The sequence below is a fragment of the Streptomyces sp. NPDC094448 genome, assembly GCF_044763775.1.
Taxonomy (GTDB): Bacteria; Actinomycetota; Actinomycetes; order Streptomycetales; family Streptomycetaceae; genus Streptomyces.
Window position 1 is genome coordinate 54,505 of the sequence record NZ_JBIWGU010000018.1, and the last position, 56,592, is coordinate 111,096.

Genomic DNA, 56,592 nt, shown 5'->3' on the forward strand with positions numbered 1-56,592 from the left:
ATCCGGGCGGCCAGTTCGTCGGAGCCGTACACCGCATAGGGCGCGACCCGTACCGGGCCGCCGAGGTCGGCCGTCATGTAGTGGACCGGCGGCAGCTCGGTGACGAGCGTGGAGACGGCGGTCGCGTGCGCCGCATGGGTGTGGACGACGGCCCCCACCTCCCGGGAGCGGTGGACCGCGAGATGGAGCGGCAGTTCGCTGGTGGGCTCCAGGGTTCCGAGGACCCGGCGCCCGTCGAGGTCGACGGCGGTGACGTCACCGTCCGTAAGGCGGTCGTACGGCACTCCGCTCGGGGTGACGAGGACCAGTGGCCCCACCCGGGCCGAGACATTGCCGGAGGTCCCCACGACGAGCCCCTCCGAGGCCGTACGGCGGGCCGTGGCGACGAGTTGGCGCCAGGTCTGTTCGATGGCACTGTCGGACGCGTGTGCGGTCGCTCGGGTCATGGGGCGATCCTGTCAGCCGGTGCCCCCGCGGGATAGAAGCCCCGTGATGGATATCACCGCAAGATCGGATGAACGGCACTTTTCACTCAGTGGAGGGTTGCCACACCCGGACTCCAGGCCTCCGGAGCGGCCTCCGCAACCAAAACGGAATGATGAGAACCGCTTGGGGTCACCCCCAGTCCGGCCCCAGTTCACCTTCCGTTCACCCAGGTTACTTACCTTCGGCGAGCCACTGACCTCCAAAGATTGCCTGGGTAAATGGAACACATCACGCTGCTGCTCGCGATTGTGATCGTGACGGCTCTCGTGTTCGATTTCACGAACGGTTTCCACGACACCGCCAACGCGATGGCCACCACCATCTCGACCGGCGCCATGAAGCCCAAGACCGCGGTGGCGATGTCCGCCGTGCTCAACCTCGTCGGCGCGTTCCTGTCCGTGGAGGTCGCCAAGACGATCTCCAGTGGCATCGTCGACGAGGCAGGCATCACCCCAGAAGTCATCTTCGCGGCGCTCGTCGGCGCCATCCTCTGGAATCTGCTGACGTGGCTGGTCGGACTGCCGTCCAGTTCCTCGCACGCCCTGATGGGCGGTCTGATCGGCGCCACCGTCGCTTCCGTCGGCTTCAGCTCGGTCAACGGCGGCACGGTGATCACCAAGGTCCTGATCCCGGCGATCGCGGCACCGCTGGTCGCGGGCATAGCCGGTTACCTCGGCACCCGGCTGACGTACCGCATCGGCCGCAACACCGACCAGAAGAGCACCGACAAGGGGTACAAGGCGGGTCAGATCGCCTCCGCGGGCCTGGTCTCCCTGGCCCACGGCACCAACGACGCCCAGAAGACCATGGGTGTCATCACCCTGGCCCTGGTCGCCGGTGACATCCTTGCCCCCGGTTCCAACCCCCCGATGTGGGTCATCGTCTCCGCCGGTGTCGCCATCGCCCTCGGCACCTACCTCGGTGGCTGGCGCATCATCCGCACCATGGGCAAGGGCCTGACCGACCTCCAGCCGCAGCAGGGCTTCGCCGCCCAGACCAGCGCGGCGACGGTCATCCTCGCCTCCTCCAACCTCGGCTTCTCCCTCTCCACCACGCACTCCTGCTCCGGTGCCGTGATGGGCTCGGGCCTCGGCCGCAAGGGCGGTGTGGTCCGCTGGTCCACCGCCACCCGGATGTTCGTCGCCTGGGGTCTGACCCTCCCGGCCGCCGGTCTGGTCGCCGCCGCCTCCGAGTACGTGACCAAGCAGGGCGACTGGGGCGTGGCCGCCGTGGCGGTCTTCCTCGTGGCCTCCTCCGCCGCGATCTGGGTGATCTCCCGCCGCCAGGTCGTCGACCACACCAACGTGAACGACGTCGACGAGCCGGCCGGCGCCGAGTCCCCCGGTGTTGTCACCACCGCCATCGCCGCCGTCACCCCGCCGCCGCCCGCCGGCGCCGAGAGCGGCGAGCTGAAGGCCACCATCCACTCCTCCCCCTCCGCCGCGTCGTCGGCCCCCGAGACCGGCCCGGCCAGCCCGGCCGCGGTGTAAGGACAGATCAGCATGAAAATCGACTGGGAAGCCCTGGGCTCCGTCTTCGGTGTCAGCCTCGTCGGCACCGTCGCCCTGGTGGGCCTGTTCTCCCTCGGAGTCATCGCCCTGACCAAGCAGGACGCGGCCGCCGCCAAGGGTGGTTCGACGGTCCTGCCCCGTACCGGCGCCTACGCCTGCTTCGCGGCCTGCGCGCTCGCCGTGTCGTACGGCATCTATCTGATCGTCACCTGATCACTGTCCGATCGGCTCCGGTCGACCGCCGTCAGCCCTGATCTGTTCCGATCGACCCTGGTCGGCTTTGGTCGGCTTGGTCGGCTTGGTCCGCTCGGTCGGCTTGGGGCCGCTGCCGATGGGCTTCTGATCCGGATGCCGCCCTTGTGGCGGCGACAGCCGGGCCCGGCACCCTCGTGGTGCCGGGCCCGGCTGTCGTGCGTCCGTCGTGTGTGTCCGTGGTCCGTCGGGTCGCCGGGGCGCTTGACAGGCCTTGTATGTGGCTCTGCGCACACCGCTCCGTCGCAGGTCAACGGCGAGTTGACGGCTGTTCTCACCCCGTGGTGGACTGCCGGGGCCATTACGGAGGCAGTGGAGGAAGCCGGTGCGAATCCGGCGCGGTCCCGCCACTGTCACCGGGGAGAAGGTCCCCGGGAGCCAGGAACTCTCGCCTCCGTTCACGTCGAACCAGGGCGCGGACACCCTGAGTGAGGACATTCGCCATGCGCGGCAACGGTTCTGCCCCGCCGAGCCCCCTCGGTCCCTCCGGACCTGTCGACCCCCTCTCCGGCGCCACCGGCTCTCCCCCGGGCACCAGCCGCTCCCCCTTCGGCCCGCCCGGGGTTTCCCATGCCCCGACCGCCGCAGGCACCTGTGGGGATGCCCGCGCGGGCGTTCACCCGGGCCGCTCCTCCGCCCCCTCCGGGCACTGACCCATGAGGGCCGACCGGATCTTCGCGTACGGCGCCACGGCGGGACTCCTCGGTGATCTGCTGCTCGGCGATCCCCGCCGCGGGCATCCCGTCGCCGTGTTCGGGCGGGCCGCGGGCGCGGCCGAGCGGCTGCTGTGGCGTGACCACCGGGGCCGGGGCGCGCTCCACACCGCTGTGTGCGCGGGCGGCGCCGTCGCCGTGGCGGCGGGTGCTGCGCGCGCCCTGCGCCGCCGCCCGCTGGCGTCCGCCGCGCTGACCGCTGCCGCCACCTGGGCCGTGGTCGGCGGTACGTCCCTGGCCCGGGAGGCTCGGGCGGTGGGGGACGCGCTGGCGGCCGGGGACCTCGAAGCCGCCCGGACGCGGCTGCCGCATCTGTGCGGGCGGGATCCGCAGGCACTGGACGGGCCGGAGATCGCCCGTGCCGTGGTGGAGTCCGTCGCCGAAAACACCTCCGACGCGGTGGTGGGCGCCCTGCTGTGGGGAGCCGTGGCCGGGGCGCCGGGGCTCGTCGGCTTCCGGGCCGTGAACACGCTGGACGCCATGGTGGGGCACCGCTCGCCGCGGTACCGCCGGTTCGGCTGGGCGGCGGCCCGGCTCGACGATGCGGCGGGCTGGCCGGGGGCCAGGCTCACGGCGGCCCTCGCGGTCGCCACGGGCGACGACCCGCGGGGTGCGGTACGGGCCTGGCGGGCGGACGCGCACGGGCATCCCAGTCCCAACGCGGGCCCGGTCGAGGCGTCGTTCGCGGGTGCTCTGGGGGTACGGCTCGGCGGCACGCTCTCGTACGGCGGCCGGGTCGAACACCGGGCGGTCCTCAACGGCGACGCGCGGCCGGTCGAGGTCGGGGACATCGAACGTGCGGTACGGCTTTCGCGGCGGGTGGGCGCGCTGGCGCTCGGAGTGTGCGTGGCCGGACGGTGGGCGGCGGGCCGGCTCGGGCAGTCGCGCCGGATCGGGCAGTGGGATCGGCTCGGGCAGTCGAGTCGACTGGGGCAGTTGGGACGACCGGGAGATCCGGGACGACAGAGGGTGACGGATTTTTCCCGGAGCGGGCGGTAGTCCACAGGCTCCGACGGGATTCGGGCGTGGGGCTCAGCATGGGATCCGGTTCCGCTGCCGGCGGGCGGGTCCGGCCGTAGTGCCTTCCGGGGCCACGGTCGGCGCCTGCGCGGACGGTGACTGCACGGGTACGGGTCCGTCACGGCCCGGCGGGGGCGGAGCCGCGCATCAGGACATCGGAGACGGCGGTACGGAAAGGAGGCGGTGGTGATGGAGGGCCGTAGGCGGGGCGGCGGGCTGCTGGTCGCCGGGACGACCTCGGACGCGGGCAAGAGCGTGGTCACCGCGGGCATCTGCCGCTGGCTGGCCCGGCAGGGCGTGAAGGTCGCGCCGTTCAAGGGGCAGAACATGTCCTTGAACTCGTTCGTGACCCGGGACGGCGCCGAGATCGGGCGGGCGCAGGCGATGCAGGCGCGGGCGGCGGGGGTCGAACCCTCGGCGCTGATGAACCCGGTGCTGCTCAAGCCGGGCGGCGACCGCACCAGCCAGGTGGTGCTGCTGGGCCGGGCGGTCGGTGAGATGAGCGCCCGGGGGTACTTCGGCAGCGCCGGGCGGCGCGAGGAGCTGCTGACCACGGTGCTGGACTGCCTGGACCAGTTGCGGAGCACGTATTCCGCCGTGATCTGCGAGGGCGCGGGCAGCCCGGCGGAGATCAACCTGCGCCGCACGGACCTGGTGAACATGGGCGTCGCCCGTGCGGCCGGGCTTCCGGTGCTGGTGGTGGGGGACATCGACCGCGGCGGGGTCTTCGCCTCCTTCTTCGGGACGACGGCCCTGCTGGAGGCGGCCGACCAGAGCCTGATCGCGGGCTATCTGGTCAACAAGTTCCGCGGGGACGTCGAGCTGCTGCGGCCGGGCCTCTCCATGCTGACCTCGGTGACGGGACGTCCGTTCTTCGGTGTCCTGCCGTACGCGCACGGGCTCGGCATCGACGAGGAGGACGGGCTCCGGGTGTCGCTGCGCGGGGCGGTGCGGGAGTCGATGGTGGCGCCGCCGGTCGGCGCCGAGATCCTGCGGGTCGCGGTCTGCGCGGTGCCGCTGATGTCCAATTTCACCGATGTCGACGCGCTGGCCGCCGAACCGGGTGTGGTGGTGCGGTTCGTGGACCGGCCCGAGGAGCTGGTGGACGCCGATCTGGTGATCGTGCCCGGCACCCGGGGCACGGTGGGTGCGCTCGACTGGCTGCGCCGCCGCGGTCTGGCGGACGCGCTGGTGCGCCGGGCCGCCGAAGGCCGTCCGGTGCTGGGGATCTGCGGTGGCTTCCAGCTCCTCGGTGACCGCATCGACGACGAGGTGGAGTCCCGGGCGGGTGTCGTCGAGGGGCTGGGGCTGCTGCCGGTGCGGGTCAGGTTCGCGGAGGCCAAAACGCTGGCAAGGCCCAGCGGATCGGCGCTGGGCGAGCCCGTCGAGGGGTACGAGATCCACCACGGCGTCGCCGAGATCCTCGGTGGTGAGCCGTTCCTGGACGGCTGCCGGGTCGGCGAGGTGTGGGGCACGCACTGGCACGGGTCGCTGGAGAGCGACGGCTTCCGGCGGGCGTTCCTGCGGCGGGTCGCCGAGGCGGCGGGGCGGCGGTTCGTGCCCGCTCCGGACACCTCGTTCGAGGCGCTGCGCGAGGAGCAGCTCGACCGGCTCGGCGATCTCATCGAGGAGCATGCGGACACGGACGCGCTCCGGCGACTGGTCGAGGACGGCCCGCCGGCGGGGCTGCCGTTCGTACCGCCGGGCGCGCCCGCCCCGGTGGCGGCGCCGTCGGCGGTTGCTCCGGCGGGCGGGGGCACAGGCGGTTCACCCGTCCCGGGGGCCGGGCGGTCCGCGGCTCCGTCCGGGGATCGGTCCGGGGCTCCGTCCGGGGATCGGTCGGCGGCTCCGGTCGGCGGTGGAGCTGCCGGGGACGGGGCTGCCGGCCGGGCTGCCGGGGTGCCGGGCAGCGGCGGTGTCTTCGGGCCGCGGTCCCCGGAAGCAATGACACCGGCCCGGGACCGGGGCGGCGACGGACGGGAAACAGGGACGCCGGAGCGGACGCGGCAGACGCGTCCGGGGCACGACGGCGATCCGGAAGGACAGGAGGGAGACGCATGAGCAGTACGACCTATCCGTTCACGGCTCTGGTCGGCCAGGACGATCTGCGGCTCGCGCTGCTGCTGAACGCGGTGTCGCCGCGGGTCGGCGGGGTGCTGGTGCGCGGCGAGAAGGGAACGGCGAAGTCGACGGCGGTACGGGCGCTGGCGGCGCTGCTGCCGGCGGTCGCGGTGGTTCCCGGCTGCCGGTTCTCCTGCGATCCGGTCGAGCCGGACAGCGGCTGCCCGGACGGCCCGCACGAGACCGGCGCGGGCGGACAGCGGCCCGCTCGGATGGTGGAGCTGCCGGTCGGTGCCTCCGAGGACCGGCTGGTGGGCGCCCTCGACATGGAGCGGGCGCTGGCGGAAGGCGTGAAGTCCTTCGAACCCGGGCTGCTCGCCGACGCGCATCGCGGAATCCTCTACGTCGACGAGGTCAACCTCCTCCACGACCATCTGGTGGATGTGCTGCTGGACGCGGCCGCGATGGGCGCGTCGTACGTGGAGCGCGAGGGTGTATCGGTGCGGCACGCGGCCCGGTTCCTCCTGGTGGGCACGATGAATCCGGAGGAGGGCGAGCTGCGGCCGCAGTTGCTGGACCGGTTCGGGCTGACCGTCGAGGTGTCGGCGTCCCGGGAGCCGGAGCAGCGGGTGGAGGTCGTCCGGCGCAGGCTGGCCTTCGACGACGACCCGGTGGGCTTCGCGGCGCGCTGGGCGGGCGAGGAGGACGTGCTGCGGGACCGGGTCACGGCGGCCAGGGCGCTGCTGCCGCGGGTGCGGCTGGGCGACGGGGCGCTGCGGCAGATCGCGGCGACCTGCGCCGCTTTCGAGGTCGACGGGATGCGGGCGGACATCGTGATGGCCCGCACGGCGACGGCGCTGGCCGCCTGGGCGGGCCGGGAGGACGTGCTGGCGGAGGACGTCCGGCAGGCGGCCCTGCTGGCGCTGCCCCACCGGCGGCGGCGCAATCCGTTCGACGCGCCCGGAATCGACGAGGACCGGCTCGACGAGACTCTGGAGCGGTTCGCCGATCCGGGGGAGCCGGACGGCGGTCAGGACGGTGACCCCGATCCCGACCGGGACCCGGATCCGGACGGCGACGGGGACCGGGATCCGGACGGGGGTGGCGACGGGCCGGGGCCCGGGGGCCCGGGCGGCGGGGTTCCGCCGCAGGGCCGGCAGGAGGTTGCGGACCCGCCGGATGCTCCGTTGGACGGTGCTGCTTCCGGGGCGCCGGAGACCGGGGAGGGCGGTCGGCCGGCCGGCGGCGGGGAGCAGCGGGCGGTGACGGCCGGTGAGCCGTTCCGGACGAAGCCGCTGACCGTGCCCGGGACGGGTGACGGGTCCGCGGGGCGCCGGTCGCGGGCGCGCGCCGAGCACGGCAGGACGACGGGGGCGCGCCGGCCCCGGGGCGGGCTCGGTCCGCTCCATCTGGCCGCGACGATACGGGCGGCCGCGCCCCATCAGCGGACGCGCGGCCGCCGCGGGCCGGGGCTCGTGGTGCGCCGGGACGATCTGCGGCAGTCGGTCCGGGAGGGCCGGGAGTCCAATCTGGTGCTGTTCGTCGTGGACGCGTCCGGGTCGATGGCGGCCCGGCAGCGGATGGGCGCGGTCAAGGGTGCCGTGCTGTCGCTGCTGCTCGACGCCTATCAGCGCCGCGACAAGGTCGGGCTGATCACCTTCCGGGGCCGGGAGGCGGAGCTGGTACTGCCGCCGACGTCGTCGGTGGACGCGGCCGCGGCCCGGCTCGGGCTGCTGCCGACCGGGGGGCGGACCCCGCTGGCGGCCGGGCTGTTGAAGGCCCATGACGTGCTGCGGGTGGAGCGGATGCGCGATCCGTCGCGCCGTCCGCTGCTGGTCGTGGTCACCGACGGCCGGGCGACCGGCGGCCCTGAGCCGGTCGCGCTGGCTTCCCGGGCGGCCGGGCTGCACGCCTCGGACGGCACGGCTTCCGTGGTGGTGGACTGCGAGTCCGGCCCGGTGCGGCTGGGGCTCGCGAACCGGCTCGCCGGGGAGCTGGGGGGCGTCGTGGTGACGCTCGACGGGCTCCGGGCGGAGGCGATCGCCGGTGTGGTGAAGGACGTTCGTACCGCAGGTGACAGCAGAAGGGCCGCGTGACCATATGCCGCAGGGACAGCCGTCCGTCGTTCCCGACGACGGGCTCACCACTCGCCAGCGCCGCAACCGGCCTCTGGTCTTCGTTCACACGGGTCCGGGGAAGGGCAAGTCGACGGCCGCGTTCGGGCTCGCGCTGCGGGCCTGGAACCAGGGCTGGCCGATCGGGGTGTTCCAGTTCGTCAAGTCCGCCAAGTGGAAGGTCGGCGAGGAGCGTGCGCTGACGGTCCTCGGGGCGTCCGGGGAGGGGGGCACGGTCGACTGGCACAAGATGGGCACGGGTTGGTCGTGGGTGCAGCGGGACCGGCAGCTCAGCAACGAGGAAGCGGCCCGTGAGGGCTGGGAGCAGGTCAAGCGGGACTTGGCGCGGGAGACGTACCGGCTCTACGTCCTGGACGAGTTCGCCTATCCGATGCACTGGGGGTGGGTGGATCCGGCGGAGGTGGTCGAGGTGCTGCGGGACCGGCCCGGCAACCAGCATGTGGTGATCACCGGCCGCAACGCCCCCGCGGAGCTGGTCGGCTTCGCCGATCTGGTCACCGAGATGGGGAAGGTCAAGCACCCGATGGACACGGGTCAGAAGGGGCAGCGGGGCATCGAGTGGTAGCACGTCTCGTCGTCGCGGCCCCCTCGTCGGGCAGCGGCAAGACCACGGTGGCGACGGGGCTGATGGCCGCGTTCGCCGGGGCCGGGCTCGCGGTCTCGCCGCACAAGGTCGGCCCCGACTACATCGACCCCGGGTACCACGCCCTGGCCACGGGCCGGCCGGGCCGCAACCTCGACGCCTATCTGTGCGGCCCCGAGCTGGTCGAGCCGCTGTTCCGGCATGGCGCGGCGGGCTGTGATCTGGCCGTCGTGGAAGGGGTGATGGGCCTGTACGACGGGGCTTCGGGGCTCGGTGAGCTGGCGTCCACGGCGCAGGTCGCCAAGTTGCTCCGGGCGCCGGTGGTGCTGGTGGTGGACGCGTCCTCGCAGTCCCGGTCGGTGGCGGCGCTGGCACACGGGTTCATCTCCTTCGACCCGGAGGTGCGGATCGGCGGGATCATCCTGAACAAGGTCGGTTCCCCGCGCCACGAGGAACTCCTGCGGGATGCGCTGGAGGCGGTGGGGGTGCCGGTGCTCGGGGCGCTGCCACGGGGTGCCTCGGTGGCAACGCCGTCGCGGCATCTCGGTCTGGTGCCGACGGCGGAGCGCACCACGGAGGCCGTGGAGGCGGTCGCGGCCATGGCGGCCCTGGTGCGGGAGCACTGTGATCTGCCCGGGCTGCTGGCGCTGGCGCGTTCGGCCCCGGCGCTGACCGCACCGGCGTGGAGTCCGGTGCCGGAGGGGCGACCCGAGGCGGCACTCGGAGCGGTTTCCAAGGCCGGTTCCGAGGCGGTTTCCGGGGCCGGTTCCGGGATGGATTCCGGGCGGGATTCCGGGGCGGTTTCCGGGGTGCTCTCCGGAGTGGCTTCGGGCGCGGATCCGGCCGCGGTCCCCCGGGCCCGTGGCCGGATCTCCCCCGGTCTCACGGGCGCGCTGCCGGGCGGTGCGGGGTCCGCCGGACCGGCCGCGGGCGGCCCGGCGGAGGTGAGCCGCCGCGGGCCTGCGGCAGGGACACGGCCGGTCGTCGCGGTCGCGGGAGGCGTGGCGTTCACCTTCGGGTACACGGAGCACACGGAGCTGCTGCGGGCGTACGGCGCCGAGGTCGTCACGTTCGACCCGGTACGGGACACCGCACTGCCCGAGGGCACCGCGGGCATCGTCATCGGCGGCGGGTTCCCCGAGGTGTACGCGGAGGCGCTGTCCGCGAACGAGCCGATGCGCCGGGCGGTCGCGGAGTTCGCCGGCGGCGGGGGCCCGGTCGCCGCCGAATGCGCGGGGCTGCTGTATCTGACGCGGTCCCTGGACGGGCTGCCGATGTGCGGTGTGCTCGGCGCCGATGCGCGGATGACGCAGCGGCTGACACTCGGCTACCGGGAAGCGGTGGCCGTCGGCGACAGTGTGCTGGCCGCCGCGGGAACCCGGATCCGGGGGCACGAGTTCCACCGGACCGTGGTCGAACCGGGTACGGGTGCCTCGCCGGCCTGGGGGCTGCTCGGGCCCGAACGGCGGACCGAGGGCTTTGTGCACCTCGGGGTGCACGCGAGCTACCTCCACACGCACTGGGCGGCCGTGCCCGCCGTCGCCGCCCGGTTCGTGGCGAGGTGCGCCCGGTGAACGGGCCGTCCCGGAACCGAGGGAGGCTGTGTGCTGCCCGGTCCGTGCCCGGGCAGGCAGGCGTCACCGGGCCGGTGGAGGCAGGAGCGGTGGAGGCCGGAGCGGGAGCCGGTTCCGCCCGGCCGGTGGCCGCAGAAGTGCGGGGCCGCGACGCCGGGCCGGGGGAGGGGGGACGGCAAGGTGGTGACGCCGGGCCCGGGTTCCGGACGGGACGGCGATACGGCGGCGCCGGGCCCGTGGGCGCACGGGTGCGAGGCAGGACCGACCTCTTCGCAGAAACGCTTCTTCATGTGTCTGCGCCCCTGGAGTCCGGTCGTGGCCAGGGGGGCTCCGGCGAGGTTCGTGCTCCATGGCCGGGTCCGGGGCGGCGGGCTCCGGGGGTCGGCCGGGTACGGGCGGGGGCGCGGTCACTCGGCGAGACCGACCACCAGCCAGATGAAGCCGGCGCCGCCGACCGTGCAGAGCAGGGTGGAGCGCGCCGGGTGGGTGTGGTGTGCCTCCGGCAGGATCTCCGCGGCGGCGAGATACAGCAGCGCGCCGCCGAAGAAGCCGAGATAGGAGCCGAGCGCCTCCACCGGGATGGTGAACAGCAGGGTCGACGCGGCTCCGACGACGGGTGCGCAGGCGTCCGCGAAGAGCATCGCGACCGCCCTGGTCCGGGTGTTCCCGTAGGCGCTGGTCAGCGTGTACGTGTTGAAGCCGTCGGCGAAGTCATGGGCGACGACCGCGAGCGCGACGGTCAGCCCCATCGCCTCCCCGACCTGGAAGGCGGCGCCGATCGCGATGCCGTCCATCAGGCTGTGCCCGACCATCGCGGCGGCTGCCGTGAGCCCCACCTGCGGTACCCGGGGCCGGCCGGCCGGCGCCGGAGCCGCGCCGGTTCCGGGCGCGGGAGGCATGCCGGTTCCGGAGTCGGCCGCGCCGTGCGCGGCGCTCCGTGTCGCGAGGAGACGTTCCACCAGATGCGCGGTGAGAAAGCCGCCCACGAAGAGCAGCAGCGCCTGCGGTACGCCGAAGACGGGGGTCCCCGCCGCGTCCAGGGCCTCCGGCAGCAGATCCAGGCCGACGACGCCGAGCATCAGCCCGCCCGCCAGCCCCAGGACCAGATGGCGGCGGTCGGTGACGCGATGGGCCGCCCAGCCTCCGAACAGCGTCATGAGGAACGCGCCGAGCGCGACGAACACGGCCATGCGCCCTTGCTAGCGGATTGACCCCCGCCGTATCTCCTTCACACCCGCCCCAGTCACCCGTTTGTCCCAGCCTCGGACCCCTCGACCACCGACGGGCCGGGGAACCCGAGAGGACTCTCCCGTATGTCCGACACCGTCCACGGCGGCGCGGTGCCCGCCGGAACACCGGGCGAGGCGCTTCCTCCTCGCGGGCGGCCCCCGTCGGGGGAGGGCCGGGCGGCCGGGGCCGCGGGGCTGGTCGTCGGGGTCGGTGCCTCCCGCGGTACGCCCGCCGGGGAGATCCTCGGCCTGGTCCGGGACGCCCTGCGCAACGCGGGGCTCGCGCCGCAGGACGTCCGGGAACTGGCCACCGTGGACACGAAAGCCGGGGAACCGGGCCTGGTGGCGGCGGCCCGGGCGCTGGGCGTACCCCTGGTGGCCCACTCCGCCGAGCGGCTGGCGGGGGTCGCCGTACCGCATCCGTCGGACACGGTCCTCGCGGCCGCCGGTACACCGTCGGTGGCGGAGGCGGCGGCCCTCGTGGGCGGCGGTGAACTCCTCGTACCGAAGCGCAAATCGGCTCCCCGCGGGCGCCCGGCCGGGGCGACGTGCGCCGTGGTCCGCCGCGACCGGCCGGCCGTCCCCGATCCCGGCCCGGAGCCCCACCGGTCCCCTTCGGCGGCGGATGCGCCGACGGGATCCGGCCGATGCGCGGACCGGCCGGTGAAGACCTCCGGCGACGCCTCCGCGCCGGAAGAATCCAGCCGACCGGCCGGACCGGGCAGCGTGGATCCGGCATCCGTGGACATGATGAGCGTCGTGACGGTCGGCAACACGGCCACCCGCGGGAACGCGGGCCGCGCGGAGACCCCGCACGGCATCCGGTGGCAGTCATGACGGCGGACACCCCACCGCCGCACAGACCCGGCGCCCGGACCCCGGGCGCGTACGCCCGCGCTCGAAGCGCCCGGGCGGAGAACGCGTGCCCGCACGGCGTCCGGGCCTCCCGCGCCGGAGCAGTCCACCGTGTGAAGGGACCTCCCGCGCATCCCCTGCCGCACGCGGCCGGTCACCCGGCCCGTACCGCCCGTTCGGGCCCGTGCAGCGGCGGCGCATACATGCTGTCCAGGGCCTACACACCGCCGGGTGCGCCGGTGGATCCGGCGCACGCGCGGCGCATCCGCCCCCGCAGCCACCCGGACTCTGCCGGTGCCGTACCCCCGGCGCACTCCCTCCTTCCGCAGTCCGCCGCCGGACGGACCGCGCTCTCCGCGCACTCCCGGCGTCTGCCGACAAGGGGCGCGGCGGGCCGCGTACCCCCGGGTGCGCAGCGGGGAACGGCTGACCGAAGCACTCCGCGCATGTTCGCCCATGGGGCGGGTACTCCCCCGGAACCGCCCGTTCAAGGACGAAGTGCCAAGGTGGGTTCCGTTTTTGGGGTTTGCCGTGGGAACGTCGTCTTCCGGCCATACCGCGGCGACCTGCCCGCCGCGCTTCACCCGCCGCCGCACCCTCACCCCGGAGCTGCCCCATGAGCCGTGCCCTTCGTCCCATCGAGCGGGTACCGCGCCGCGCGCCCGGCGCCCGGTGCGGCCCGGCCCGCCACCGGGCCCGCGCCGTCACCACGGCTGCTCACCACCCCGGCGTACCACCCCTGCGCTTTCCGCACCCCCCACACCCTCGGCACCCCCCACATCAAGGAGAACGCGTGACCACCCCGCCCGTACTGCTGATAGCCGGCCACGGCACCCGGGATACCACCGGGGCCGATGGGCGCCGGGGCCCCGCCGCCCGGAGGCCCGGCCGCCACCGCTCCCGGCCGCTCGCCGCCGTGGGCTCCACCGCCCTGTCGTCGCGGGTCGCCGAGTCCTCCGCGCCCCGGGAGCCCGGACCCGACGGGGCGAGACACGGCAGACCGGGGGTGCGCCTCCGGAACCCCGATCTGCCGGTGACCCGCGGCGGGCGCCGCGAGGAGCCGGGATTCCGCGGCGACGGCGGCGGACCCGGGGGGCTCGGGGGACACGGCCTGCGCGGAGAGCACAGCGACCACGGCAGCCATGTACACGCCCACTGACCCATTCGATCTGCGCCACCACGGTGACGCGGAGATGCGGGACGCCGCCGCGGGCCTGACCGACCTCGCGGTGAACGTGCGTACCGGCACTCCGCCCCCGTGGCTGCGCGAACGCATCACGGATTCCCTGGGGTCCCTCGCCGCCTATCCGGACGGCCGGACCGCCCGCGCCGCCGTCGCCGAACGGCACGGCCTGCCGTCCCGCCGGGTGCTGCTGACGGCCGGGGCCGCGGAGGCGTTCGTCCTGATCGCCCGGGTCGCCCGGGAGTTGGGGGTACGGCGCCCCCTGGTCGTCCACCCCCAGTTCACCGAGCCGGAGGCGGCGCTGCGGGACGCCGGGTTCGCGGTGTCCCGGCTGCTGCTGCGCGAAACGGACGGCTTTGTACTCGACCCGTCCGCGGTGCCCGACGACGCGGATCTGGTGGTGGTCGGCAATCCGACGAACCCGACGTCCGTACTGCACCCGGCGTCCGCGATCGCCGCGCTGGCCCGGCCGGGGCGGCTGCTGGTGGTGGACGAGGCGTTCATGGACGCGGTACCGGACGAGGCCGAGACCCTCGCGGACCGTACCGATATCCCCGGGCTGATCGTGCTCCGCAGCCTCACCAAGACCTGGGGGCTGGCGGGGCTGCGGATCGGATACGTCCTGGCGGAACCCGAGACGGTGGACGCCCTGGAGCGGGCGCAGCCGCTGTGGCCGGTGTCGACGCCCGCGCTCGCGGCGGCCGAGGCCTGCATGGACCCCGCGGCGCTGAAGGAGGCCGAACAGGCGGCCCGGCAGATCGCGGTCGAGCGGGCCCATCTGCTGGCCGGACTCGCGGAGTTCGAGGAGGTCCGGGTGGTGGCCGCGGCGGAGGCCTCGTTCGTGCTGCTGCATGTGCGCCACGGTGCCGCGGTACGGGAACGGCTGCGGCGGCTGGGTTTCGCCACCCGGCGCGGAGATACGTTTCCCGGGCTCGGGCCGGGGTGGATCCGGATCGCCGTCCGGGACCGGGTGACCACGAACCGGTTCCTCCAGGCCCTGGACCAGGCGCTGGCGATGGTCGGGGCCTGAGACTCCGGGTGGGTCCGGGCGGGCGGCCGGTGCCGGCTGCCGGGGCGCGACCGCTCCGTCCCCGGGACCGCGTCGGCCGGGCGCCCGCTGGGTATAGGACGTTCGCCCGGCGGACTCCCTGCCGGACTGTGACCGGAAAGGGTGCCGGCGTGAACCGGAACCGACGACGAGTGGTGGCCTCCGCGGCCCTGGTGTTCCTGGCTGCTGAGGCGGCCGCCGTGCAGTTGTTCCTCCCCGCACGGCAGAGTGTCCGGCTGGGAATCTGCGGCGGGCTGACCGGCGCGACCGCGTTATGGCTCTGGGCGATGCTGCGATGTCGCCCGGCGAACGGTGAATCCTGTACGCCGCGGCAGCGGCGGGCCGCCGGGGCGGCCGCCTGCGAGGGCGGACGCGTCAGTGCCGCCCGCTCCCACGGCCGCGGTTCGCGTCTGCCCTGATCCGTGGGGGCGTACCACCGCACGGATCAGGGCGTGGGGGGCGTACGCCCGCGCAAACCGCACCCTCCGGTCCGGGCCGCGCCGCCGTCGTCGGGACCCGGGCGGTGCGGGCGTAATCGGCCGGAGCCCGGCGGTTTCCGGTCGTCGTGGGGCCGACGGCGCGTACCGCCGCGCCGGCTGGCCATGATCGGCTGGGGCGCGCCGGACCGTGCCCCGCCGGTGGCCTCCGGTGCACCGCCCCGGTCGGTGCCGGCCGGTCCACGGGCGGCACCGACCGGGGCGCGACACCCGGCCGTCCCGTCACCCGTCACCCGTCACCCGACGACCGACGACCGACGACCGGACCGCGAGACCGCGAGACCGCCGCAACGCCCGACCGCCCGGAGGAGTGCCCCGATGCCCACCGCTCGCGCACGTGTCAGTTCGGCCGTGATGACCCATCCCGTACGCCGTGCACAGGCCCAGGAGCTGAGCGACCGGCTCGGCCTCGGCGGACTGGCGCTGGACCCCGATCCAGGCGGTCCCCCCTCGGCCCTGCGTACGGCCCTGGTGGCCTGGGCGCGCACGGCCGAGGGCGCGACGCACCATCTGATGATTCAGGACGACGTGGCCGCGCCCGGCGATTTCGTCGATCTGGTGGCGCACTGCGCGGACCGCTTCCCCGACGACGCCCTCGCGTACTACACCAACTGGCACGCCCGTAACGGCGCCGCGGCCCGGCTCGCCGCGCTGGCGGGGGCGGGCTGGGTGCGGGCGGTGCCGGAGGAGTTCACTCCGACGCTGGCGATCGTGCTTCCGGTCGCGCTCGCCGACGGATTCCGCGGGTACGCGACGGGCAGCGCGGAGCGCCACGACGACGAGCTGATGGCCGCGTTCCTCCGCGGCCACGGGCGGCCCGCCCTGCTCGCGGTCCCCACGGTCACCGAGCACACGGGCACCAGCAGTATCAACGGCCATGCCGCGCAGGGCGTACGGCTCGCGGTCTGCCCCTCGGAGTCCGCGGACGCGCGTCCGCTGCTGCTGGGCGGCTGGGTGCTGGAGGAACTCGACTGGCTGCCGTACATGCGGTACGGGGAGGGTTTCATCCGACTGCCGGGCCAGGACACGACGCCCGCGGCACGGCACCACTTCACCTGGCGGGAGGCGCTGCCGCGGACGGGGCTTTCCGAGGCGGCGGTACTGGGCACGCTCGGGTCGCGGGGCCCGGCGGAGGAGAAGCAGGCACGGCAGGTGGCGGAGGTGTTCGGTCCGTCCTTCGCCGACGAGCTGTGGATCCACTGTCTGCTGCTGGGTGTGCAGGCGCGGGCCGCCGCCCGGCGGTACGCACCGGGCGGCGGGGGTACGGCGGGCGCCGCGGCGATCGGCGGGGGTACGGCGGCCACCGCGGCGGCCGGGAGGCTCCGGGCCGCCGCCGTGTCCACGGTCGGCCCCGCGGGGCTGCCGCCGGAGCGGCGCCCGGAGGCCGGCCGGGAGCACACGGCCCTGCTGGCGGAGTACTCCTTCGCCGCCGTCAGGTGCGGGGAACGGCTTCCGGAGCGGGCCCTCGCAGATCGAAGGTGACCCAGACGGCCGGTTCCCAGTAGACGGCCCGGTCCCGGGCGCGGTCGACGCGCAGGGTGGAGAGCCCCTCGGGGAAGACGTAGTCGCCGTCCCCGGGGAAGGCCATTCCGGTCCAGCTCTCCCACTCGGCGACCGTGCCGCTGATCCTGGAGGAACGTTCCATCGCGGCTGCGACGGTGCCGCCGAGCCGTACCTGGGTCCGGATCCACGGGTCGAAGGGTTCGCCGTCCTCCCGGGTCCAGCCGGCGTACCGCTCGATGGGCGCCAAGGGGTAGCGGTGCTTCCAGATCGGCCGCAGGGGCACGATGAGATGGTCGAGCCCGTCGGCCCTGGCGAGGTCGGAGAGATGGGTCAGGAGCGCCTTGGAGTGGCCGGAGCCCTGGTGCCTGGGGGCGACCTCGACTCCGAGGGCGACCAGCGCGGTCGGCTTGCGGCCCGTGTCCCGGGCGAGGAAGGCGGCGCTGATGGAGTCGTCGAGCCCCGAGCCGAGGTCCTTGGGAGTCCCGTCCCAGACCCGGGGCAGGGAGCGGCCCGCGCCCAGGATCTCGTCGCGTTCCTCGTCGTACAGCAGGAACTGGTAGTCGCGGAATTCCTCGAAAAGGCGGTTCCAGTGGGTCTCGTTGATATCGCCGTGCAGATTGTACTCGGGGACGACTCCGGCGAATACCTCGGGAATTCTGTCCCACAGTTCGGGGCGTTCCGAATGATTGACGAATCGGGGGCTCATCCGGCGGCTCCTACGGCGGGCTTGACGGCTTCCCAGACCACGACGATGGGAATGCCGCTCCAGGCCGCCCTGGCCGCCTCGGAGATGCGTTCCTCATATCCGCCGGGCGCGAGCCGCCCATTGAACAGCGGCTCGTAACAGGCGCGTACGGCGAGTCCGGCGGCGGTGAAGGCGCGCAGATAGTCGCCCGCCAGATGGACATGGTTGCGGACGAAGGCCAGTTCGTCGTCGCCCGCGACGAACAGGCACTGGCCCTGGAGGGTGACGACGAAGGGGTGCAGATCGGAGACGATCACCCGGCCGCCGGGCCGGACCACCCGCGCCAGTTCGGCGACGGCACCGGTGAGATCGGGCACATGGGTCAGGGCCAGGGTGCTGACGGCGAGGTCGACGGAGGCGTCGTCCACCGGGAGCTTCTCCAGCCGGCCCTCGTGGAACTCGCCGTCCGGCACCTTGCGCCGGGCGTGTTCCAGCATGTCGGGGGATTGGTCGACGCCGATCGTGCGGTAGCCGCGGGCGGCCAGGGCGGCGGTGGTGCGGCCGGTGCCGCAGGCGGCGTCGAGTGCGGTGCCGGTGGGCCCCTCGTCGAAGAGCCGGTGCACGATCGGCTCCTCGACCTCCAGATACGAGCTGGGCAGGGAGTCGTAGATGCCCGACCAGGCGGCGTATCCGGGGCCCGCGTCCAGCTCGCCGACGGACGCTCCCCCGCCGGGCAGATCCTCCACGGACCCGTCGGCGTACTTCCTGATCTCGGCCAGCCGCCGCTCCAGGAATCCCTCGTCCGCTCCGATGGCGTTACGCAGCAGCGCCAGCCCCTCGATACCGAGAACGAGTTCCCTCACCCGGAATTCCGATTTCTCCGATGCCACGAACATCCTCTCAGCCGGGGTTTCCCTACCGAAACCCACTACTATCCTCCGATACCGAACGGTAGTTTCCGTCCGCTTACCGACATACCTACCGGCACACTTACCTGCACACTTACCGGGATGGTTACCGGCCTGGTTACCGATGCACTTCCCCACTGCATCCGGGCATGCTTCTGCGCGCTACCCAAGCCCTTCAGCCCGCACTCTTGAAACGTTTCAGTTGGCCGGAATCGACTGGCGAAAGTCCGGTCTTCCCCAGGTGTGTTGTTGCAGCGGGCACGTTCTCTTAGCATCGGGCGCCGTCGGCCCGCGAGAGACGGGCTTGTTCCGGGGAGGGACCGTGATAGAGGGGTATGCGGGGCGGGAGAGCGTGACGGCCGGTGAGGCACTCGCCCTCCATGTGTCGACCGACGCGCCCGCGTTCCGGGTACGGCTGTACCGGCTGGGCCGGGAGCTGGAGTTCATGGCCGAGTCGGGTCCGTACCCCGGGGTACGGACCGATCCGCCGCCCCATCCGGACGGGATCGCCGGGGCCGCCTCGCCCGCCGTGGACTGGGGCTTCCCGGCGTACCCGATCGACGTGCCCGGGGACTGGCCGACGGGCATCTATCTGGCGCATCTGGTCGAGGAGGGGGAGCGGGAGGCGGTACCGCTGCTGGGCGACGGGGACGTCGAGGGCTTCGCCCGGGAGTTCTTCGTGGTGCGGCCCCGGCGTCCGGGGAGCGGAGGCCGGATCCTGTACAAGAAGTCGACGTTCACCCGGCACGCCTACAACCGGGCGGACCGCGAGGGCGTCCCGCGGGCCGGGAGCCTGTACGACAACCCGGTGTACGGCACGGGCGGCGACGGATATCCGCGGGGGCACCGGCTGAGCATGCGGCGGCCGGGCGGGGTGATCGACCTGGCCTGGTGGGACGCCCCCTTCATCGCCTGGCTGGAGCGGTGCGGTTACGCCGTCGAGTACTGCACGGACCTCGACCTGCACCGGGATCCCGGGCTGCTGGCCCCGTACGACCTGCTGCTGAGCGTCGGTCACGACGAGTACTGGAGCACGGCGATGCGGGAGCACACCGACGCGCATCTGCGGGCGGGCGGCAACGTCGCCTTCCTGAGCGCCAACACCTGCTGGTGGCGGGTGCACCTCACGGACGACGACACCGGGTTCGTCTCCGACACGGACCACCACGTCGGCGGGGTGTTCCCGCATCTGCCGTCGACGGATCTGTGGTGGGCGGCCCCGCCGGACGGCGTCGGCACCCCGGAGAACAGCCTGACCGGGGTCAGTTTCCGCAACGGCGGGATGTGGCCGGGCGAGTGGCCGGGCGACCGGCCGCGGGTCGGCTACCGGGTCCAGCACGCCGGCCACTGGGTGTTCGAGGGCACCGGACTGCGGGACGGTTCGGACGGGGGTCCGGCGGACCGTCTGGGCGCCGGGACCCCGCTGATCGGATACGAGTGCGACGGTGCCGCCTTCCGGTACGACGAAGGGGGCGTCGCCCGTGCGACCGGCGCCGACGGCACGCCCGCTGCGTTCCTGATCCTCGGCCTGTACGAGCTGTCACCGGTCAGCGAGGACGTGACCACCATGAAGTGGGGGCACTGGAACTGCGTGGTGCGCGAGCCGGAGCGGACCGGTCCGCGGGCCGCGACCATGGGGGTGCACACGGTCGAGGGCGGCGGCACCGTCTTCACCGCCGGGACCACCGACTGGCCGGTGGTCTGCGGCCGGGAGGAGGATCCGGGCGTGGTGCGGGTGACCCGCAACGTCCTGGACCGGCTCTCCCGGCGGGCCGGGGCCCCGGCCCGCCCCTGAGACCGGTCGCCGTACCGGACCGTGGGCGCGGCCTGCCGCCCCGGAGGCCTCGTGGGCCCTCGGGGCGGCACGCGGCCCCCGGATCGTGCCCGGACCGCGAGGCCCGGCGGCGTCGCGCGGCCCGCCCTACGGCACCGGATCCGTCAGCGTGCGCAGGGTGGTGATCCGGGCCGCGCCCCGGGGCAGGGGCGGAGCGGTGCCCTCCACCGCCCGGTCGGGGCGGTGGAGGTGCGCGGCCCGCATACCGAGGGCCAGCGGCCCCAGCACATCGGGCTCCCACATGTCCCCCACGAAGAGCGTGCGGCCGGGGGTGGTGCCGCAGGCTTCGAGAACGGCCCGGTAGATCAGGGGGTGCGGTTTGCGCGCCCCCGCCCGGGCCGAGCTGACACTGGAGTCGACCAGTCCGCCGAGGCCCGCCGCGGTCACGGCCCGGTCGAGATCCCAGAACCAGTTGGAGCAGACGACGATCCGCAGGCCCCGCCGGCGCAGCAGCGCCAGGGAGTCGAGGACGTCGGGGAACAGCTCCAGGGTCAGGGTCTTGCCGGCCCGGTCGAGTTCGACGGCCACCTCCCCGGCCACATCGGCGGGTACGCCCCGGTCCAGGGCGCGCCGCCGCAGCCGGTCCACCTCCCAGGCCCGGTAGGCCGCTTCGGACACCGAGTGTTCCCGGTGGTCCTCGCCGTCCGCGGGCCCGGTCGACCACATATCGCCCCAGCGGTCGGCGGCGCTGTGGAGGCCGCGGCGGCGCAGTACCGCGTCATGGGTGGGCGGCAGGGGCGGCACCATCCGGACGAGCGTGCCGTAGAAGTCGAGGGCGACGGCGTCGACTCCGTCCAGGAGGGAGCCGTGGGTGACGGCACCGGCTCCGTCCCCCCGTGCGGCGCCCACGGTCTCAGTACTTTCCGTGGCGGCGCGGGAAGTAGTCCTCGCAGTCGCCGTCGCGTTCGATGTCGACGGTGGCGCAGTGCAGTCCGCCGCCGAAGGGGCCGACGGCCCGGAACGGCACCGGCACGATCTCGAAGCCGTACCCCGCGAGCTGCTCCGACAGCTTCACCTCCTTCTCCTCGATGCAGAGCGTGTTGGCGTCCAGGTTGAGCATGTTCCCGGCCAGCCAGGGGCTGCAGAAGGAGAGCTTCGGCGGATGGTCCCAGCTCGCGGGCTGCACCGCCTCGACGATCTCCCAGTCGTTGAGCTTGAAGAAGTCCATCAGCTCGGGGTCGGCGAGCCGTTCGCCGCAGTGGAGGACCAGACCGGGCCGGAGCGGCACCCAGGTGGCGTCGATGTGCAGGGGGTGGGTGTTGGTGGAGGTGACCGCGTGCACCCGGTGGTCCGGGAAGTGCCGCTTCAGCCAGTCGTAGCCGCTGCGGTTGGTCACGAAGGAGAGCTGGACGAAGAGGTCCTTGCCGAAGCGCGCGATATCGGCCGCGTCGAACAGCGGCTCCTCCTCGGTCAGGACGAGGTCGTAGTCGCGGACCTTGGCGAGCTGCACCTCGGTGGGCAGCTCGTTGTAGGTGTCCCAGAACCCGGTGTGGTAGCTGGCGTCGGTCAGCCGCGGCTTGGGGGCGGCCTCCCAGCGCATCCGGGGGTCGGCCTTGAAGAGGTCCTGGAGGAGGGGCCGGTAGCAGAGGTACTCGTACCAGCGGCTGCGGTACGACATGGTCGCCTCCAGCACCTCGCTGCCGACGGTCAGCAGCAGATCCCGGGGCGGCATGCAGCCGGACATGGTCTCCTGGGTCCAGTCCGGGGTCGAAACCTGCTGGTTGAAGTCGACAGGCGTCGGCCGGTCCACGCGGATACCGCGCCGCCGCAGCAGGTCCGCGAAGTTGTCGAGCTGTTCATTGGCCTCGGCCGTCATGTCCTCGGGCATCGGCCCGTAGGTGCCGAGGGGGAATCCGTCCTCGGGGAAATCACGGCGTACGGCCGGTTCGGGCGCCTGGACCACCGCCTCGTCGGCCCTGCCGACGATGACATGACGCAACGGGTCCCAGCCGTTCCACGCATTGACCCGGACGGGACGTTCGCTGGTTTCACCGCTCGTCGTGCCGTGCTCAATCACCGGTCCATACCCTTCGATCGGGGACGCAAGGGAGTTCACCAACATCACGGGCCGGAACACCGGCCCGGCGGAGCCCGTGGAGATCACGGGAGATCACGAGAAAAAATGAGCCAGTGGGTACGCACCCGTCAAGGGCACCCGAGCCGGGCATCCCCCTTGTTCACGCCAATTCGGCGCCCTTCGGTGATCCGGACGGCCCGATGAGCAGGCGTCCGGGCCGTTGGACGCAAAGGCCGAGGCCGTGCAGGAACATTTCATAATGCACGGTCCGATCCTGGCCAAAAAGAGCTGCCCGGGTAGATCGGCGCACTTTGCTGGGTAGATAGGAGCCCGGTTCGGCCAAGTCTGGAGAGATCGAATCCTCGAAAGGGGGACAGTCATGCGACGATCCCGTTCTCGCACCGCCGTCCGTACCTCCGGCGCACTGGTGCTCGCCCTCGCCGCAACGGCCTGCGACTCGGGCGGCAACGGCGGCTCAGCGGGCGGGGGTGGATCGGACGAACTGACCGTGTGGCTGACCATCGACGCCAGGGAGAGCTGGCCCGGTCTCATCACCGCGACCAACAAGCGCTTCGCGGAGCGATATCCGGGGGTCCGGGTCGATGTGCAGTACCAGCAGTGGACCAGCAAGAATCAGAAGATTGATGCCGCATTGGCCGGCCGGGACGTACCAGATGTGGTCGAGATGGGCAACAGCGAGACCACCAATTACATCATCAATGGCGCGTTCAGTCCGCTCGACGAGCAGAAATTCGATCATTCCAAGGACTGGCTTCCGGCTCTTGCGGACGCTTGTCGACTGAACGGGAAGACTTACTGTGTGCCCTACTATGCGGGCGCCCGCGTAGGCATCTACCGGACAGATCTCCTCCGGGAGATAGGTGTCGCAAAGCCACCGTCGACCTATCCCGAACTGCTGTCGGTTCTGGACAAAATGAAGGCCAGATTCGGCCGGACCGACAAGAACTTCTCGGCCTTCCATATGCCCGGACGCTACTGGAACGCCGCGATGGCCTATGTCAAGGACGCCGGGGGCGAGATGGCGGTCCAGCAGGACGGGCGCTGGCGCGGCGCGCTCTCCTCCCCCGAGTCCCTCAAGGGCCTCACCGAGTGGAAGAAGCTGCTGGACACCTACTACACGGGTGACCGTTCCAAGGACAACAGCGACGAGCCCGGAGTCGTGGGCCAGGGCAAGACCGGCATGTTCTACGGCAACACCTGGGAGGCCAACGCCGCGGCCGATCCGAAGGCGGGCGGCAATCCGGCGATGAAGGGCAAGTTCGCCACCTTCCCCTTCCCCGGCCCCTCGGGCCGGCTCATGCCGCCCTTCCTCGGCGGTTCCACCCTGGCCGTTCCCGTCAAGTCCCGCAGCCAGGACATGGCCCGGGAGTGGATCCGGCTCTTCACCGACCGGGAGTCGCAGCGCACCCTGATCAAGGCCGAGACGCTGCCCAACAACACGGTCCAGCTGCGGGACGTCCCCGCCGACGGCATCAACGGGGCCGCCGCGATCTCCGCCACCCGGGGCTGGGTCACCCCGCTGGCACCCGGCTGGGGAGCCGTGGAGAAGTCCAATGTCCTGCCGGAGATGCTCCAGGCGATCGCGACCGACAAGAAGTCCGTCGAGCAGGCCGCCGAGGACGCCGACCGGGCGATCGACGCGGTGATCAACGACAACTGACGCTCCCGGCCGCCCTTCGCTCCGCCGCCCCGCGGAGGGCGCTGCCCACCGGGGCGCCCGCGCTCCGGCACCCGCCGCCCGCCGGCCCCGTACCGGCGGGCCGGACGGGGCCGGGCCATGGGCGCCCCGGGCCTGCGGGGGCACCCCACCGCCGCGACCCGACGACCCGAGGAGACCCCCCGCATGGCGACCGCAGATCCACCCCATCCACCGCGTTCGGCCGGGGCACCGGTGCGCCCCTCCCCCGGGCGGAGCCGCCGCACGTCCCGTCCGCCCGCCGCACGCTCCTGGCGGACGCTGCGCCGCCGGGCGGTGCCGTACGCCCTGATCGCGCCGACCGTCCTCGCGCTCGCCGCGGTCCTCGGCTACCCCCTGGTCGAACTGGTGCTGCTGTCCTTCCAGGACATGACCCGGCGGGAGCTGTTCGCCGGCACCGAACCGCCGTGGGTCGGACTCGACCAGTACCGTACGGTCCTCTCCGACCGCTTCTTCTGGGTGGTCGTCGGCCGGACCTCCCTCTTCACCCTGGTGTGCACGGTCGCCACGATGGGCACGGCGATGCTGGTGGCCCTGCTGCTGCGCCGGGTCACGCCCTGGGTACGGCTGCTGACGGGCGCCGTCCTGGTCGCGGTCTGGGCGATGCCGGTGATGGTCGCGGCGGCGGTGTTCCGCTGGCTGGTGGACCCCGAGTTCGGGGTCGCCAACTGGCTGCTCGGGCTGGTGCCCGGAGCCTCCTTCGAACGGCACAACTGGTTCGAGGACCCCTGGCAGGGGTTCGCGGTGATCGCCGCCGTGGTGGTCTGGGGTTCTCTGCCCTTTGCCACGATCACCCTCCAGGCGGCGCTCACCCAGGTGCCGCCGGAGCTGGAGGAGGCCGCCAGGGTCGACGGCGCCGAGGGGCCGAAGGTCTTCCGCCACGTCGTCTTCCCGGTGATCCGGCCCGCGTTCGTCATGGTGACGTCGCTGACCGCGATCTGGACCTTCGGTGTCTTCAACCAGATCTGGCTGATGCGCTCGGGCACCCCGGAGAAGGAGTACTACCTCCTCGGGGTCCACTCCTTCATCGAGTCCTTCGCCGTCAACCGCTACAGCACCGGGGCGGCGATCGCCGTGATCACCGTACTGCTGCTGCTCGCCGGTGCCGTGGTCTACGTACGCCAGCTGGTCAGAATGGGAGAGGCCGAGTGAGCACCGACGGAACCGTCCACACCGCCACGGCCACGGGTGCCCGGCACCGGGACCCCGGACCGGCGGCGGCAGAGCCACGCACCGTACGGCCCGCGCGGCAGCCCGGGCAGCGGCGGCGGCGCAGACGGTCCCGGCTCGCCAACACCCTGGCACTGCTGTTCTGCGCCCTGATGGCGTTCCCGGTGTACTGGATGCTGCTGACCGCGTTCCGTCCCGCGCACGAGATCCGCCGGAACCCGCCGCGGCTCTGGCCGAGCGGGCTGACGCTGGAGAACTTCCGCCGGGCCATGGAGTCGGAGACCTTCTGGTCCAGTGTCCGCGCCAGCGCCCTGGTGGGCGTCGGGACGGTGCTGGTCTCCCTGGTCATCGGGGTACTGGCGGCGTACGCGGTGGCCCGGTACGCGTTCCTGGGACGCCGGGTCTTCGTCCTGGCGATCCTCTCCATCCAGATGGTCCCGCTCGCCGGTCTGATCATCCCGCTGTATCTGCTGCTCAGCGATGCCGGTCTGACGGACAGCCTGACCGGGGTGGTCCTGACCTATCTGGTCTTCATGCTGCCGTTCACCGTCTGGCTGCTGCGGGGCTTCGTGGTGGCCGTCCCGGCCGAACTGGAGGAGGCGGCCATGGTCGACGGGTGTACCAGGGCCGGGGCGTTCCGCCGGGTGCTGCTGCCGCTGCTGGCCCCCGGGCTCGTGGCGACCTCGGTCTACTCCCTGGTGCAGGCGTGGAACGAGTACGTACTCGCCTATGTGCTGCTCTCCAGCGACGAGAAGCAGACCGTGTCCATCTGGCTGGTGTCCTTCCAGACCACCTTCGGCACCGACTACGGCGGGCTGATGGCGGGCGCCACCCTGACGGCGCTGCCCGTCGTGGTCTTCTTCCTGATCGTGCAGCGGCGGGTGGCGAGCGGACTGGCGGCGGGCGCCGTCAAGGGATGACCACCCGGGCACCGCCTCCGTACCGCATCCACCCGGTCCGGGCACCTCCGGCGCGGGCCCCGCCGCCGCCTGGGGGGCCGTCCGGCCGCTCGGCCAGCGGCCGTGAGCACCGGGGGCCGGTCCGCGGGCGCCGTCCGCCACCGGCCGACCCCGACCCCCACCCCGGCCCTTCCCTTCCGTTGCTTTCCCTTCCCGGCCGATCCCCTCCCTTTACCCCGTCCGTCGCCAACGTCACGCCGCCAATGCCGTCGGCGCACCCCCCTTGTCCCATCCCCGGAAACCGCTGCCGGTCGCGGCTGCCCGCCGACGGGCCCCGCGGCCTGCTCCCGACCAAGCAGGAGAACATCCGTGACGTCCGACCGTCTTGACCTGGTTTCCAAGCTGTACCAGCCGTCCGGCTGGCCCCGAGTCCTCGAAGCCGCCTCCGGACAACGCTCCACCGCCCCGCTGGTGGTGGACCTCGACCCGACCACGTTCTGCGATCTGGCCTGCCCCGAGTGCATCAGCGGAAAGCTGCTGAACCAGGGCCGCTTCACCCCCGAACGGCTTGCCGAACTCGCCGGTGAGCTGGTGGAGATGTCGGTCCGCGGGGTCGTCCTGATCGGCGGCGGCGAACCGCTGGCCCACCGCGGCACCCGTCAGGTGCTGCGCACCCTCGGCGAGGCGGGCATCGCCATCGGCGTGGTCACCAACGGCACCATGATCCCGCAGAACCTCGACGAACTGGCCCGGTACGCCTCCTGGGTGCGGGTGTCGATGGACTCCGGGAGCGCCGGCACATACGGCGTGTTCCGCCCCGACCGGAAGGGGCGCAGCGTCTTCGACAAGGTGATCGCCAATATGCGGCTGCTGGCCGCGGAGAAGCGGGGTGCGCTGGGCTATTCGTTCCTGATCATGACGCGACGGCAGCCGGACGGCTCGTTCGTCAGCAACCACCACGAGGTGCTCCAGGCGGCGCGACTCGCCAAGGACATCGGCTGCGACTACTTCGAGTCCAAGGCGATGTTCGACGACGGGCACCATGTCGTCCAGATGCCCGAGGAGACGCTCGCCTCCGTCGTCGGGCAGCTGCACGAGGCGGAGAAACTGGCGGACGACGGATTCGAGATCATCGACTCCTCGACCCTGACGACCTTGCGCAACCGGGTGGGCCCGGTGCAGCCGAAGGACTACCACCGCTGCCCGGTGGCGGAGCTGCGGACGCTGATCACCCCTTCGGGTGTGTACGTCTGCTCCTACCACCGGGGCAATCCCCTGGCGAAGATCGGTGATGCGGTGACCGAGAAGCTGCCGGACATCTGGGCCTCGGCGGACCGCGGGATCGTCGACCCCAGCCGGGACTGCCGCTTCCACTGCGCCCGCCACCGCTCCAACCTCGAACTCCAGAAGATCGGGGCCGGAGCGGCGGCGGCGGAACCGGTCGAGGACTACGACCCGTTCATCTGATCCGGTACGTGCCGGGGGCGGCCTTTGCGCGCCTCCGGCACCGAACCGGCCGACGCCCGGGTGGGTATCACCCGGGCGTCGGGGTGTTCCCCGCGCAGGGCTTCACGGAGCGCGGCGGCGATACCGCCGGCTTCGGCCGTGCGGCAGACGCCGACCAGGGCGCCCCCGCCGCCCGCGCCGCTGAGCTTCAGCTTCAGGCCCGTGGACCGGTGCGCCAGCGCGCGCAACGTCTCCAGCAGGGGCGTCGACATCCGCTGGTGGTCCCGCATGGTGCTGTGCGCCCGGTCCATGGCCTCGGCCAGTGCGCCGAGTTCACCGGAGCGGATCGCGGTCCAGGCCTCGGCGGAGGCGGCGTCGGCCTCCTTGAGATAGGCCGCCAGGGCGGGATCGCCGTCCCTGAGCTGGGCCCGTACGGTCCGGATATGGTCGGAGGTGTCCTTGCGGGACGCGGAGTCCAGGACCAGGACCGTCCAGTCGGCGGGGAAGCCGGCCCGGTCGACGACGGCGGGCAGTCCGGTCGGCCGTCCTTCGAGCAGCAGCGCGCCGCCCTCGATGACCGCGAGCTGGTCCATCCCGCCGCCGTTGAAGTGCGCGAACTCGAACTCGTAGGCCCATTGGGCGAGGGTGTCCACCGGGACGGTGTCCGGTGCGGGGACACAGGCTCCGGTGTAGGCCCGGAACAGGCCGACGATCAGGGCGGTCGACGAGGAGAGCCCGCTGGCGGCGGGCGCCTCGCTGCGCACCTCGACGGCGGGCGGGCGCGGAGGCAGTCCGGCGAGCCGGGCCCGCAGGAAGTCCCACACCTGGTCGGCCCAGTCGCCGGTGGGCGCCGGGGGCGGTCCGGGGACCGTGGTGACGACGGTCGGGAGGTCGAGGGCGACACTGACACCGCGTCCGCCCAGCCAGTCGAGGTCCTCGCCGGAGAGGCAGGCCCGGCAGGGCACCGACGCCCGGACCCCGAGCCGTAGGACGGCGTCCTGGTGGCGGTCGCCGCCGGACCGGACCTGTTGCGGGGCGATAGCGGGCGCGGACGCGGGCCGCCCGGCCCCGTTCTGCTCCCCCGGGCCCTCCGGCACCGGGGACGTGCGGGCTTCCGTGGATCCGGTCACCGGGCCTGGAACCTTCCCGTTGCGTTGAACTCGCGGTACAACTCCAGCACCGCGGCGGTGGGCTTGTGCAGCGGCGCGGGCGGATCGTCCGGGTGGTGCCAGGCGATCCGCACCACTTCACCGGGGTCGGGGGACGGTTCCCCGGCCCAGGTCCTGGCGGTGAAGAGCAGGGCGAAGCAGTGCATCACATCCCCGTTGGGGTAGGTGAAGGTGTGCAGCCCGGGGTCGGAGAGGGAACCGAAGGCCACCAGATCCTCGCGGCGGACCACCAGACCGGTCTCCTCCTCCAGTTCGGTGACGGCCGTGCCGGCGAAGTCGCTGCCCTCCTCGCAGGCTCCGGCCGGGATCTCCCACTGCCCGTTGTCGGCGCGCTGCTGGAACAGCACCCGGCCGTCGGGGGCTTCGAGGAGGATCTGGGCCCCGGGCATCAGCAGCAGTCTGCTGCCGACGGACTGCCGCAGTTTCCAGACGTACGATCCGACGTAACCCATCCGTGCCGTTCCCTTTCGTTCACCGGCCGTGGCCGCCGGTGTCACGCCTGCTCCGTTAGCCAGGCGGGCACCGCGTCCGGCGTGGCGTTCAGCCAGCGCACATACCGGTCGACACCCTCGCGCACGGTAATGCCCGGGGTCCAGCGCAGCAGTTCGCGGAGCCGGTCCGTGGCGGCGTAGCCGCCGAGCGGGTCGTCGGCGGGGCGCGGGGTGGTGAGGAAGCGGGACCCGGGGTAGTAGGGGGCGATCAGTTCGGCGACGTCGCGTACGGAGGTGGCGATGCCGGAGCCGACGTTGACGGTCTCGCCGACCACTCCGTCCTCGACCAGGGCGAGCGCGGTGGCGGCGGCGATATCGTCGACATGGACCAGGTCGCGGACCTGGTGGCCGCCGCCGTTGAGCCGCATCGGCAGTCCGGCCCTGGCGTGCATGGCGAGCCACGCGACCATCCAGGAGTGGCTGCCCGGCTTGGGGGTCTGCGGATCGCCGTAGACGGAGAAGTAGCGCAGGATCGCGTAGTCGGTGCCGGTCCCGGCGAGCAGCAGCCGGGTCTGGTGCTCGCCCCAGAGCTTGGAGTTGGCGTAGACCGACAGCGGGTGGGGCGCCTGGTCCTCGGTGAAGCGCTGAGGGCCTTCGAGCGGGGAGGCGCCGTTGCCGTACACCGCCGCCGACGAGACGAAGACCATCCGGCGCACCCGGGCCGTGGCGGCTTCCTCCAGGACGGTCTCGGTTCCGGCGACATTGGCCTCGAAGGCGATATCGGGGCGGCGGGTGCAGGCGGCGACGTCCGCGAAGGCGGCGGCGTGCACCAGCAGATCGGCGCCGTCCATGACCCGGCGTACGGCCTCCCGGTCGCCGATGTCGCCGATGACCAGTTCGGCGCCGGAGCGCCGGGTGCCGAAGCGGTCGTGGGTGGCCTCCGGGTAGGCGTCCATCCGGTCCAGGACGACGACCTCCGCCTCGGCGGCGAGGAGCAGGGCGGTGAGCCTGCTGCCGACCAGTCCGCCGCCGCCGGTGACGACGATCCGGGAGCCCCTGAGCTTCTCCAGCCGCGTCGCGACCGAATGGTCCGCGGTGCTTTCCCCCGTGCTTTCCGGTACGTGTTCCGGCGTCTGCGCCGTTTCCTGTTCCGCCGAGTCCGTCGTCACCGTGTTCTTCCCGTCGTTCCGTTCGCCGTTCCGTCCGTTGTCCTGCTGGTCGCTGTGGTCCGTCGCAGTGTTTGCGCCAGCGTTCGTGCCCGGCATGCAGACTCCTTACGGCCGATACGGCCGCTCCGTTGGTGAATCGTGTACAGCAGCCAGCATGACGATCTTCAACGGCCGGAACCAGGGCGCCTTTTTGGCGCCCTTGCGGACCGGGAAAGCCACACCGTAGTGTCCGGATTCGTATGCGGCCCGCCGGATTCCCCCACCGCTATTCGGCCAGCGCGGCGGAAAACCATTGCGCAAAAGGCGGAGGGGTCGGAGAAACGGCGAACCGCCCGAGGGAGCGCGGGAAGCCGGAGGGGCCCGGCGCGGGCCGGCCCGGGAACGGAGCACGGAGGATCTGTGACGTCTTATCGTCTGAGCGGCGCGGTGATGACCCATCCGAAGCGGCTCGCGGCCGCCGAGCAACTGGCCGGCGCCGCGCCTCCGGGGGCGCTGCGGGTCGTCATGGACCCCGACCCGGGCGGCCGCCCCTCGGTACTGCGGACGGCCCTCGCCGCCTGGTCGGCCATCGAAGAGGACGCCACCCACCATCTGGTGGTCCAGGACGACATGCTGCTCTCCGACTCCTTCTTCGAGCGGGCCCGGGCGGCCGTCGAGGCGATGCCGCACGCTGCGCTGGCGCTCTTCGCCCTCTGGGATTCGCGCAACGGCGCGGCGGTGCGTCTGGGGGCACTGGCCGGGGCCCGCTGGGTGACCGCGGTCAACGAGTACTTCCCCTGTGTCGCGATCGTGCTGCCGCGCGATGTGGCGGCCGGGTTCGTGGATTACGGCAGGGCCCGGCTCGACGCCTGGCCGGACGACATCCTCATGTACCGCTTTATGCGCGACAACGGCATCCCCGGCTATGTGTCGGTGCCGAGTCTGGCGGAGCACGAGGACCACGGCAGTATTTCCGGCAACGCCTTCCGGGGCCCGCGCCGTTCGGTCTGTTTCCTTCCGGACGACCGCCCGGCGGACGAGGGCGTCCGATTGCCGGGACTACGGGTGGCACCCTTCTTCAAGAACGGTGTCGCGCAGTGTGCCGTCCGGCTTGAGGAACCGGGTCCCGAGCGGTGGCTGCATCTTGAATGCGAGTCTTTTCTGGAGGGCTCCGGAATTCGTGGAGAAAGACTGGATTCGGCCATGCTGGGATTGACCGAAGTAGCGGACCGGGAGGCGGTACGGGGTACCTGGCTCACGGCGTTCACGCTCGGCTTCGTCCACCGGCGCGACGGCCGGGGCGACGCCCCCGATCCGGCGCGGGATCCGGTGCTGGCGGAGGCGCTGGCGACGATCGGGCCCGGCGGCATCAGCCATCGCCGGTCCGAGGAGCAGATCGCGGAGGTACGGGACGGGCTCGCGGCGGTCGCGGAGGCGGGGCTGGCCGCGGGCCTCGCGGCCGGGGAGCGCAGGCCCTCCCGGCGTCCGGCCGCGGGCCGGGCGCGCGCGGCCGCGGTGGGGCTGGCCGGTGGGGCGAGCCCGCTGGGCGAGCACATCGCCCGGGGCCTGCGGGACAAGGGCTTCACGGTCGCCGCGGCCGACCCGGGCGCGCCGGGGACGCTGCGGGGGCTGGACGCGCTGGTCGATCTGCGTCCGCTGCACCGGGCGGGCGGCGGGGCCCCGGCGGGGGTCGCGCTCCGGATCCTCGACCGGGCGACGGGCGCGGTCCGTACCGCCCACACCCTCTATACGGGCGATCTGTACGGGCCGGGCTGCCCGCGCGATTCGGTGATCGGCGCCCTGGTGTGGGACGCGGTGCGCTACCAGCCGCTGAAGGTGGCCGGGCCGCCGGAGGCCGGTCCGCGTCCGCTGCATCCGCTGCACACGGCGGATCTGACGGATGCGCTGGCCCATGCGGTGGTCTCGCCCCCGGCGGAGCGGGCCGTCCTGCTGCCGCCGGCCGAGCCGCTGCCGGTGCAGGAGGTGGCGGAGCTGGTACGGGAGGCGGTCAGGCCGGTTCCGGTGGAGGGCGCCCCGGTTTCCCGCCGCCGGGGCGCGGGCCCGGGGCCCGTACCGCAGGCGCCGCGGCTGCCGGGGTGGAAGCCGGTCCGGGAACTGCGGCAGGGGCTGCACGGGTTCGCGCAGTGGCTGGCGTACGAGGGCATTCGCCACGCACCGGTCTGACCGGGGTGCCACCGGCCCGGCGGGGCCAGGCGGCCCGCCGATGACCGGTGGCGGGCGGGGAGGGGGCGCGACCGCCCCCGCGCCGGGTGTGCGGCCCGGTGCGGGGCGGGGGCGGTCGCGGCCTTGGTACGGCCCGGGGACAGGGGCCGTACCGGTCGGGTGCCGGATCAGGCGCGGCCGCGGGCGCGGGCGCGGTTGCGGGCCATCAGCAGCGCGCCGCCGCCCAGGCCGAGCAGGATTGCCGAACCGCCCGCCAGATAGAGGGTGGTGGAGCTGCCGCCGGTCTCGGCGAGGTTCTCGGTGGGCTCACCACCGGTCTGGGTCTTCACCTGGGGCTCCTCGGCCTTCGGCTGTTCCTTCTTCGGTTCCTCGGCCTTCGGCTCCTCGGGCTTGGCCGGGGCCGCCTTCGGCGTCTCGCAGGTCGCCTCGACGAGGGTGACCGTGCCGTTGACCTCGGCGACGTTCAGCTTCAGCGGATTGACGTTCACCTTCAGTTCGAGGGCGGTGGCGGCTGCCGTACGGGAGGTGGTGACGGTCCTCGACAGGTCGAGCGTCACTTCTCCGACGGCCGGTACGGCGATCCGGGTACGGCCGCCCGCGGTGAGGGTGACCTTCTGCCCCAGGATCCGTACCGTGCCCAGCAGATTCGATTCGGCCACGGGCTTCCGTCCGACGACGCAGCTCGCCTTGGAGGTGACCTGCTCGACCTCGACGAGGGAGAGCAGCGGCAGTCCGGGGACGTGCACCCGGGCCCGGGCCAGATTGACGTAGCCCTCGGACTTCTTGCGGTCCGCGGTGGCGCGGGCGGTGGCGACGTCGGCCCGGACCATCTGGAAGGGCTTCCCCCCGTCGACCCCGTCGAGCCGGACCGAGAGTGCGGTGCGTTCCGCGCTCGCGGGGGCCGTCACCTGGTTCAGGGTCGCGGTCAGCGGCAGCTGGATCGACTTGTTGAGCAGGGACACGTCGAGCCCGGCACGGAGGACGACCGCGCCCGCCCGGCCCTCCGCGCCGCCTCCCGTGGCCTGCGCGGGACCGGCCAGTGCGACCGGGGCCGCGACGAGGGCGACAGCGGCCGTGACGGCGGCGCAGCGGCGAGCGGGCAGGCGAAAGGTATTGCTGTTCAAGATGGTGGAACCCCCACAGGAGTACGGCGTCGCCCTGCGGCCACGGGGACACGCGGCCGGCGGCGACCGGGACGCCCATCATCTTTACGCACTGAGAGTGAACCGACGGATACCCGGCGTCAGTTCACCCCAAAGAGGGGTTTCCGTGAACACATTCGATTAACTGGACACATGCGTTGCCGGGGACCCCTCCGGTTTCACTCCCGCGGCGGTCCCGGAAGGCGGCCGGACGCCGTTACGGCTCCGGCCGCAAGTTGCTTCAACGAGTGGACCGGGCCGGATGTCACGCCCGGTCAACCGGGCGCCGCGGACCCCGGGGCGGGTCAGCCGGCGATCCTGCCGTTCAGGACGATCCGGCGGGGGGCCGCCAGGGCCCGGACGTCGGCGCGCGGATCCTCGTCGTAGACGACGAGGTCGGCGGGTGCGCCCTCGTCCAGGGCCGGGCGGCCCAGCCAGGCGCGGGCGCCCCAGGTCGTGGCCGAGAGCGCGTCGAGCGGCGGGATCCCGGCCTTCACCAGTTCGGCGACCTCGGCGGCGACCAGGCCGTGGGCGAGCGAACCGCCCGCGTCGGTGCCGACGAAGACCGGGATGCCCGCGTCGTAGGCCGAGCGCACGGTGTCGTACCGCCGCTCGTGGAGCCGCCGCAGATGGCCGGACCAGACGGGGAACTTGGCTTCGCCGCCGGCCGCGAGCGCCGGGAAGGTCGCGATGTTGACCAGGGTCGGCACGATGGCCACCCCGCGCTCGGCGAAGAGCGGAATGGTGTCGTCGGTGAGGCCGGTGGCGTGTTCGATGCAGTCGATGCCCGCTTCGACGAGATCGCGGAGCGAGTCCTCGGCGAAGCAGTGCGCCGTGACCCGGGCGCCGAGCCGATGGGCCTCGGCGATGGCGGCCTCCACTTCGGCCCGCGGCCAGCAGGCGGTCAGATCGCCCGCTTCGCGGTCGATCCAGTCGCCGACGAGTTTGACCCAGCCGTCCCCGCGCTCGGCTTCGCGGGCGACGTAGGACACGAGGTCGGCGGGTTCGATCTCATGGGCGTAGTTGCGGATGTAGCGGCGGGTGCGGGCGATGTGCCGGCCCGCCCGGATGATCTTCGGAAGGTCCTCCCGGTCGTCGATCCACCGGGTGTCGGCGGCCGAGCCCGCGTCCCGGATCAGCAGGGTGCCCGCGTCGCGGTCGGTCAGGGCCTGCTTCTCGCTGGTGGCCGCGTCCACGGCACCGTGCGCGTCCAGACCCACGTGGCAGTGGGCGTCGACCAGTCCGGGCAGCGCCCATCCGGTCACGGTGACGACCTCGGACGCGGACACGGACGGGCGGTCGTAGGTGATACGTCCCCCGACGACCCACAGCTCGTCCCGGACGTCCTCCGGACCGACGAGCACCCGTCCCTTCACCTGCAGCACCGTGTGATCGCTCATGACTGCACTGTACGAGGGCGGGGACCGGGCCCACGAGAGCGCCGGGGAGGTCCGCCGGGGGCGGCCGGAGGCCGGTCGGGGGCGGTCCGGGGCGGGGATCCGGCTCGGTACCCTCGTGCCGTGTGGCCGGAATACCCCGGCCCGAACCGAACTGTCCGAAGAAGGCGCCCACCGTGACACATCCGTTTCTGGACCTCCCTCCGCTGACCGCCGACCGGTTCGCGGCCATCGAGCGGCGGGTCGCCGCACTGCTCGGCACCGAGCAGGACGTGGTGATCACCCAGGGCGAGGCGCTGCTGCCGCTGGAGGGCTGCATCCGGTCGGGCGCCCGGCCCGGTTCGACCGCGCTGAACGTGGTGACGGGTCCGTACGGCCAGACCTTCGGCAACTGGCTGCGGGACTGCGGGGCGAAGGTGGTCGATCTGGAGGTGCCGTTCCACACCGCGGTCACCGCCGCACAGGTCGAACAGGCGCTGGCCGGGCACCCGGAGATCGACTTCGTCTCCCTGGTGCACGCCGAGGCGGCGACCGGCAACACCAACCCGGTCGCGGAGATCGGCGAGGTCGTCCGGGCCCACGGTGCCCTGTTCATGCTGGACGCGGTGGCCTCGGTGGCGGCCGAACCGCTGCTGCCGGACGTCTGGGGCGTGGATCTCTGTGTGATCGGGGCGCAGAAGGCGATGGGCGGTCCGGCCGGGGTGTCGGCGGTGTCGGTGAGCGCGCGCGCCTGGGAGCGGTTCGCCGCGAACCCGGCCGCGCCCCGGCGTTCGTACCTCTCGCTGCTCGACTGGAAGGAGCGGTGGATCGACGGCGGCCGCCGGGCCCTGCTGCACGCGCCCGCGCAGCTGGAGATGCTGGCGCTGGAGGCCTGTGTCGACCGGATCGAGAAGGACGGCCTCGACGCGGTCACCGCCCGGCATGCGGCGGCGGCCGCGGCGACCCGTGCGGGCGTCTCGGCGCTCGGCGGCGGTCTGACGCCCTATGTGCACGAGGCACGGGACGCCGCTCCGGTGGCGACGACGCTGCGGACCCCGGCCGGGGTCGACGCGGCGGGGCTGGTGGCGGCGGCGCTGGCGGTCGACCCGTCGCTGCCGCTGGTCGCGGGTGGTGGGGCGCTGGCCGGGGAGATGATCCGGGTCAACCACTACGGCGCGGACGCGACCCAGGACGCGGTGCTGTCGTCGCTGTCGGCGCTGGGGGCGGCGCTGGCCGCATCGGGCACGGCGCCCGAGCCGGTCGACCAGACGGCGGCGCGCCGCGCCGCCCTGGCGGCCTGGTCGTAACCGTCCACCGCACGGCCGTCCGCCGGCAGCCCCCGGAAGAATGCAATTCCGGGCCATAAATTGATAGCGGAACCAGAAAACGGGAAGCTTTATCGCCACCTTTACGGATGGCAGCTTCCCGTTTTCTTCTGCCCGGGTTCCGAGGACCTAAACGCTAAAGTTCCAACAGGGCGAACCACCCACTCCCGACATGTGATCGAATCCACAACGGCAGCGTTTTGCGGCTTATTTACCGGACAGATCGTGACATAACTCTGCACGCCCCTGAGGGGCCCGCGCCCGCGCGATAACACATCACCCGGCTCACCCCAAGCCGCAGCAACCATGCATTCATTGAATGACATCGGTAAGTTGAATCGGCATGAACGCCGCGCAGGACAACCTGGTACGAGCCGAATCCCCTGGTGAATTCACCGTTATCGAGAGCCCCCGCGTCGAGGACGGGGCCGCGCTCTGGCGCATCGCCCGCGACTCCGAGGTGCTGGACCTCAACTCCTCGTACAGCTACCTGCTGTGGTGCCGGGACTTCGCCACGACCTCCCTGGTGGCCCGGGGCCCGGACGGCGAGCCCGTCGCGTTCGTCACCGGCTACACCCGCCCGGACCGGCCCGAATCCCTGGTCGTCTGGCAGATCGCGGTCGACCGCGGCCACCGCGGGCGCGGTCTGGCCGGAGCCCTGCTGGACGCGCTGACCGCCCGGGTCACCGCCGAGCTGGGCGTCCGCCGGCTGGAGACCACCGTCACCCCCGGCAATACCGCGTCGGACCGGCTCTTCAGCGCCTTCGCCGCCCGCCGGGGAGCGGAGGTCGAGCGCACCGTCCTCTTCGGCGGGGAGCTGTTCCCGCCCGGTGCGGGACACGAGCCGGAGCTGCTCTACCGCATCGGGCCGCTCGACCGCTGACCGTCCGAGCGCCCCCCGCCGTACGCCCCGCCCCGCCCCGCCCCGATTCCTGTACCGCCCGATGATCCGTCGCCCCGCACCACCGGCCGGCGGCCCTGCGACCGCCGCACGGCCCGGCCCACACCCCCGGGAGAGAGCAGTGACCATCACCCCGCCCGCCCTGAGCATCTTCGAGACCCTCGAATCGGAGGTGCGCAGCTACTGCCGCAGCTGGCCCGCGGTCTTCGACCGGGCCCGCGGCAGCCGCCTCGTGGACGAGGACGGCCACTCCTATCTGGACTTCTTCGCCGGAGCCGGCTCCCTCAACTACGGGCACAACAACCCCGTACTCAAACGCGCCCTGCTGGACTACCTCGAACGCGACGGCATCACCCACGGTCTCGATATGGCGACCACGGCCAAGCGGACCTTCCTGGAGACTTTCCAGAACGTGGTCCTGCGGCCGCGTGATCTGCCCTACAAGGTGATGTTCCCCGGCCCCACCGGCACCAATGCGGTCGAGGCGGCGCTGAAGCTGGCCCGGAAGGTGAAGGGCCGGGAGTCGGTCGTCTCCTTCACCAATGCCTTCCACGGCATGTCACTGGGGTCCCTCGCGGTCACCGGCAACGCCTTCAAACGGGCGGGGGCGGGCATCCCCCTGGTCCACGGCACCCCGATGCCGTTCGACAACTACTTCGACGGCACCGTCCCCGACTTCCTCTGGTTCGAACGGCTGCTGGAGGACCAGGGCTCCGGGCTCAACAAACCCGCCGCCGTGATCGTGGAGACCGTCCAGGGCGAGGGCGGGATCAACGTGGCCCGGCCCGAGTGGCTGCGCGCGCTCAAGGAGCTGTGCGAGCGGCGGGACATGCTGCTGATCGTCGACGATATCCAGATGGGCTGCGGCCGGACCGGGGGCTTCTTCTCCTTCGAGGAGGCGGGCATCGTCCCGGACATCGTGACCCTCTCCAAGTCGATCAGCGGTTACGGGCTGCCGATGTCGCTCTGCCTGTTCCTGCCGGAACTGGACGCATGGGAGCCCGGCGAGCACAACGGCACCTTCCGCGGCAACAACCCCGCCTTCGTCACCGCCGCCGCCGCGCTGCGGACCTACTGGGCCGACGGCGAGCTGGAGAAGCAGACCGTGGAACGCGGCGAGCAGGTCGAACAGGCGCTGCTGGCCCTGGCCGGCGAGGACCCCGAGCCCGGTTTCGGCTTCCGGGGCCGCGGACTGGTCTGGGGGCTCGAATTCCCGGACAAGCAGCGGGCTTCGGCGGTCTGCGCCCGCGCCTTCGAACTGGGGCTGCTGCTGGAGACCTCGGGCCCCGAAGGCGAGGTGGTGAAGCTTCTGCCGCCGCTCACCGTCTCGGCCGCGGAGCTGGACGAGGGTCTGCGGACCCTGGCCCGCGCCGTCCGCGAAACCGCCTGACCGCGACCGTCCGCCCGCCCGCACCGCTCCCCCGTCGAAAAGACCGAACGAACAGAACCGAACGAACAGAGGTGACCACAGCGTGATCGTCCGCTCCCTCGACGACATAGCGAACACGGACCGGCACATCAGAGCGGCCTCCGGGACCTGGGAGAGCAAACGCCTGGTCCTGGCCCGCGAACGGGTCGGTTTCTCGCTCCACGAGACCGTGCTCTACGCGGGCACCGAGACATCCATGTGGTACGCGAACCATATCGAGGCGGTGCTCTGCGTCGAGGGCACGGCCGAACTGACCGACGACGAGACCGGCGAGGTCCACACCATCGGCCCCGGCACGATGTACCTGCTCGACGGGCACGAACGGCACACCCTGCGTCCGGTCACCGACTTCCGCTGCGTCTGCGTCTTCAACCCGCCGGTCACCGGCCGGGAGGACCACGACGAACACGGCGTCTATCCCCTGATCACCGAGGAGGGCTGAACCATGGCGACCGCCACCGGCACCGCCGTACACCACGACCTCTATCCGACCCGCGGCCGGGCCGAGGCGCCGACCCCGCGCCGGGACCCGGTCGTCTGGTCGGCGCCGGGTGCGCCCGGCCCGCTGCTCCCCGCCCAGCTCGCGGCCTACGAACGCGATGGATTCATCGGCGTCGAGGACCAGATCACCGACGAGGAGGTGGCGCTCTACCGGACGGAGATGGAGCGGCTGATCGCCGATCCCGACGTCCGCGCCGACGAGCGGGCGATCGTCGAACCCGGTTCGGACAAGGTGCGCTCGGTCTTCGAGGTGCACCGGATCAGCGCCGTCTTCGCCGCGCTGGTGCGCGACGAGCGGGTGGTGGGCCGGGCCCGGCAGATCCTCGGCTCGGACGTCTACGTCCACCAGTCCCGGATCAACGTGAAGCCGGGCTTCGGCGCCTCCGGCTTCTACTGGCACTCGGACTTCGAGACCTGGCACGCGGAGGACGGGATGCCCGCCATGCGGGCGGTGTCGGTGTCGATCGCGCTGACCGAGAACCGGGACACCAACGGCGGGCTGATGATCATGCCGGGTTCGCACCGCACCTTCCTGGGCTGCGCGGGCGAGACCCCGAAGGACAACTACAAGCGCTCCCTGCGGATGCAGGAGGCGGGGACGCCCTCGGACGGGGCGCTGACCCGGTTCGCCGACGAGCACGGGATCAGGCTGTTCACCGGCCGGGCGGGCTCGGCGACCTGGTTCGACTGCAACTGCATGCACGGTTCGGGCGACAACATCAGTCCGTACGCCCGGAGCAATGTCTTCATCGTCTTCAACAGTGTGGAGAACGCGGCGGTGGAACCGTTCGCGGCGCCGGTACGGCGGCCGGAGTTCATCGGGGCGCGGGACTTCACCCCCGTACGCTCCGGCTGAGGGCCGTCCCGGAGCATCCGTACGGAACGGGGCCGGACCGCTGGTACCGAAGGGGGAGGGGCGCCGGTGCGCGCCCCTCCCCTTTGCCCGCTCCCCCTCGCGGGCGGGACGGCCGGACCGGTCAGACCACAGCCGTGACCGAGTCCGATACCGGGTCCGCCGCCAGCGCCGGGTAGTCCGTGTAGCCCCGCTCGTCACCGCCGAAGAAGGTGGCCGGGTCGGGGGTGTTGTACGGGCCGGACGTACGCAGCCGGGACGGCAGGTCCGGATTGGCGAGGAAGAGCGCGCCGAAGGCGAGCAGATCGGCCGTTCCGTCCTCGACCAGTCCCAGCGCGTCATGGCCGGTCGGCCCCTCGCTGGCGGGGTTGAGCACCAGGGTGCCGGTGAACTCCTTGCGCAGTCCGAGGGTGAACGGCCGGACCTCGGGGGTGGCCTCCAGGAGGTGGAGGTAGGCGATGCCGAGCGGCTCCAGGGCCCGGACGAGCGTCCGGTAGACGGCGTCCGGAGCGGGTTCCTGGATGTCGTTGTACGGATTCGACGGCGAGATCCGCAGACCGACCCGGGAGGCGCCGATCGCGTCCGCGACCGCGCGTACGGTCTCCACGGCGAACCGGGTCCGGTTCTCGTCCGTACCGCCCCATTCGTCGGTGCGCCGGTTGGTGTTGGGGGCGAGGAACTGGTGGATCAGATAGCCGTTGGCGCCGTGCAGCTCCACCCCGTCGAAACCGGCGTCGATCGCGTTGCGGGCGGCGGTGGCGAAGTCCGCCACGGTGGTGCGGACCTCTTCGGCGGAGAGTTCGTCCGGGGTGGTGAAGTCCTGGAGCCCCTGCTTGGTGAAGAGCTGTCCGTCGGCGCGGACGGCGGAGGGGGCGACGGGCCGCAGTTCGCCGGGCAGCAGATCGGGGTGGCCGATCCGGCCGGTGTGCATGAGCTGGGCGAAGATCGTGCCGCCGCGGGCGTGGACGGCGTCGGTGACCCGGCGCCAGCCCGCTGTCTGCTCCTCGCTGTGGAGACCGGGGGTGTCGGGGTAGCCCTGGCCGACGACGGAGGGCTGGATGCCCTCGGTGACGATCAGTCCCGCGGAGGCGCGCTGGGCGTAGTACTCGGCCGTTGCCCCGGTGGGAGAGTGCCCGGGGCCGTAGGCCCGGCTACGGGTCATCGGGGCCATGACGATGCGGTTGGCGAGCGTCCGTCCGGCGAGGTCGACGGGGTCGAAAGCGGTGGTCATCGGGGCTCCCACAGAGGTATGTGGTCGGCCAAATGATATTAGATGGCCGACCAAGGAATCCGGTCGGGGGATACTGTAGCGCACTTCTTTGGCCGACCAAGGTAAAATTTGCGGGAGGCTTCCGGGAGACACTGTCACTGCGGGCGGGGAGACTGGCGCACACACCGTGCGACGAGCACCGGCCGGACCGACACCCCTGCGAGGAGGGTCCGATGACGACCGACGAGTACCTGGCCCCGGCAGGAGCGCGGGCGGAGGCGGAGTGCGCCAGGACCGACGGCGGGACGGAAGCTTCCGCGGCGGACTGCGCCGGAGCGGGCCCGGGGTTCGCCGCCGGACCTGCCTGCGACGAGAAGGCGCCGGTCTCCTTCACGGTCTCCCGGGTCGCCCGGCTGCACCGGATGGTCAGCGGAAAGCATCTGCGGAGCCTCGGCCTCTACCCCGGCCAGGAGTTCGTCATGGTCCATCTGTGGACCCGGGGGCCGTCCCGCCAGTCCGATCTGATCAAGGCCGCCGATCTCGACCCGTCCACCGTCACCAAGATGCTCCAGCGGCTGGAACAGGCCGGGCACGTCCGCCGATGTCCCGATCCGGCGGACCGCCGGGCGGTGCTCGTCGAGGCGACCGAGTCCGGCGACGGGCTCCGGACGGCGGTGGAGGCGGCCCTCTCCGGTCTGGAGGAGCATCTGCTCACCGGTCTCGACGAGGGCGAGCGGCAGGAACTGCTGCGGCTGCTGACCAAGGCGGAGCGGAATCTCTGCCGGGAGGCCGGCGGGGAGTGCGAACTCCCCGAGTAGGGCGTGGCCCCGGGGCCTCGGTTCAGGCCAGTGCGGCCAGGAGCCGGTCCACCTGGCCCGGTGTGTTGTAGAGGTGGAACGATGCCCTCAGGCCGCCGGCGCGGGCCGCGGTGACGATGCCCTGTGCGGCGAGGGCGGGCACCCGGTCCGCCAGCCCGGGGACGGAGACGATGGCGGACTCCCCCGGCACCGGTGTGTGCCCCCGTTCGGCCAGCCCCTCGCGCAGCCGCCGGGCCAGGCCCGTGACCTGCCGGTGAACGGCTCCCACACCCGTCTCCGCCAGCAGTTCCAGCGACGGGACCAGCGCATGGAAGGAGGGGTACGCCGGTGATTCGTCGAAGCGGCGCGCAGTGGCCGCCAGTTCCCGCGCCGGCCCGTACAGCGCCCCGTCCGCCGAGGCGAAGGTCCCGGCGAAGAGCGGCCGCAGGGTGCGCTGCGCCTCCTCGGTGACGGTCAGGAACGACACCCCGCGCAGACCGAGCAGGAATTTGTACGCGACGGTGACCGTGTAGTCGAAATCGCCCGCGCACAGCGGCAGCCAGCCCGCGGACTGGCTGGTGTCGGCCAGGGTCCGCGCACCGTGCGCGGCGGCCGCCTCCCGTACCGCCGCGAGATCGGCGATCCGCCCGTCGGCGGACTGCACGGCCGAGAACGCCACCAGGGCCGTCCCCGGGCGGACGGCGCCGGCGAGCCCTTCGAGCGGGACGTAGCGCGGCTTCAGATCCCCGCGGGCCGTGAACGGGGTGACGACGGAGGTGTACTCGCCCTCGGGGAAGAGCACCTCCGCGCCCGGCGGCAGCGACTGCGCGACCAGACCGACCGCGGTGGCCAGGGAGCTGCCCACGGCCACCCGGTCGGCGCCGACGCCCACCAGTCCGGCGAAGGACTCCCGTACCGCGCCCACCGTTCCGTAGTCACCGGCGCCCCCCGGCCGCCCGGCGGCCAGCTCCCCCGCCAGCGCCGCCAGTGCGGCGACCGCCCGGCGGGGCAGCACACCGCAGGAGGCGGTGTTCAGATACGTCGATCCCAGCGTGAACTCGGCGGCAGCATCCGGAGTCTCCATACGATCACCCTGGGCGCCGCGGGGCACGCGGTCAACCACGGGCACGCGGGCCGGCGCGTCCGCACGCTCACGCGGACTCCGCGGCCTCCCGCGATTTCCACGCCTGCTCCAGTGCCTGGGTGAACAGCTCGGCGGGCTGCCCGCCGGAGACCCCGTACCGCCGGTCGAAGACGAAGAACGGCACTCCGCTCGCCCCCATACCGGACGCCTCCTGCTCGTCGGCGCGGACCTCGGCCGCATACGCCTCGCGGTCCGCGAGGACCCCGCGCACCTCCGCCTCGTCCAGCCCGGCCTCGACGGCGACCGCCACCAGCACCTCGTCGTCGTAGACGGACCGCTCCTCGGCGAAGTTGGCGCGGTAGACCCGGTCCAGCAGCTCGCCCTGACGGCCCCGGGCCTTGGCCAGATGCAGTACGCGGTGGATGTCGAAGGTGCTGCCGTGGTCGCGGTCGTCCGTGCGGTACGGGAGGCCCTCGGCCCGGGCGTTTCCGGCGGTGTGCTCCTCCATCGCCACGGCCTCCTCGCGGCTGCGCCCGTATATCCGCATCAGCACCTCGACGACCGTGTCGACCTCGCCCTTGGGCCGGCCCGGATCCAGTTCGTAGGACCGGTGCACCACTTCCACCTCGTCCCGGTGCGCGAACCGCGCGAGCCCCTTCTCGAAGCGCTCCTTCCCGATGTAGCACCAGGGGCAGGCGATGTCGCTCCAGATCTCGACGCGCATCACGACTGTCTTCTCCACTCTCCGGCCGTCCAAAGGTTCAGTCCGCGTCAACATACGCACCGGGCGGGGCATTCCCGGCCGCACCCGAACCGGAGTACGGCCGGTTTCCGGCGGCGGCACGGGCCGCGGAACGCGGACGTACCCGACGAAAACCCACCTCTGCTCCGGAGCCCGCCGGCCGTCCGGCGGAAAAGGGGATCACCCGGCCCGCCGCCGCCGTGGGAGCGTAAGCGCCATGAGAACGGAGGCTCTCGCCGGCTCGCGCGCCCGGCTGCGCTGGCTGCATCTCATTCTGGGCGGCGCGCTCCTGATGCCGTACTGGCTGGTCGGCACGGTCCTCCTGGCCACCGTCACCAGCACCGGGGCGCCCTTCGGCGGATCCGTCGCCCACCAGTTCGCGGCCTATGCCGTCGCCGTCCCGCTCGCCGCCGTGACCGCACTGTTCAGCCCCGCCCGCCCGCTCAGCACGGCCGCCGCCCGCGCACTGTGCGGGGTACCGGAGGAAGCCTTCGCGGACGGGCCCGCCCGGTCCGGGGCCGCGCGGGCGCGGACCGCGGGCTGGTTCGCCCTGCACACCGGCGTCGGCGCGCTCGTCAGCGGCGCCACGCTCGCCGTGCCGCCGTTCGCCGGGTCTCTGCTGCTGGCTCCGCTGGTACCACCGGTGCGCACCGCGCTGCGCCTGCCCGGTCTGCCATCGGGGGCACTTCCGCTGCTGCCGGTCGCCGGAGCGGCCATGCTGGTCGCGCTCGCGGCGTGCGCCGCGGCCGCCGGAGCGCTGCTGGCACGCGCCGCCCCGGTACTGCTGGGCCCGACGCCCGCGGACCGGCTCGCCGCGGCCGAGCGCCGGGCGGCCCGGCTCGCGGAGCGCAACCGGCTCGCCCGGGAGCTGCACGATTCGGTGGGGCACGCGCTGAGCGCGGTCACCCTCCAGGCCGGCGCGGCCCGCCGGGTGCTGGACCACGACCCGGATTTCGCCCGGCGGGCCCTGGAACTGATCGAGGAGACGACCCGCCGCACGGTCGGGGAGCTGGATACCGTCCTCGGCCTGCTGCGGGAGGAACGGGTCCCGTCGGGATCTGCCGGGGACGGCGGCCCGTCCCTGGCAGATCTCGACGGGCTGCTCTCCCGCGGCGGGGTCCCGGTCTCGCTGGAGCGTACGGGCGATCAGTCCGCGGTGCCCCCGGCGGTGTCCCGGGAGGCGTACCGGATCGTGCAGGAGGGGCTGAGCAACGCCCTGCGTCATGCCGGGCGGGTCCCGGTGTCCTTGAGGATCGCCGTACACGGCGAGGAGTTGGAGATCACGATGGAGAATCCGCTGCCGGACCGGCCGCCGGTGGTCCGCCCGGGCGGGGGCCGCGGGCTGCGCGGGGTCGCCGAACGGGCCGCCCTGCTCGGCGGAACCATGGAGTCCGGAGCGTACGGCCCAGCCGGTACGGAGCGGATCTGGCGGCTGTCGGCAGGACTGCCCCTGTCCGGCCGGCCCGACGGGGCGCCCCGATGAGCGGCACCGGCGCCCTGCGGATCGTGGTCGCCGACGATGAGCAGATGGTCCGCACCGCACTGCGCGCCATCCTCTCCGCCGAACCGGACATGGAGGTGGTGGGCGAGGCAGCGGACGGCGCCTTCGCGGTATCGGTGGTCCGGGAGCTGACACCGGATGTGGTGCTGATGGATGTGCGGATGCCCGGTATCGACGGTATCCGGGCCATCGAGCGGATCCTCGCCGCCGGGCCGCCGGAGGCAGCACCGCGGATCCTGGTGGTGACGACCTTCGAGAACGACGCCTATGTGTACGACGCGCTGCGCGCGGGAGCCGCGGGCTTTCTGCTGAAGCGGGCCGCCGCGGAGGAACTGGTACAGGCGGTCAGACTGGTGGCGCGGAGCGATTCGCTGCTCTTCCCGGCGGCGGTACGGGCCCTGGCCGCGTCCCGGCCCGGCCGGGCGGCCGGTTCTCCCCCGCCGTGGGCGGCCCGGCTCACCGGACGGGAGGCGGCGGTGCTGCGGCTGATGGCGACGGGTCTGACGAACGCGGAGATCGCGGAGCGGATGGGCATCGGGCCGGCGACGGTGAAGACGCATGTGGCGTCGGTGCTGGCGAAGACGGGCACCCGGGACCGGACCCAGGCGGTGATCGCCGCGTACGAGACGGGGTATGTGTCCCCGCACTGACGGGCCGGGCGGAAAGGGGGAAACCGGGCGGGGAACCATCCCGGGGGCGCCGGTCGTCTTCCGGGTGGGATGAACAAGACGATCAGGCACACCGCCGTCTTCACTCTGCTGCTGGTGCTCGCGCTGCTGCTGCGGGCCACCTGGGTACAGGCGTACGAGGCGGAAGCACTCGCGGACAACGACAAGAACCGGCGCAAGGTCATCGACCAGTACGCCCAGCCGCTGGGCGACATCGTGGTGGCCGGGAGCGCCGTCACCGGCTCGCAGCGCAGCTCCGGCGGCGATCTGGCGTACCAGCGCACCTACACCGACGGCGAGCTGTACGCGGCGGTGACGGGCTACAGCTCCCAGGCGTACGGCTCCACCCAGCTGGAGGGCATCTACGGCCAGGTGCTCGACGGCACCGACCCCCGGCTGAAGAACCCGCTGGACACGCTCACCCGCGCCCAGCAGGAGCCGGGTGATGTGCTCACGACCATCGACCCTGCGGTCCAGCAGGCGGCGTTCGAGGCGCTGGGCGACGTCAAGGGCGCGGCGGTGGCGGTCGAGCCCGCCACGGGCCGCATCCTCGGACTGGCCAGCACCCCCTCGTACGATCCTTCGGCGATCGCCGGGACCACGGACGGCGACGCCTGGCAGAAGCTGCTCGCCGACCCGGACAAGCCGATGGTGAACCGCGCGCTGCGGCAGCCGCTGGCCCCGGGATCGACGTTCAAGCTGGTCGTCGCGGCCGCCGCGCTGGAGGACGGGCGGTACGGGACGGTCGACGAGCGGACCGACAGCCCCATGCCGTACACCCTCCCCCTCACCACGAAGCCGCTGCGGAACGACATCCCCAGCGCGCCCTGCGAGGACGCGTCGATCCGCGAGGCGCTCCGCTGGTCCTGCAACAACGTCTTCGCCAAGCTGGCGATCGACCTGGGCCAGGAGAAGGTCCGGGCGATGGCGGAGAAGTTCGGCTTCAACAAGGAGTGGGACGTTCCGGTCCGGGCGTACGAGAGCGTGTACCCGAAGGGGCTCGACGCTCCGCAGACCGGTCTGACCGGCATCGGCCAGTTCGATGTGACGGCCACCCCGCTCCAGATGGCGATGGTCTCGGCGGCGATCGCCAACGGCGGCGTGCTCGCCTCCCCGCACATGGTGTCCCAGGTGGTCGACGCCGAGGGCACCGTCCTCGACTCGTACGACGGGAAACCGGGGAAGCGGGTCGTCTCGGAGCGGACCGCGGAGCAGCTGCGCAGTGCGATGGTGACGGTCGTCGAGACGGGCACCGGGTCGAACGCGCAGGTCGCCGGGGCCGAGGTCGGCGGCAAGACGGGCACCGCCCAGCAGGGGGTCGACAACACGGGCAAGCCGTACGCCTGGTTCACCTCCTACGGCACGGACCGGGAGACCGGGAAGCAGATCGCGGTCGCGGTGGTCATCGAGGACGCGGGCGGTCCGCGCTCGGAGGTCAGCGGAAACGGTCTGGCGGCGCCGGTGGCGCAGAAGATCATGGCGGCGGCGCTCCGGTAGGCGCGCGGGCGCGCGGCGCGAGGGCGTGCGTACCGCCGAGCGGAGCCGTCGGTGTGGTCCCGGAGGGTGAAAGCGGGCGCCGGGAAGGAACGGACGGAAGGGTAAGGGAACGGCAAAGCAGTCCCGGTCGTTACTTCTGGCATGACCGCTATGACCCCCGGCTCGAACATCCCTCTGCCCGCCTCCCGTGTGGCGGTGGACGTCGCCGCCCCCGTGCGGCTCGACGTGTCGGGCCTCCTCCTCACCGCCGACGGCAAGGTGCGCTCCGACGCCGATTTCATCTTCTACAACCAGCCCACGGGCCCGGGGGTGAGCTACCGCTCCGGCGGCGGCTCCGCGCCGGACGCGATCGTGGTCGACACGGCGGCCGTGCCGCCGGGCATCGAGAAGATCGTGATCACGGCCAGCCCGGACGCGGCGGGCCAGTCCTTCCAGGGCATCGAGCCGACCGCCACCGTCCGGGACGCGGACAGCGGCAGTCCGCTGGCCACCTTCACCCCGCCCCGGCTGGGCGCGGAGACGGCCCTGGTCGTCGTGGAGGTCTACCGGCGCAACGGCGTCTGGAAGGTCCGTGCCGTCGGCCAGGGGTACGCCAACGGGCTGGCGGGTATCGCGACCGACTTCGGCGTCTCGGTGGACGAGGAGCCCGCCGCGGCCGCTCCGCAGCCCGCCGCTCCCCCGGTGGCGCCCCCGCCCGTGCCCGCCCACGCACGGGCCTCCAGCACCCCGGCCACCCCTCCGCCGCCCCCCGCCCCGGCCGCGCCCGCGGCGCCCGCCCCCTCCGGCAAGATCAACCTCGACAAGGGCCGGGTCAGCCTCCAGAAGAACCAGACGGTCTCCCTGGTCAAGGGCGGCCGCCCGCTGCTCTCCCAGGTGAAGATGGGCCTCGGCTGGGAGCCCGCGTACCGGAGCAAGGACATCGACCTCGATGCCTCGGTGATCGCCTACGGCCCCCAGCGCAACCACCTCGACAGCTGCTACTTCGGCAAGCTGCAGATCCTGGGCGGCTCCATCCGCCACTCCGGCGACAACCTCACCGGTGAGGGCGCGGGCGACGACGAGGTGATCACGGTCGATCTCGGCCGCCTCCCCGCCGAGGCCACCGGCCTGGTGTTCACGGTGAACTCCTTCTCCGGCCAGAAGTTCACCGAGGTCGCCAAGGCCTACTGCCGTCTGCTGGACGCGGCGACGGGCGAGGAGCTGGTCCGCTTCGACCTGACGGGCGCCGAGCCGCAGACGGGCGTGATGATGGCGAAGCTGATCCGCCAGTACTCGGGCGAGTGGGAGATGACGGCCATGGGCGACTTCGTGAAGTCGCGCACGGTCCGCGGCATGGTCAAGCCCGCGGCCCAGGCACTGTAGGAAAACGGCAGGCGGGACGGCGTATTCCGGCGGCCGTGGCCGGTCGGGCCACGGCCGTACGGCTGTCGACGGCCGCCGTCGCCACCCCCAGCACCGTGCCGGTATGCCCGGTCGGTCCGTGCCGGGGACGGTAACCGGCCGCCTCGCCGGTGGCCCACTCCACCCGCCACCGCGGGCGGGGAACGCCGGCATCTGCGGGAGCGGCCGGCACTCCGTCGATGTGCGGATCATCAGACATGCCGGTATCCGACCAGCCGCCGGTAGCAGCCGTTGCTCCACTCTGCGTTCCGCTCCCCGGCCACAGCGGTCCAGTGCCGGCAGACGGCCTCGACGAAGGCACGGACCGCTTCCGGGGCGGCCTCCTGCCACGCGGGTATGGTCGCCAGCCAGGCGAGGGCGGCGTCCGGGGGGTGGTCGCATTCCATGAGCCGTACGGCGGTGTACGCGGCGTCGGCCCAGGCGGGGCCGGTGGCGGGCCTGGCCCAGTCGACGACGTACGCCCGCCCGGTCGCATGCTCCACGAGGAGATTGTGCGGGTGGGTGTCGGTGTGCAGCAGGGTGTCCCCGGCGAGCAGCTCGGAGTCCCCGGGCCCGAGGTGACCGGCGAACTGCTCGGCGAGCGTGGGCACCCGGACCCCGTCGGGCACCCGCAGCCGCCCCATGCGCCCGAGCACATCGCGTACCGCGTCCAGATCCTCCGATCCGGGCCCGAGGTCGGCGTGCCGCCCGTCGACCCGGTCGAAGACGAGGACCCGCCATCCGGCTGCCCGCACGTCGTACCGCAGAGCAGGCCCAACTCCCCCGACGGCCATGCCGAGCAGGGCTTCGAGGTGGAGTGCGGCGGACTCGTCCGTGTCCCTGTCCGGCACCCCCTTGAGGAAGAGGCCGCCGTACCGCTGTGTCCGGACGGTTGCCGCGAGCCGACAGTTCAGCCCGTGGGGGACGGTCTCGGCGCTCAGTACGGCGCCGGTCCGCGCGGTGACCTCGTCCCGGAGGGCGGCGGGGAGGGCGTCCCAGCCGACACGGTCGATCATGACGGTCCCTTTCTCGGGGCGGGCCACTCGGCGTGATGCAGGCGGCCCGGTGGTGCCGGTCGGGTGCTACTGCTGCTGCGTGGCACCGCACAGACGGCACCGCATCTTTCCGCTCCAGCCGACCCACTGGTGTGGGCAGTCGGCCATGCCGGGGGTGCCCGGGGCACTCGTGCTCCGGACGCTGCGGTGAAGGTCCGGGCACTTCGCGGCTCCGCAACGGCACGGCGGCCATGCCCGTTCGGGAGCCGCTGCCGGAACAGGGCCGGGGGCGGTGGGGGGACGATCGGTACGCTGCATCTGTCGACTCCATTCAGTCGGCCACCCCTGGGCCTGGCGAGGCTGCGAACGTTTGTCCTGCTTCGCAGCGCGAGCAGGAAGACGACCGTAGGGAGTGACGCATACCTGCCGCCACAAAGTTGCACGCGATTACAGGGACGGACCTCCGTCCAGGTCACACCTTGTCGGCGCACTTGACAGCCTCGCCAGAATGCCCCTACCAAGTCTGCGAACCGGTGCAACTTCCAAGCGACGGAGGCGACATGGACCTACGGTTCGTCGGGATCGACCCCGAGACGGACGACGACGGATGCCCCACCGTCTGGGTGGACCGAGAAGCAGAAGACATACTGATCCAGAGCTACACGGCCGACGCAGAGTCGGCGGGGAAGTGCCACGCCCTCTCCCCGGCCAAGGCTCCGATCCCGCCCACCGAAACCATCATCAGGATTCCCCGGCGGATGGTGCCGCTGATCAGGAAGGCATGCGATGACCTCGACGGACTTCGGTGACCTGATCGCAGCCACCACCAGCACCGCCGTCCACCTGGAAACCCGGGATCAGTACTTCAGCAACCCGCGCCTGGAAGCCTGGCGCAAAGGCGAGCGCGTCGACTGGGACGACCGCGCCTCCTGGTGGCGCCCCTTCCATCAGCAGATCGCCGACGCCGTCGCCCGAGGCATCGCCGTCCGCCGGGCCCGGGTCGTCTCCGAACCGGTGACCGAGTACATCCGCTGGGAGCACTACGTCACCCGCGCCAACACGGAGGCGGGGGAGGACGTGCGTTGGCTGCCCCGCAGTCGAGCCGTCGACCTCCTCGTACCGGTCAACGACTTCTGGATCTTCGACGATCGGATCGTCCGCATCCACCACTTCTCCGGTCCCGGGCACTGGTCGGACAAGGAACTCCGCACAGAGCCGGACCTGGTGAAGGCACACATCGAAGCGTTCGAGAACGTCTGGGCGCGCGCGATCCCGCATGCCGAGTACGAGATCGTCTGACCCATGGCCGGCTCCCCGACGACCAGTGTGCAGGAAGCCCGAGCCGCCCTCGCCGAGCGGCTGCGGAGCCTCCGACTGGACGCGGGGATCACCGGCAAACAGCTCGCAGCGGCCTGCGGCTGGTCCGCCGCGAAGTCCTCGCGGATCGCGGCAGGCCGCACGAGCCCGTCGGACGATGACATCCGGGCCTGGTGCCGAGCGTGCGGCGCCGAGGACCGGACAGCCGACCTGATCGCCGCCCGGCGCCAGGCGGACTCCATGTACGTCGAGTGGCGCCGCCTCCAGCGCACCGGGATGCGGCGTCTCCAAGAGGCATCACGGCCGCTCTACGAACGCACCCGTTCCTTTCGTGTCTACGCCTCGGGCGTCATCCCCGGATACCTTCAGACCCCCGGCTACGCCCGCGCCCTCATGGGCACCATCGCCCGGTTCCGCGGAACCCCGGACGACGTCGACGACGCGGTGAAGGCACGGATACGGCGGTCTCAGGCCGTCCTCCACGGGGACCACCGGTTTGCCACCCTGATCGAAGAGAAGGTCCTGCACCACCGGGTAGGCGACACCGAGGTCATGGCCGGCCAGCTCGGCCACCTCCTCGCCTCCATGGGACTCCCCTCCATGTCCATCGGGATCGTCCCCTCCGCAGCGGCCCGGGAGCAGGTGATGTGGCCGGTCGAACAGTTCACCGCCTTCGATGACGACCGCGTGCATGTCGAACTGCTGGCGGCGAAAGTCACCGTCACCGCGCCGGGCGAGCTGGAGGTGTACCACCGGGCGTTCGCGAGGCTGGCAAGGCTCGCGGTCCACGGGGCGCATGCGCGGGCGCTGATCGTCAAGGCCATCGACGCCCTTGCGTAAGCTCACGGCCGTCGTCGCGGTGGAGCCCCGGCGGCGGTTGCAGGAGCGACTGACCTCCACCTCCGTGGAGAGCCCGAGCACCACCCCGATCCGAACGGCCTCACCGCCCCCTGCGATACGGCAACGTCACCGGTGAGAGCACCGGTACCCCCTGGAAATCACACCGATCCCTCGGTCGGCGCGGCCGTCAGCAGCGTCGACAGCTCTGTGCGGCCCGTCGCCCCCGTCTTGCGGTAGACCCGGTGGAGATGGTTGTCGACCGTCCTGACCGCGACCCCGAGTACGGCCGCGATCTCCCTGCTGGTGTGCCCGGCGGCGGCGAGACGGGCCACGTCGCGCTCCCGGTCCGTCAGTCCCGGTGTCCAGCAGGCGAGGACCGCCGGGGTCATCGCCCCTTCGCACGCCGCGGTGAGGCGGTGGCAGCGGTCGGCGGCCCGCTGGGCCCGGGTGTCCTCTCCCCGGCGGGACCAGAGCCCGGCCGCCTGCGCCGCCGCCTCGGCCGCGTGGAGCCGCATCCCGGCGGTGTCGAATCCGGCGAGGACCCGCTCCAGGGCGGCCGGGTCCCGGGCTCCCAGTGCGGCGGCGTGCTCGGCGTACAGGGCCGGATGCGGGGCGTCGCCCTCGGCGGCGAGGGCGGCGAGGCGGGCCGCGGCGCCCGCGGGCCGTCCCAGCCGGACCGGCAGATGCAGCAGTTCCGCCTCCCAGAGCGGAATCCCCTGTTCCCTTGCGCCCTCGGCGGCGAGCAGTGCCTGCCGGACGGCCTCGGCCTGGCGGCCCCGGGCCGCCAGGATCCACGGCTGGGCCATCCGCAGGGCCGGGATCCGGAAGCAGCGGTAGGACTCCATCCGGGCGAGATGCGCCTGGTCGAGAAGCGACTCGGCCGCGGCGGTATCACCGAGTTGTGCCTCGACCACGGCCCATTCGCCGAGCAGCAGCCCCTCCTGTCCCCAGGTGCTGTCGTCCCGCAGCACGGCACAGGCGTCCCGCATGTGTTTCCGGGCGGTGCGCAGGGCGCCGCGCCGGGCGGCGACCCTGCCCAGGTAGAACTGCCAGACGCCCTGACCGGCCACCCAGCCGGACTCCCGGGCCCGCCGGAACTCGTGGGCCGCCGTGGCGTCCGCTTCGTCCAGTCGTCCCGCATAGGCCTGTACGGTGGCCAGCCAGCTCATCACTCCCGCGGCCAGCATCGGGATATCGTCCTCACCGGGCAGCATCGGGAGCGCCGATTCGAGGAGTTCGAGCGCGGCCGCTGTCCTGGCATGGCAGAACGCGTGCACCCATGCCGCGTACTGGAGCCGGATCCGGGTGCCCGCCCCCGGGTGCGGGCGGCGGCGGGCCCGGTCGACGGCGGCGGTGTACCCGGGCCAGTCGGCCTGTACGGCGAGCAGGAGGGCCTGGAGCGCGGCGAGTTCCGCCCGGGCCGCCTCGTCCCGCAGCTCTTCCTCGCCCCGGTGCAGCAGGTCCACGGCGTCGGCGGGCCGGTCGAGGGTCAGATACATATTGGCTGCCCGTAACTGGAGCGAACGCAGTTGCTCCCGCTCGGGAAGCACGCTCTGTGGCAGCCCGCTGTGCACCTCTTCCGCCTGGACGCCCTGGCCGCCGTGGCCGAGGGCGATCGCCAGCACCCGGCGGGCCGGGATGCCGCCGCCCGCCGCGCACGCCGCCCGGGCCAGCTCGACGGCGAGGGTGAAGTCCATGGTCAGAACGGCGTGGTCGGCGGCGGAGAGCAGCAGGGCGGGGTCCGAGTGGTCGCCGGACGCCAGCCGCCAGCCGCCGACCCGGGCCGGGTCCGCCCGGCGCCGCATACCGGTGCGCTGAACCGCGTCGGCGAGTTCGCGGCAGTGCCGGCGCCGCCGGTGGGCGGGCATCCGCTGCCGCAGTACCTCGCCGTAGAGCGGATGGGCCAGCCGGACCAGGGCGCGGCGGCCGTCGCTCTCCCCGGCGGCGAGACCGTGGTGGTCGAGTTCGTCCAGGACGGCCGGGCCGACGAGGTGTTCCAGCTCGGCGGAGCCCAGGGGTTCGCCGAGCGCCAGTAACTCGGCGGCGCGCCGGACCGCGGGGCGCAGGCGGCCGATCCGCCGCTCCACGAGACCGGACAGCTCGGTGCCGGGGTCGAGCGGGCCCTTGCACTGCCAGACCCCGGCGGTGTCTGTGAGCGTACCGGCGGCGGTGCCGGCCTCCACGAGCTGCTGGAGCCAGAGCACATTGCCCCCGCTGTACCGCCACAGCAGATGTCCCGTGGTGCACTCCACCGGTCCGCCGAGGGCCCGTTCCAGCAGCAGACCGATGGATTCGGCGGTGAGCGGGGGCAGTTCCAGCCGCCGGGCGTAGCCGCCGCGGACCATCGCGTCGACGGCGTCCGGCAGGGGGGCGCCGGAGCGGGCGGTGAGCACGATACGGAGGTTCCGGCGTACGGAGAGATGGAGCAGGAGCGCGGCGGATCCTTCGTCAAGGAGCTGGGTGTCGTCGACGTGGAGCACCGGCTCCGTATCGCCCGCGTCGGCGAGGAGTCCGTCCGCGAGGGCGCGGAGCAGGTTGGACCGTCCGTCGGACGCCGGGAGGGGCTCGGGCAGCAGATGTGCCAGGGCGCCGAAGGGGATCCGCCGGGTGCTCTCGGTGGCCGGGGCGGTGAGCACGCGTGCCACGGGTCGGGCGGGCCCGGCGAGCAGCTCCCGGACAAGTCGTGTCTTGCCGACTCCGGCGGGCCCGGTCAGCAGCAGGGCGTACGGCTCCGGGCCGGTCAGCAGGGGTACCAGCTCGCCGAGGGCGTCCTCCCGGCCGGTGAAGGGCCAGGAGTGAGCGGAAGTGAGGCTTCCGGTGAGCGGCCGCCGACCGTCGTCCGGTGTGACGGAGTTTCCTGTGGTCCGGTGCCGCACGGCGGCCCCCTCCCTGAACGGTGGCGCCCGGTGGTACCCCGTCGTGGGTCTGAGTACCAGATTACTCACGACATGACATGACGTCAGGAATACCTTCTCCTCGGTGCCGGGAACCACCACCGGCCCGTCGGCGGAGACCGAGGAGGCACTGTGCGCAGCAGAGTTGGAAGGGGCCGGACCGCCGGACCCGTCACGCTCCGATCCCTGTCGGCCCGGCTGATCACGGCCGTCACCGTAGTGGCCGGGGCGCTGGCCGCGGGACCGCCCGCGGCGGCGGCCGACCTGCCCTACGGGCCGTACACGTGTGCCAACGGTTTTGTGTGGCGGGAGGCGTTCCCGGGCGACCAGGTCTGTGTGCCCCCGGCGATCCGCAGCCAGAGCTGGTCGGAGAACGCACTGGGGCCGTCGCGCCGGGAGCCGAACGGCGGTCCTTACGGGCCGGACACCTGCAAACAGGGCTTCGTCTGGCGGGAGGCCCGCCCGTCGGACCGGGTCTGTGTCCCGCCGCCCAGCCGTGACCAGGCCCGCTCCGACAATGCCAACGCGCCCTGGCGGCTGGTCTCCCCCGGCGCGACGCCCCGGGGAGGGGTCTCCGTGACCACCACGCCGCACCAGCTCGGCGGCTGGCTGTACGCCACGGGCAGCGGGGTCAGCCCCTACGGGGCGGTGCGGTTCTACGCGGTCGGCATCAACACCGTCGGGCCGTATTCACTCGGGGTGCTGACGGCCACTCCGTCCGGGATGCTGCCGGGATGGCAGTACGTGGCGGACATCCGTTGCCGGAGCGGGCAGACCGGCCCGGCGACGATCGTGGTCCTCGACCAGGCCTCGGGTCTGGTCACCACCGCCGGGACTACGGACGCGTTCCGCCGCTGCGGCTGACCGAATCGTTCTTCCCCGCCCGGCAGCCGGTGCTGCCGGGCGGGGACTCGGGGGGCATGACGTCGGTCCCCAGGGCCCCGACCGGGCCCTGGGGACCGACGCTGCGGTTCCACAGGATGCCGATACGGTCCGTCATTCGCCTTCCGCATGGGACAGGGCATCGCTGATCAGGGAAGTCGCGAAGGAACGATCGTCGGTCATGCGGTTGATGTGCTCCGCGAGCAGGAAGGCCGTGGCTTCCAGCGGAGTCATCTCCTCCTCGGTCCAGTACCCGAACTGCAGACGCCAGAGATTGGGGCTCAAGCCGGTGCCCGCGGCGATGACCAGGGCCGCCATGGTGGGGATCGCCTCGGCGGGGACACTCCTCGGCATCATGCGCATCGTGGCGACCAAGTTGGGGACCACGTACTCGACGACGTCCTTGCCGTGGTCCTCGTGGGCCGTCCGCAGCCACTGCATGAACATATAGATGAGCGTGCACACGCCGTCCAGCAGGTCTTCGATTCCGCCGGCGCCCAGGGAGGCGGTGAACTGCTCCAGCAGTTCCCGCTGCACGGGGTCGGGTTCGGTACTCCCGTCATGGACCTGCTTGAGCCGGGAGTCGATCATCATGAGCGCGGCACTCACATCACCGGCGGGAGCGAGTGCGGGGTCACAGGACGACGTCATGGATTCCTCCTCGATACGCCGCGGCGCCCGGCGGCCGTGCCCGTACGGTAGGCCGCCGCCGCGTACGAGTTCCGAAAAATCCGATGAACCTCCCCCGTCCGTGTGAAGCCCCACCCGTTCAAGCCTGCCGGGAAATGAACGGTCGGCGGTGTCAGGGGGACGCGGGCAGCACATGCTTCGGCCCGGCGGGCGCCCCGCACAACGCCCGTCCGGTGCGACGGTCACACTCCGCGGCTCACCCGGGAACCTCTCACCCGCTCCCGCCCGGAAGAATGCGGCCGGAACGAGAAGGGGTGCTGACGATGGACATTGCGGGAACCGCAAGGCTGTTGATCAACAACGACGGTCA

The 56,592-nt window shown here is 72.6% G+C and carries 51 protein-coding genes and 1 riboswitch (2 of these 52 cut by a window edge); of the genes, 34 read left to right on the forward strand and 17 right to left on the reverse strand.

Annotated elements, in window-relative coordinates; translation table 11 throughout:
- Positions 1-446: the 5' portion of a class II aldolase/adducin family protein gene (locus ACIQ9E_RS28695; RefSeq protein WP_403711917.1), read on the reverse strand. The gene continues 226 nt to the left of window position 1, outside the view; the window shows 446 of its 672 coding nt (coding positions 1-446); it begins with the start codon at positions 444-446; its stop codon lies beyond the left edge, outside the window.
- A gap of 258 nt (positions 447-704) precedes the next feature.
- Between ACIQ9E_RS28695 and ACIQ9E_RS28700 the strand changes: the two genes are divergently transcribed.
- From ACIQ9E_RS28700 to ACIQ9E_RS28730, 7 genes are all read left to right on the forward strand, one after another.
- On the forward strand, positions 705-1,976 hold the full coding sequence (locus tag ACIQ9E_RS28700) for an anion permease (protein ID WP_403711919.1): 1,272 nt from the start codon (positions 705-707) through the stop codon (positions 1,974-1,976).
- 12 nt (positions 1,977-1,988) lie between these two features.
- Positions 1,989-2,210 (forward strand): hypothetical protein, encoded by a 222-nt coding sequence (locus tag ACIQ9E_RS28705; RefSeq protein WP_403711921.1) that lies wholly within the window; start codon positions 1,989-1,991, stop codon positions 2,208-2,210.
- A 315-nt stretch (positions 2,211-2,525) separates the two neighbouring features.
- A riboswitch (cobalamin riboswitch) is annotated at positions 2,526-2,657 on the forward strand.
- A 248-nt stretch (positions 2,658-2,905) separates the two neighbouring features.
- Positions 2,906-3,961 carry a cobalamin biosynthesis protein gene (locus ACIQ9E_RS28710; RefSeq protein WP_403711923.1) on the forward strand — a complete coding sequence of 352 codons (1,056 nt, stop codon included), beginning with the start codon at positions 2,906-2,908 and terminating at the stop codon, positions 3,959-3,961.
- Between the two features lie 210 nt (positions 3,962-4,171).
- Positions 4,172-6,043, forward strand: coding sequence for a cobyric acid synthase (locus ACIQ9E_RS28715; protein ID WP_403711925.1), 1,872 nt, complete (start codon positions 4,172-4,174; stop codon positions 6,041-6,043).
- Positions 6,040-8,139, forward strand: coding sequence for a putative cobaltochelatase (locus ACIQ9E_RS28720; RefSeq protein ID WP_403711927.1), 2,100 nt, complete (start codon positions 6,040-6,042; stop codon positions 8,137-8,139). The genes ACIQ9E_RS28715 and ACIQ9E_RS28720 overlap by 4 nt, the downstream gene beginning before the upstream one ends.
- Positions 8,140-8,143: 4 nt before the next feature.
- The gene (gene cobO / locus ACIQ9E_RS28725) at positions 8,144-8,743 is read left to right on the forward strand and encodes a cob(I)yrinic acid a,c-diamide adenosyltransferase (RefSeq protein WP_403712027.1); all 600 of its coding nucleotides are present in this window, start codon (positions 8,144-8,146) and stop codon (positions 8,741-8,743) included.
- Positions 8,737-10,335, forward strand: coding sequence for a cobyrinate a,c-diamide synthase (locus ACIQ9E_RS28730; protein WP_403711929.1), 1,599 nt, complete (start codon positions 8,737-8,739; stop codon positions 10,333-10,335). Before cobO ends, ACIQ9E_RS28730 begins: the two co-directional genes overlap by 7 nt.
- Before the next feature lie 407 nt (positions 10,336-10,742).
- Here ACIQ9E_RS28730 and ACIQ9E_RS28735 read toward each other — a convergent pair whose 3' ends face one another.
- Positions 10,743-11,525 carry a ZIP family metal transporter gene (locus ACIQ9E_RS28735; protein WP_403711931.1) on the reverse strand — a complete coding sequence of 261 codons (783 nt, stop codon included), beginning with the start codon at positions 11,523-11,525 and terminating at the stop codon, positions 10,743-10,745.
- 123 nt (positions 11,526-11,648) lie between these two features.
- Here ACIQ9E_RS28735 and ACIQ9E_RS28740 point away from each other — a divergent pair, with 123 nt between their 5' ends.
- From ACIQ9E_RS28740 to ACIQ9E_RS28765, 6 genes are all read left to right on the forward strand, one after another.
- Entirely contained in the window at positions 11,649-12,401 is a 753-nt protein-coding gene (locus tag ACIQ9E_RS28740; protein WP_403711933.1) for a cobalamin biosynthesis protein, read from the forward strand.
- 641 nt (positions 12,402-13,042) lie between these two features.
- Positions 13,043-13,216: a hypothetical protein gene (locus tag ACIQ9E_RS28745; protein ID WP_403711935.1), complete on the forward strand. Its 174-nt coding sequence runs from the start codon at positions 13,043-13,045 to the stop codon at positions 13,214-13,216.
- A complete protein-coding gene (locus ACIQ9E_RS28750; RefSeq protein WP_403711937.1) occupies positions 13,213-13,578 on the forward strand; it encodes a hypothetical protein in 366 nt (121 codons plus the stop codon). The genes ACIQ9E_RS28745 and ACIQ9E_RS28750 overlap by 4 nt, the downstream gene beginning before the upstream one ends.
- Positions 13,562-14,632 (forward strand): Rv2231c family pyridoxal phosphate-dependent protein CobC, encoded by a 1,071-nt coding sequence (gene cobC / locus ACIQ9E_RS28755; protein ID WP_403711939.1) that lies wholly within the window; start codon positions 13,562-13,564, stop codon positions 14,630-14,632. The genes ACIQ9E_RS28750 and cobC overlap by 17 nt, the downstream gene beginning before the upstream one ends.
- A 149-nt stretch (positions 14,633-14,781) precedes the next feature.
- The gene (locus tag ACIQ9E_RS28760; RefSeq protein ID WP_403711941.1) at positions 14,782-15,069 is read left to right on the forward strand and encodes a hypothetical protein; all 288 of its coding nucleotides are present in this window, start codon (positions 14,782-14,784) and stop codon (positions 15,067-15,069) included.
- 396 nt (positions 15,070-15,465) lie between these two features.
- Positions 15,466-16,629: a hypothetical protein gene (locus ACIQ9E_RS28765; protein ID WP_403711943.1), complete on the forward strand. Its 1,164-nt coding sequence runs from the start codon at positions 15,466-15,468 to the stop codon at positions 16,627-16,629.
- Here ACIQ9E_RS28765 and ACIQ9E_RS28770 read toward each other — a convergent pair.
- Positions 16,580-17,356, reverse strand: coding sequence for a GNAT family N-acetyltransferase (locus tag ACIQ9E_RS28770; protein WP_403711945.1), 777 nt, complete (start codon positions 17,354-17,356; stop codon positions 16,580-16,582). The two genes, ACIQ9E_RS28765 and ACIQ9E_RS28770, sit on opposite strands and share 50 nt — an antisense overlap.
- A complete protein-coding gene (locus ACIQ9E_RS28775; RefSeq protein ID WP_403711947.1) occupies positions 17,353-18,231 on the reverse strand; it encodes a class I SAM-dependent methyltransferase in 879 nt (292 codons plus the stop codon). The genes ACIQ9E_RS28770 and ACIQ9E_RS28775 overlap by 4 nt, the downstream gene beginning before the upstream one ends.
- Before the next feature lie 334 nt (positions 18,232-18,565).
- On the opposite strand from ACIQ9E_RS28775, the gene ACIQ9E_RS28780 reads away from it, so the two are divergent.
- On the forward strand, positions 18,566-20,038 hold the full coding sequence (locus ACIQ9E_RS28780; protein ID WP_403711949.1) for a N,N-dimethylformamidase beta subunit family domain-containing protein: 1,473 nt from the start codon (positions 18,566-18,568) through the stop codon (positions 20,036-20,038).
- A gap of 126 nt (positions 20,039-20,164) precedes the next feature.
- On the opposite strand, the gene ACIQ9E_RS28785 is transcribed toward ACIQ9E_RS28780, so the two are convergent.
- Positions 20,165-20,926, reverse strand: a complete 762-nt coding sequence (locus ACIQ9E_RS28785) for an HAD family hydrolase (protein WP_403711950.1) — start codon at positions 20,924-20,926, stop codon at positions 20,165-20,167.
- A gap of 4 nt (positions 20,927-20,930) precedes the next feature.
- Entirely contained in the window at positions 20,931-22,094 is a 1,164-nt protein-coding gene (locus ACIQ9E_RS28790) for a serine/threonine protein kinase (RefSeq protein WP_403711952.1), read from the reverse strand.
- A gap of 379 nt (positions 22,095-22,473) precedes the next feature.
- Between ACIQ9E_RS28790 and ACIQ9E_RS28795 the strand changes: the two genes are divergently transcribed.
- The 4 genes from ACIQ9E_RS28795 to ACIQ9E_RS28810 all read left to right on the forward strand — a co-directional run bounded on the left by ACIQ9E_RS28795 (position 22,474) and on the right by ACIQ9E_RS28810 (position 27,347).
- Complete coding sequence (locus ACIQ9E_RS28795) at positions 22,474-23,775, forward strand: extracellular solute-binding protein (RefSeq protein ID WP_403711954.1); 1,302 nt, start codon at positions 22,474-22,476, stop codon at positions 23,773-23,775.
- Positions 23,776-23,958: 183 nt separating this feature from the next.
- Entirely contained in the window at positions 23,959-24,963 is a 1,005-nt protein-coding gene (locus tag ACIQ9E_RS28800; RefSeq protein ID WP_403711956.1) for a carbohydrate ABC transporter permease, read from the forward strand.
- Entirely contained in the window at positions 24,960-25,901 is a 942-nt protein-coding gene (locus ACIQ9E_RS28805; RefSeq protein ID WP_403711958.1) for a carbohydrate ABC transporter permease, read from the forward strand. The genes ACIQ9E_RS28800 and ACIQ9E_RS28805 overlap by 4 nt, the downstream gene beginning before the upstream one ends.
- A gap of 348 nt (positions 25,902-26,249) precedes the next feature.
- The gene (locus ACIQ9E_RS28810; protein ID WP_403711960.1) at positions 26,250-27,347 is read left to right on the forward strand and encodes a radical SAM protein; all 1,098 of its coding nucleotides are present in this window, start codon (positions 26,250-26,252) and stop codon (positions 27,345-27,347) included.
- Here the strand turns inward: ACIQ9E_RS28810 and ACIQ9E_RS28815 are convergent.
- Genes ACIQ9E_RS28815 through ACIQ9E_RS28825 form a run of 3 tightly spaced genes read right to left on the reverse strand, consistent with a single transcriptional unit; the run spans position 27,329 to position 30,191 of the window.
- Positions 27,329-28,456, reverse strand: a complete 1,128-nt coding sequence (locus ACIQ9E_RS28815; RefSeq protein WP_403711962.1) for a mevalonate kinase — start codon at positions 28,454-28,456, stop codon at positions 27,329-27,331. The two genes, ACIQ9E_RS28810 and ACIQ9E_RS28815, sit on opposite strands and share 19 nt — an antisense overlap.
- Entirely contained in the window at positions 28,453-28,947 is a 495-nt protein-coding gene (locus tag ACIQ9E_RS28820; RefSeq protein WP_403711964.1) for an NUDIX domain-containing protein, read from the reverse strand. Before ACIQ9E_RS28820 ends, ACIQ9E_RS28815 begins: the two co-directional genes overlap by 4 nt.
- A gap of 41 nt (positions 28,948-28,988) precedes the next feature.
- Positions 28,989-30,191 (reverse strand): NAD-dependent epimerase/dehydratase family protein, encoded by a 1,203-nt coding sequence (locus ACIQ9E_RS28825; protein WP_403711966.1) that lies wholly within the window; start codon positions 30,189-30,191, stop codon positions 28,989-28,991.
- A gap of 303 nt (positions 30,192-30,494) precedes the next feature.
- Here ACIQ9E_RS28825 and ACIQ9E_RS28830 point away from each other — a divergent pair, with 303 nt between their 5' ends.
- The gene (locus ACIQ9E_RS28830; protein WP_403711968.1) at positions 30,495-32,258 is read left to right on the forward strand and encodes a hypothetical protein; all 1,764 of its coding nucleotides are present in this window, start codon (positions 30,495-30,497) and stop codon (positions 32,256-32,258) included.
- Between the two features lie 167 nt (positions 32,259-32,425).
- On the opposite strand, the gene ACIQ9E_RS28835 is transcribed toward ACIQ9E_RS28830, so the two are convergent.
- Together ACIQ9E_RS28835 and ACIQ9E_RS28840 are read right to left on the reverse strand one after the other, a co-directional pair.
- Positions 32,426-33,382, reverse strand: coding sequence for an SCO1860 family LAETG-anchored protein (locus tag ACIQ9E_RS28835; RefSeq protein ID WP_403711970.1), 957 nt, complete (start codon positions 33,380-33,382; stop codon positions 32,426-32,428).
- A gap of 323 nt (positions 33,383-33,705) precedes the next feature.
- Complete coding sequence (locus ACIQ9E_RS28840) at positions 33,706-34,800, reverse strand: amidohydrolase family protein (RefSeq protein ID WP_403711972.1); 1,095 nt, start codon at positions 34,798-34,800, stop codon at positions 33,706-33,708.
- A gap of 173 nt (positions 34,801-34,973) precedes the next feature.
- Here ACIQ9E_RS28840 and ACIQ9E_RS28845 point away from each other — a divergent pair, with 173 nt between their 5' ends.
- The 5 genes from ACIQ9E_RS28845 to thpD all read left to right on the forward strand — a co-directional run bounded on the left by ACIQ9E_RS28845 (position 34,974) and on the right by thpD (position 39,788).
- Positions 34,974-36,083 carry a pyridoxal-phosphate-dependent aminotransferase family protein gene (locus ACIQ9E_RS28845; protein WP_403711974.1) on the forward strand — a complete coding sequence of 370 codons (1,110 nt, stop codon included), beginning with the start codon at positions 34,974-34,976 and terminating at the stop codon, positions 36,081-36,083.
- 361 nt (positions 36,084-36,444) lie between these two features.
- Positions 36,445-36,984, forward strand: a complete 540-nt coding sequence (gene ectA, locus ACIQ9E_RS28850; protein ID WP_403711976.1) for a diaminobutyrate acetyltransferase — start codon at positions 36,445-36,447, stop codon at positions 36,982-36,984.
- Between the two features lie 139 nt (positions 36,985-37,123).
- Positions 37,124-38,392, forward strand: coding sequence for a diaminobutyrate--2-oxoglutarate transaminase (gene ectB / locus ACIQ9E_RS28855; protein ID WP_403711978.1), 1,269 nt, complete (start codon positions 37,124-37,126; stop codon positions 38,390-38,392).
- Between the two features lie 82 nt (positions 38,393-38,474).
- Positions 38,475-38,873 carry an ectoine synthase gene (locus ACIQ9E_RS28860; protein WP_403711980.1) on the forward strand — a complete coding sequence of 133 codons (399 nt, stop codon included), beginning with the start codon at positions 38,475-38,477 and terminating at the stop codon, positions 38,871-38,873.
- A gap of 3 nt (positions 38,874-38,876) precedes the next feature.
- Positions 38,877-39,788, forward strand: a complete 912-nt coding sequence (thpD, locus tag ACIQ9E_RS28865; protein WP_403711982.1) for an ectoine hydroxylase — start codon at positions 38,877-38,879, stop codon at positions 39,786-39,788.
- 121 nt (positions 39,789-39,909) lie between these two features.
- Here thpD and ACIQ9E_RS28870 read toward each other — a convergent pair whose 3' ends face one another.
- Positions 39,910-41,016, reverse strand: coding sequence for an alkene reductase (locus ACIQ9E_RS28870; RefSeq protein WP_403711984.1), 1,107 nt, complete (start codon positions 41,014-41,016; stop codon positions 39,910-39,912).
- A 212-nt stretch (positions 41,017-41,228) separates the two neighbouring features.
- On the opposite strand from ACIQ9E_RS28870, the gene ACIQ9E_RS28875 reads away from it, so the two are divergent.
- A complete protein-coding gene (locus ACIQ9E_RS28875; protein WP_403711986.1) occupies positions 41,229-41,813 on the forward strand; it encodes a MarR family winged helix-turn-helix transcriptional regulator in 585 nt (194 codons plus the stop codon).
- A 22-nt stretch (positions 41,814-41,835) separates the two neighbouring features.
- Here the strand turns inward: ACIQ9E_RS28875 and ACIQ9E_RS28880 are convergent, their stop codons facing one another.
- Positions 41,836-42,876 carry an aminotransferase class V-fold PLP-dependent enzyme gene (locus ACIQ9E_RS28880; protein ID WP_403711988.1) on the reverse strand — a complete coding sequence of 347 codons (1,041 nt, stop codon included), beginning with the start codon at positions 42,874-42,876 and terminating at the stop codon, positions 41,836-41,838.
- A 67-nt stretch (positions 42,877-42,943) separates the two neighbouring features.
- Positions 42,944-43,600, reverse strand: a complete 657-nt coding sequence (locus ACIQ9E_RS28885; RefSeq protein WP_403712029.1) for a DsbA family protein — start codon at positions 43,598-43,600, stop codon at positions 42,944-42,946.
- 235 nt (positions 43,601-43,835) lie between these two features.
- Here ACIQ9E_RS28885 and ACIQ9E_RS28890 point away from each other — a divergent pair, with 235 nt between their 5' ends.
- The 4 genes from ACIQ9E_RS28890 to ACIQ9E_RS28905 all read left to right on the forward strand — a co-directional run bounded on the left by ACIQ9E_RS28890 (position 43,836) and on the right by ACIQ9E_RS28905 (position 48,646).
- Positions 43,836-45,101 (forward strand): sensor histidine kinase, encoded by a 1,266-nt coding sequence (locus ACIQ9E_RS28890; RefSeq protein ID WP_403711990.1) that lies wholly within the window; start codon positions 43,836-43,838, stop codon positions 45,099-45,101.
- Complete coding sequence (locus ACIQ9E_RS28895) at positions 45,098-45,769, forward strand: response regulator (protein WP_403711992.1); 672 nt, start codon at positions 45,098-45,100, stop codon at positions 45,767-45,769. The genes ACIQ9E_RS28890 and ACIQ9E_RS28895 overlap by 4 nt, the downstream gene beginning before the upstream one ends.
- A 69-nt stretch (positions 45,770-45,838) precedes the next feature.
- Positions 45,839-47,284 carry a peptidoglycan D,D-transpeptidase FtsI family protein gene (locus ACIQ9E_RS28900; protein WP_403711994.1) on the forward strand — a complete coding sequence of 482 codons (1,446 nt, stop codon included), beginning with the start codon at positions 45,839-45,841 and terminating at the stop codon, positions 47,282-47,284.
- Between the two features lie 150 nt (positions 47,285-47,434).
- Positions 47,435-48,646, forward strand: a complete 1,212-nt coding sequence (locus ACIQ9E_RS28905; RefSeq protein WP_403712031.1) for a TerD family protein — start codon at positions 47,435-47,437, stop codon at positions 48,644-48,646.
- A gap of 230 nt (positions 48,647-48,876) precedes the next feature.
- Here the strand turns inward: ACIQ9E_RS28905 and ACIQ9E_RS28910 are convergent, their stop codons facing one another.
- Complete coding sequence (locus ACIQ9E_RS28910; protein ID WP_403711996.1) at positions 48,877-49,680, reverse strand: phosphotransferase family protein; 804 nt, start codon at positions 49,678-49,680, stop codon at positions 48,877-48,879.
- 539 nt (positions 49,681-50,219) lie between these two features.
- On the opposite strand from ACIQ9E_RS28910, the gene ACIQ9E_RS28915 reads away from it, so the two are divergent.
- Genes ACIQ9E_RS28915 through ACIQ9E_RS28925 form a run of 3 tightly spaced genes read left to right on the forward strand, consistent with a single transcriptional unit; the run spans position 50,220 to position 51,816 of the window.
- Complete coding sequence (locus tag ACIQ9E_RS28915) at positions 50,220-50,468, forward strand: hypothetical protein (RefSeq protein WP_403711998.1); 249 nt, start codon at positions 50,220-50,222, stop codon at positions 50,466-50,468.
- The gene (locus ACIQ9E_RS28920; RefSeq protein WP_403712000.1) at positions 50,446-50,958 is read left to right on the forward strand and encodes a DUF6879 family protein; all 513 of its coding nucleotides are present in this window, start codon (positions 50,446-50,448) and stop codon (positions 50,956-50,958) included. Before ACIQ9E_RS28915 ends, ACIQ9E_RS28920 begins: the two co-directional genes overlap by 23 nt.
- A gap of 3 nt (positions 50,959-50,961) precedes the next feature.
- Positions 50,962-51,816, forward strand: coding sequence for a helix-turn-helix domain-containing protein (locus ACIQ9E_RS28925; protein ID WP_403712002.1), 855 nt, complete (start codon positions 50,962-50,964; stop codon positions 51,814-51,816).
- 158 nt (positions 51,817-51,974) lie between these two features.
- Here ACIQ9E_RS28925 and ACIQ9E_RS28930 read toward each other — a convergent pair whose 3' ends face one another.
- A complete protein-coding gene (locus tag ACIQ9E_RS28930; protein ID WP_403712004.1) occupies positions 51,975-54,692 on the reverse strand; it encodes a LuxR C-terminal-related transcriptional regulator in 2,718 nt (905 codons plus the stop codon).
- A gap of 150 nt (positions 54,693-54,842) precedes the next feature.
- On the opposite strand from ACIQ9E_RS28930, the gene ACIQ9E_RS28935 reads away from it, so the two are divergent.
- Positions 54,843-55,574, forward strand: coding sequence for a hypothetical protein (locus ACIQ9E_RS28935; protein ID WP_403712006.1), 732 nt, complete (start codon positions 54,843-54,845; stop codon positions 55,572-55,574).
- 132 nt (positions 55,575-55,706) lie between these two features.
- Here the strand turns inward: ACIQ9E_RS28935 and ACIQ9E_RS28940 are convergent, their stop codons facing one another.
- Positions 55,707-56,243: a hypothetical protein gene (locus tag ACIQ9E_RS28940; RefSeq protein ID WP_403712008.1), complete on the reverse strand. Its 537-nt coding sequence runs from the start codon at positions 56,241-56,243 to the stop codon at positions 55,707-55,709.
- A gap of 302 nt (positions 56,244-56,545) precedes the next feature.
- Between ACIQ9E_RS28940 and ACIQ9E_RS28945 the strand changes: the two genes are divergently transcribed.
- Positions 56,546-56,592, forward strand: partial view of a hypothetical protein gene (locus ACIQ9E_RS28945; RefSeq protein ID WP_403712009.1) — the start only. It continues 616 nt past the right edge of the window; only the first 47 of its 663 coding nucleotides appear in the window; it begins with the start codon at positions 56,546-56,548; its stop codon lies off the right edge, out of view.

Coding starts and splice junctions, on each gene's coding strand:
- ACIQ9E_RS28735 (WP_403711931.1), bottom strand. CDS start 11,525: ATGGCCGTGTTCGTCGCGCTCGGCGCGTTCCTCATGACGCTGTTCGGA.
- ACIQ9E_RS28890 (WP_403711990.1), top strand. CDS start 43,836: ATGAGAACGGAGGCTCTCGCCGGCTCGCGCGCCCGGCTGCGCTGGCTG.
- ACIQ9E_RS28740 (WP_403711933.1), top strand. CDS start 11,649: ATGTCCGACACCGTCCACGGCGGCGCGGTGCCCGCCGGAACACCGGGC.
- ACIQ9E_RS28875 (WP_403711986.1), top strand. CDS start 41,229: ATGACGACCGACGAGTACCTGGCCCCGGCAGGAGCGCGGGCGGAGGCG.
- ACIQ9E_RS28710 (WP_403711923.1), top strand. CDS start 2,906: ATGAGGGCCGACCGGATCTTCGCGTACGGCGCCACGGCGGGACTCCTC.
- ACIQ9E_RS28770 (WP_403711945.1), bottom strand. CDS start 17,356: ATGAGCCCCCGATTCGTCAATCATTCGGAACGCCCCGAACTGTGGGAC.
- cobO (WP_403712027.1), top strand. CDS start 8,144: ATGCCGCAGGGACAGCCGTCCGTCGTTCCCGACGACGGGCTCACCACT.
- ACIQ9E_RS28775 (WP_403711947.1), bottom strand. CDS start 18,231: ATGTTCGTGGCATCGGAGAAATCGGAATTCCGGGTGAGGGAACTCGTT.
- ACIQ9E_RS28870 (WP_403711984.1), bottom strand. CDS start 41,016: ATGACCACCGCTTTCGACCCCGTCGACCTCGCCGGACGGACGCTCGCC.
- ACIQ9E_RS28795 (WP_403711954.1), top strand. CDS start 22,474: ATGCGACGATCCCGTTCTCGCACCGCCGTCCGTACCTCCGGCGCACTG.
- ACIQ9E_RS28705 (WP_403711921.1), top strand. CDS start 1,989: ATGAAAATCGACTGGGAAGCCCTGGGCTCCGTCTTCGGTGTCAGCCTC.
- ACIQ9E_RS28820 (WP_403711964.1), bottom strand. CDS start 28,947: ATGGGTTACGTCGGATCGTACGTCTGGAAACTGCGGCAGTCCGTCGGC.
- ACIQ9E_RS28905 (WP_403712031.1), top strand. CDS start 47,435: ATGACCCCCGGCTCGAACATCCCTCTGCCCGCCTCCCGTGTGGCGGTG.
- ACIQ9E_RS28840 (WP_403711972.1), bottom strand. CDS start 34,800: ATGAGCGATCACACGGTGCTGCAGGTGAAGGGACGGGTGCTCGTCGGT.
- ACIQ9E_RS28825 (WP_403711966.1), bottom strand. CDS start 30,191: ATGCCGGGCACGAACGCTGGCGCAAACACTGCGACGGACCACAGCGAC.
- ACIQ9E_RS28700 (WP_403711919.1), top strand. CDS start 705: ATGGAACACATCACGCTGCTGCTCGCGATTGTGATCGTGACGGCTCTC.
- ACIQ9E_RS28940 (WP_403712008.1), bottom strand. CDS start 56,243: ATGACGTCGTCCTGTGACCCCGCACTCGCTCCCGCCGGTGATGTGAGT.
- ACIQ9E_RS28900 (WP_403711994.1), top strand. CDS start 45,839: ATGAACAAGACGATCAGGCACACCGCCGTCTTCACTCTGCTGCTGGTG.
- ACIQ9E_RS28715 (WP_403711925.1), top strand. CDS start 4,172: ATGGAGGGCCGTAGGCGGGGCGGCGGGCTGCTGGTCGCCGGGACGACC.
- ACIQ9E_RS28920 (WP_403712000.1), top strand. CDS start 50,446: ATGACCTCGACGGACTTCGGTGACCTGATCGCAGCCACCACCAGCACC.
- ACIQ9E_RS28880 (WP_403711988.1), bottom strand. CDS start 42,876: ATGGAGACTCCGGATGCTGCCGCCGAGTTCACGCTGGGATCGACGTAT.
- ACIQ9E_RS28765 (WP_403711943.1), top strand. CDS start 15,466: ATGCCCACCGCTCGCGCACGTGTCAGTTCGGCCGTGATGACCCATCCC.
- thpD (WP_403711982.1), top strand. CDS start 38,877: ATGGCGACCGCCACCGGCACCGCCGTACACCACGACCTCTATCCGACC.
- ACIQ9E_RS28910 (WP_403711996.1), bottom strand. CDS start 49,680: ATGATCGACCGTGTCGGCTGGGACGCCCTCCCCGCCGCCCTCCGGGAC.
- ACIQ9E_RS28885 (WP_403712029.1), bottom strand. CDS start 43,600: ATGCGCGTCGAGATCTGGAGCGACATCGCCTGCCCCTGGTGCTACATC.
- ACIQ9E_RS28720 (WP_403711927.1), top strand. CDS start 6,040: ATGAGCAGTACGACCTATCCGTTCACGGCTCTGGTCGGCCAGGACGAT.
- ACIQ9E_RS28800 (WP_403711956.1), top strand. CDS start 23,959: ATGGCGACCGCAGATCCACCCCATCCACCGCGTTCGGCCGGGGCACCG.
- cobC (WP_403711939.1), top strand. CDS start 13,562: ATGTACACGCCCACTGACCCATTCGATCTGCGCCACCACGGTGACGCG.
- ACIQ9E_RS28895 (WP_403711992.1), top strand. CDS start 45,098: ATGAGCGGCACCGGCGCCCTGCGGATCGTGGTCGCCGACGATGAGCAG.
- ACIQ9E_RS28915 (WP_403711998.1), top strand. CDS start 50,220: ATGGACCTACGGTTCGTCGGGATCGACCCCGAGACGGACGACGACGGA.
- ACIQ9E_RS28925 (WP_403712002.1), top strand. CDS start 50,962: ATGGCCGGCTCCCCGACGACCAGTGTGCAGGAAGCCCGAGCCGCCCTC.
- ectA (WP_403711976.1), top strand. CDS start 36,445: ATGAACGCCGCGCAGGACAACCTGGTACGAGCCGAATCCCCTGGTGAA.